We start from the raw sequence: 40,992 nt of genomic DNA, 5'->3' as shown, positions 1-40,992 counted from the left end.
ACCCGGGGAACCGTGCATCATGAAATTCCGGGTGCCACTGCACGCCGACCATGAATGAATATTCGCGATGGCGGATCGCTTCCATCACTCCATCGGTCGACACCGCATCGACGATGAGATCCTTGCCGAGCACATGAACGCCCTGGTGATGGATCGAAGTCACCCGACCTTCTTTCGCACCGCCGTACACAGACTGCAGCCAGCCGCCCTCGATGAACTGAACTTCGTGCTGATGCGCATCGTAGAGATCGGCCATGCGGTGCTGGAACTTCGAGGCACCGGCAGCCTCGAGGTCCTGATACAGCGTGCCGCCGTAGGCCACATTGATGAGCTGCATGCCACGGCAGACACCCAGCACCGGCTTGCCGGCCGCTGCGAAGCCTTGCAGCAGCTCCAGCTCGAAGCGGTCGCGCACGGCATCCGTCGGCCCGAGCACATCGGTCGGCGTCTCGCCATAGATGGTCGGATCGAGATCAGCGCCGCCCTGGAGAATCAGTCCATCCAGTTCGGCAATGTAGTCCTCGGTCGCCACTTCCCAGCGGTGGATATCGCTCGAATCCTCGACCGTGGGAATCATGACCGCGACCGCGCCGAGCCGCATGACGCAGTGGGCCATCGACTGTTCGAGGTATTGCAAGGTCTTGTCGCGGAAGCCGAGCTCCCGTGGTACGTGGCGCAGAATGCGCGGCGACAGACCGATGATGACTTTGCGCTTTCGTTCGTTCATGGCGTCCTGACTGCAATCGTCTCCGCCGCGAGCCAGTCGACGACCCGGCGCAGGGCCTGATCCTGACGCACGCCCGCGGCGCGGCTCTCATTGTAGACGCGCAACTGCGAATGCGCGCTGCTGCCGCGGTCGAAGATCGTCCGCAGATGCGCCAGCGCTGCTTCACAACCCAACATAGCGGCATCTTCGGCGGTGATCCGGATCAATCCATCCAGGACTGCCCGCATCGGCCAGATCGTCCGGGTCGATTCGTCGATCATGTTCGCTGCGATACCATCGCGCTTGGCAAGCCAACGATTCTCGTCGATCAGGCGGCGCGTATGCGTGGATCGAGCGGCACCGAACCCGGGCCTGCGCACCAGCATCGCAATCAGGCAACGAAACAGCGCGGCAAGCCCGACGGCATCTTCTACGGTGGTACAGACATCTGCGATCCGCAGTTCCAGGGTCGGGAACTTCAGCGCGGGCCGCACTGCCCACCAGAGAAAGCTCGCATCGCGCATCGCGCCCGTGTGCTGCATGAGATTGACAAATGCGTCGTAGTCCGCCTCGTCGTCGAAGAAATCGGGGATGCCGCTGCGCGGCCATTCGTCGTAAATTGCCTGCCGGTAGCTCATGAGTCCGGTGACGCGCTGGTCCCAGAACGGCGACGACGTACTGAGCGCCAGGAAAACCGGCAGCCATGGCATCGCCCGATTCATCAACTGCACGCGATCGATGCCTTGGGGTATCTCGACGTGCACATGCATGCCGCAGACGAGATTGCGTTCACCGACGATCCGGAAATCCGACAGCAGCCGATCGTAGCGGGGCTTCTCGGTGACGAATTGCTCTCGCCATGCACCCAACGGATGAGTGCTGGCGGCCAGCAGCTGCATCCCTTCGTCTGCCAGCAGTTCGCTAAGCCCGGCGCGCAAACCGACCATGACCTCGCGCGCCTGCCGCATGTCGCTCAGCACGGGGGACGCAATCTCAATCTGTGACTGCAGCAGTTCGGAGGTGACGGAATCGCCCAGGCGCTTGCGGGCAAGTTCGATGAAGTGATCCGGAATCCGCGGCGCAAGTCCGCCATCGGCGGCCTGTACCAGGAAGTACTCTTCCTCGATTCCGAACGTATACGCGGGTGGCTTCATCAGTCGCTGGTTCCTCGCGCGCTACACCACACGCGAGGGCAGAAACACTCCGCCACTGCGCAGGGTTCCCAATCGGGTTTCAGAGCGCCTGAGGTGCAGCTTGCACGATGGCCTGTGATCCCTGCAATGCGGCGGACCCGGCATGCACCGTTATCCGGCCCGCACGCCCCGTGCTGCGTACGATGGCAAGGACATGGCCATTGAATGCATCGCGCTGCGGCGAGGGGAAGGATTCGAGATTGGTGGGATCGCCATTATCCGTCGCGATGATTTCTCCGGGACCGTCCACAGTGAACTTCACACGGTTCGCCGCGCGCGGCACGGTCGATCCGTTTGCATCGACGACACGCACGGTAATGAAGGCGAGATCCTTGCCGTCCGCGCGGATCGTGGAGCGATCGCTGACGACTTCGAGCCCGGCGGCGGCGCCCGCTGTCTTCGTCGACGACACAGCCCACTGCTTGCCGCTCTTATAGACGACGACCTTCACTTCACCGGGCGCATACCTGACGTCATCCCAACGCAACCTGTATTCGAATGCACCCTTTTTGAGACGACCCTGCGATTGACCGTTGATGAACAACTCGCCTTGGTCACCCGAAGTGAAGACGTGCACCGGCGTCGCCTGTCCGACGCGTTCCGGCCACGTCCAGTGCGGCACGATATGCGCGGCCGGCAGATCGGAGCGCCAGCGCGATTGGTAGAGATAGAACCGATCCTTCCTGAAGCCGGCGAGATCGATGATCCCCGAGTAGGAGCTGCGCGAGCTGTAGTACGGCGTCGGCTCGCCCAGATAATCCCACCCCGTCCAGACGAATTCGCCGGCGACGAAGGGATGCCGATCGAGCGCTGCGAATACCCTGTCCGGTGAAGACCCGAAATCGACGGCATTCAATTCATAGCCGCTGACCTGATGACTCGTGGAATCGCCGCCGCGCCCATCGCGCACCGGCGCGCTGTTCTCCGGCGAGACTGGGAACAGATAGACGCCGCGGCTGCTCAATGTCGACGCCGTTTCAGTGCTCAGAATCACCTTGTCCGGAAACTTCTGCCGGAAGGCCTGGTACTGCGGCGGCGTGCGGATTCGATCGGTGCCCGCAAATTCGGGTGTATCGCGGATGCCTTCGCCCTGATAGTTGAGTCCGATGACATCGAGCACCGCCGGCAAGGGCATGTCGGATTTGGCCCAGTTCATCGCGTTGATGGTCGGTCGCGTCGGATCTCCCTCGCGCACGATCTGCTGCAATCGCCTCGCGATGGCAGCGCCCTCCTCAGCCGTGTACTGCTCGCCGACTTCGTTCCCGACGCTCCACAGGACGACGGAAGGATGATTGCGATCCCGACGCAACATCGCGCGCAGATCGGGCTCGTGCCAGTCGCGAAAGATCAGATGGAAGTCGAGCGGCGTCTTTTTGCGTTCCCAGGAATCGAAGATCTCGTCGACGACCAGCATTCCCAGGCGATCGGTCAGTTCCAGCAGTTCCGGCGCGGGCGGGTTGTGCGCCATGCGCACCGCGTTGGCTCCCATTTCCTGCAGCATCTCGAGCTGCCGCTCGGCCGCGCGATAGTTGAACGCCGCACCCAGCGCGCCCAGATCGTGATGATTGTTCACGCCGCGAATCGGGATGTGCTGTCCGTTCACATAGACCCCGCTGTTCGGATCGAAGCGCAGCGAGCGAATACCGAATCTCGTTTCGTAGCGATCGATCCGTTTTCCGCCCTGGGTCAGCGAGGTGACGGCAATGTAGCGGTGTGGTTGCTGGTGTGGGCGCGGACCCCAGAGCCGAGGGTTCGCAATGACGGCCGAACCAGCGAGCGTAATTCGCTCCTTCGCCGCGACTTCGACTTTCTGTGCAGGAATGATGACTGACGGCCGCGTGTGCTTGCGACCCTCGTCATCCAGCGCACAGATCTCGGTGGCGACTTCGAGCGACTGCGAACTCGATGCATCGTTGTCGATAGATACCTGCAGCTCCACGGTGGCGGCCTTTGCCGAAACCGTGGGCGTGCGTACCACCGTGCCCCAGTGAGCAACGTGCACTGGATGTGTCTTGGTCAGCCAGACACTGCGATACAGACCCGCGCCCGGATACCAGCGTGCCGATTCGGGCGGATTGTCGAGACGGATGGCAAGTTGATTCTGGCCGCCGGGTTCTACGTAGGACGTGAGATCCACGCGCCACGACGCATAACCGTAAGGCCATCCACCGACGAGCCGTCCGTTCAGCCACACCGTTGCATACGACATGGCGCCGTCGAAGGTAAGGAAGATCGATCGGCCGGCGTCCGTGGCAGGGATGTCCAGACGCTTGCGATACCACACCGCGCCCCAGGTCTTGAGGCGGCCCATGCCCCCGTAAGGTCCGTCCGCAAGGAAGGGTCCTTCGATCGCCCAGTCGTGCGGCAACGTGACCTGGCGCCAGCCGCTATCGTCGAAGTTCGCACGCACGAACGACACATCGCTGCCAGGATCACCGGCCGGCCGCACATGCCAGCGCGATGCATCGCGAATGAACGGATTCGCAGTCGGCAGGATCCACGGCTTCAGTACGTCACTGCGCGACGCGATCGGTTCGGCAGCCGTCTCCGGCCGCGCATCTGCGTCTTTGCCGTCGACCGACTGAATGATGCCGGGACGCACTGCGTAGTGCAGCTGCTCTCGCGCATCCTCGGGATCGCCGCGATGAAAACGCCAGCCCGTGTCGAGCGCTGTGTGCTCCCTCGGCGCCACGACGGCGCTGCGCGCATCCGGCAACAATGCCTGGCCGAGCGCGGCGGAATGACACGTCATGAACGTCACGAGCAGCACGAACGCTCGTGAGGCTGAAGGAAGGAATCGTCTCAATGGTTGCCCCGGCACATGATCGACCCTGCCTCATGAAGAGGGGAAGGGAGGCGACGCCGCCTCCCCTCCAAGTGTCTTCACTGCCGCCGCTGCGGGGGAGGCAAGCGACTTGAGTGAGGACACCCTCCGTCCGAATCGCACGAGACTCAGAAGCGCCCGCGCAGACCCACCATCAGGGTACGGCCCGAATCGAACAGGCTGTACGTCGCATTGGAGTACTGCTGATACGAGCGCCGCACCTCTTCGCTGATGTTGATCACATCGATCGTGAGCTGCGGCACCAACTCCGACCAGCCGAACAACTGCGAGAAGTCGAAGCTGGACGAGAAGTCGTACTGGGTATAGTCATCGCCGAACAGTTCAGCGCCGATCACACCCGACTGATTGCTGTTCGGGCCGCTGGCCTGCGAACCCTGACTATGCGTGACGGAGATGCGCGCGCTGATACCGTACTTGTCGTAGTACAGCGTTGCGTTGTAACTCTCTGGCGGAACACCGATCGCGATCGCAGGCGCTGCACCTTCACCCTTCTGATCGATGATCGTGTAGTTCGCCGTGAAGCCGAGGCCGCCGAGACCGATTCCCTCGAGCAGGAAATCGAGCGGCTGCACCCAGTTGAACTCGAGGCCGTTGATCGTGAGACGGCCGCTCGCGTTCACGGTCTGCCGCAGTTCTACCGGAGCGCTGTTGCCGCCGCGCGCAACCACAGCATCGCGCTGCTGTTGCGCGAGTGTGTCCAACGTCACGCCATACTGCGCCAGATCGCCGAAGGCGATGTTCTGCGACTGCCGCTGCGTGAAGCCCTCGATACCCTTGCGGAAAGCCGCGACACCGAAGTAGCCCTCGGCACCGGTGTAGTACTCGAAACCGACGTCGATGTTGTCCGAGAGATATGGATCGAGCTCCGGATTACCCAGGTCGACCTGCGAGACGTCGGCGTTGCGGATCGACAGGCCGAGCAGCATGTCCGTCGGATTGGCGCGCGTCATGGTCTTCGACAGGCCCGCGCGCACGATCGCGTTCGGCGTCAGGTTCCACGAGACGTTCGCCGATGGCAGCCAGTTCTCGTAGGTCGTATCGATCGGCACGATGTTGATCAGATCGGGCAGTCGCTGTCCGTCGGGCAGGGCGGAATTCGCCGGATTCGCAAACGTGAGTCGTGACGTGACCAGCTGCTCGGTCTTCACCCAGCGCACCCCGACGTTGTAGCGCAGGCGTTTGTCGGCCAGGTCGACATCGCCATTGACCTGCGCGAACAGCGCGGAAACATCTTCTTCGATCGAACCCCAGTTGGCGGTCGACGGCGTCGCGCCCGACTCCGGTGCAGCGGCGCGCACGGCGTCGTAGTTCGAGTCGCGACGTAGATCGCCCCAGTTCACGGTGGCAATTCCATATCCGGTGGGGCGCAGATAGCCCGGAACGGCAGCGTTGGGAATGAGCGAGCCGCCGTACGGTTGCGCATACGTGGGATAGCCGTTGACGCCCGCGGTGATCTCGCCGCCGGTTTCACCGCGGCAAGCGGGTTGACCGTTCGGATTGAGCTGGAAGTTCGCGGGATTGCCGCCGCAGACCTGTGCCTGCCACTGCGCGTCGGCACCGAATGGACGGATATCGCGTGACAGCTCGTCATACGCGCCACCGCCCTGTACGTTGAAGCTGCTGTCGCCCCACGTCAGCGCGAAGCGGGCGCCGGTGGTTTCCGTTTCGCGTTTTTCATCCTGCAAATTCACGCGGCCGACATCCGTCCCGCCACGATCGGTGACCAGCCACTGCCAGCTGTTGGGATCGTTCAGATCGACGCTCGAGGAGATCGTCGGCTGGTCGCCGCCCGCGTTGCTGTAAGTCACCGTGCCGGTGTCGGAGATGAACAGCGCCGTCGATGCCTGCCGCGTGAATTCACTCTTGGTGAAGTTGCCCTGCACATCGAGGTTCCACTTCTCGGCGATCTGCCAGTTCATGCCGGGGTTCGTGCCCCAGAATTCGCTGTCTTCCGAATACGGTCGATACTCGAGCATGAACTGCGAGTTGGGGAACACGCCCGCGGTCGCCACACAGCCATTGGCACAGTTGTCACGATCTACTTGCATCTGCGTGGGAATCGGCCGTCCGCCCTGACTGCCCGCGCGCACCGCCCAGGCGACGGCTTCACGATCGAAACGACTCTCCTGCTTGCCGTACATCGAATCCAGGAAGAAATGCAGATCTTCGGTCGGGCGGAATTCCACGCTGATGACGCCGTTGTAGCGGTCCCGGTCGCCCACTTCGAACATCTGGCGGCCGAGGCGCGGTATCACCGCATTGTCGATCTGCTGAATGGTGCGACCGGGGTTGTTCGCCAGCAGGAAGGCCTGATCGACCGGCGCTCCGGGTGTCAGACCGGCGGCCCGCGTGCTGGCATTGTCGGGCACTGTCGCAACGGTGCCGGGGCCGTTGCCCGCGGTGGTGTTACACGGCAACGGAGTCGGAGGCGTCGTGCTGTTATTGAAGCCGCACTGTGCCTGTGTGAGTCCCAGGTTCGCCCAACCCACGGTTTCGAAACCGGTCGTCGCCACCTTGTTGCGGACCGCGGTCACACCGGCGAGCACGCCGAACTTGTTCCACGTGCTGCTTGCAATCAGCGCACCGCGCGCACCGGTGCCGTCGGCATTGGCGTTGTCGATGCCCTGAATCGAATACGTGAGATGCTGACCTTCGTTGTCGAACGGCCGTGACATGCGCATGTTGACCGTACCGGCGGCGCCGCCTTCGACCATCCCCGCGGTCGGCGTCTTCGCCACTTCGAGCTTCGAGAACAATTCCGTCGGGAACAGATCGAGCGGGACTTCGCGGTTGGCGCCCGAGCCCTCCTGCGGTGCCGTCGCGATGGCGACAGGCGCATTGTTCAGCAGCACTCGCGTGAAGTTGGTGTTCAGGCCGCGAATGGCTACCGTCGTGCCCTCGCCGCTGATCTCGCGGCTGATCTGTACGCCGGGAATGCGCTGGAATGACTCCGCGATATTCGTATCGGGGAACTTGCCGATGTCCTCGGCGAAGATCGCATCGACGAAACCCACCGACTCGCGTTTGGCGAGCGTCGAATCTTCGAGACTCTTACGAAAGCCCGTGACGATCACTTCTTCCAGCGGCTGACCGGTCGTCCTCGTTTCGGCGGCATGAACCGTCGGGGCGGATCCGACGATGGTGGCAATGCAGGCTGCGAGAATACTGACCGAGCGATGTTTGTTGGTGCTCATGACTTCCCCTGGTTTCGAACTCGAACTGCGCGCGCCGATTTGTCGACAGCACGCTTCCACCCATCCAGCGCTGTCCCATCCACTGATACCGCTACCATTTACCGACAAACAAAAAGCGCGCATGTTGGCGACATCAAATTTCTGGAGGTGTGCACCGGCCTGTTCATGTGGCTACAGATCTTCATTGCTGCTGACTGCGGCGATCGCATCGAGTGCGATGCTCTGCTCCCCCCTGCCGGTCATAGCGCGCCCTTCGACTGGGACTTCGGCCTGACCACCTCCGCGGTGTCGCATTAGTGGTCAGTCCACTTGACTCTAGATTGGCCCGAGATGACTTGTCAACTTCGCCGATCGTCTATTGATTCAACCACTGAGAACGCCCAACAGGCGATCCGACGGGTCATACGCGCCATGCACCCGCTGGACGTGGTCTGACAACTTGGCATAATCGCTTCGATTTTCCGGATGTAACCAACGGCTCCGAACGAGCGGCGGATCGCGTGTCACAGAACAAATTCGCGGACATCGGACCTCACAACGCCCCGAAGCTGTATCAGAAGGTCGCAAATTCGATCGTCGCGTCGATTCAAAGCGGCGTCTATCGTGCCGGCGACCGGCTGCCGCCGGAACGCGAACTGGCCGAAGAATTCGATGTGAGCCGCGCCACGGTGCGCGAAGCGCTGATCGCCCTGGAAATCCGCGGTATCGCCGAAGTGAGGCGCGGGTCGGGCATCTACGTCGTCGATGCGCCTCTGCAGGATGCGGCCACGCAGGAACTGGACATCGGTCCCTTCGAAGTCACCGAGGCGCGGCGCCTGGTGGAAGGCGAGTCCGCCGCTCTGGCTGCGGCAATCATCACCGATGAGGAAATCGGCAAACTCGCGGAACTGCTGCGTCAGCTTGCCGCCAATACCGACAACGATGCAGGCGAACAGGCTGACCGCAACTTCCACATCACCATTGCGGAAGCCACTGGAAATGCAGCGTTGGCGTCGGTCGTCGAGACACTCTGGGACATGCGCTACAAGTCGCCCATGTGCCGCGAGATGTTCGGTCGGGCGCGTGACGCCGGCGTGCAGCCTCGCCACGACGACCATCTGGCGGTTTTCAATGCATTGCAGGCGCGCGATCCGAAAGCGGCGCGCAAGGCGATGCACAATCATCTGGATCGCGTGATTGATTCCATCCTCGACGCAACCGAAACCGATGCAGTCGAGCGCGTGCGTTCTGCCGCCGCCTCCAAGCGCAAGGAAATCGCGCGGCGTTCGGCGATCTGAGCCGATCGATCCGGGCCGTGACGTCCCCGCGGTGATACCGTTACCATTCGATGAATCGCAGTCGCAAGGTCCATCGTTAGTCCGGTCGAGAATCGCCGCCGCATCGCGGAAGCCGCCAAGACCGCAGACCGAATGAGCTGTGGAGGTGGTTGGTCGTTCACCGGATACGCATGCAATCGCGCAACGTACCGCTCGGGCACTCCCTTGCGCTGACCGCCGAGTGGGATACGTGCTGACGGCGATCAATTGCAGCGCCTCTCGGCAAAGCCGAGCGAGCCCACAGCGCATGCATGAGCTGCTCGCGGTCTTCGCACATGTCATGCAGCACGGGTGAGCGATTCGATCTGCGATTGCAGCAATCCGCGGCGGCGAGCAGAACCTCCGCTCGCACAGGCGAGGGGCGCACGGCAGCGTCACGCGCAGAACATACAAGCAGGAACACCTGTGAAGAAAACTCTGTACTCGACCCGCAGGTCCCAGTCACGCGCGCCGCGCATCCTCGGCACTGTGCTGGTCCTGATCGGACTGGCGCTCGCGGTCGGCGGCGTCCGGCTCATTACGTTGGGCGGCTCGTTTTATTACTGCATCGCCGGGGTCACGCTGATCGTGTGCGGCCTGCTGCTGTTCCGCGCGAATCCCTGGGGCAGCCGGCTGTATGGAATTCTCACGCTGGCCACGTTGATCTGGGCACTCACGGAAGTCGGCTTCGACGGCTGGGCGCTGGCGCCACGCGTGTTGCCCTTCATCGTCCTCGGCTTGTTCCTGCTGCGACCGGGACTGCGACGCAGCCTGCATGGCCGGATCGACCAGCCGCTGGCGCGCTCGCCGCTGACCTGGCTCGCGATCATCGCCTTCATCGTCGTCTGCATCGGCGTCGCGCTGCGGAAACCCTATCCGCTGCTGCCCTTCCCCATCGCGATGATCGACGCGCTGCCTGCTACGTCCTCCGACTGGGCGCACTATGGCCGCACACCCGCAGGCACGCGCTACGCGCCGTTCACACAGATCGACATAACCACGGTGAATGATCTGGACGTCGCATGGACCTATCGCACCGGCGTTGGCGGGGCGTTCAAGGCAACGCCGCTGCAGATCGGCGACACGCTGTATGTCTGCCTCGCCGGCAACGTCGTCACTGCCATCGATGCCGACACCGGACAGGAACGCTGGCGCTTCGATCCGCAGGTCAGGAACTCGAAGATCGGTTTCACCACCACATGTCGCGGTGTCACCTTCTATCGCGCGCCGGATCCGGTCAGCGATTGTCCGGAACGCATCCTGACTGCAACGACGGATGCACGCCTCATCGCCATCGATGCGAAAACCGGCCAGGCCTGCAAGCAATTCGGCACCGATGGCGAAGTGAACCTGCTGGACGGTATGGGCGAGGTAAAGCCTGGCTGGTACTACGTGACGTCGCCGCCGACGATGGCACGCAACGTCGCCGTGCTCGGTGGCTGGGTGGTCGACAACGTCGAAACCAACGAACCTTCCGGAGTCGTGCGCGGCTTCAATCCTGTCGATGGCCAGCTCGTCTGGGCCTGGGACATGGGACGGCCGGACCGCACGACTGCACCGGCCGAAGGCGAGACATATACGCGCGGCACACCGAACGCCTGGAGTCTGTTCAGTGCCGACGACACTCTCGGTCTCGTGTATGTCCCGATGGGCAACGCCACGCCGGACTACTACGGCGGACATCGCTCGCGGGAAGCGGAGAAATACTCCAGCTCCATTGTCGCGCTCGATTCGAGCACGGGCACCTTGCGCTGGTCGTTCCAGACGACGCATCACGATCTCTGGGACTACGACGTCCCGTCACAGCCAGTGCTGGTGGACATTCCCGGCAGCAACAACAGCATGACGCCGGCGGTGGTCGTCCCCACCAAGCGCGGTGAACTGTTCCTGCTGGATCGACGCAGCGGCGAGCCACTTGCCACGGTCGAAGAAAACCCCGCGCCGCAGACCGACGTGCCGGAGGAATGGACTTCACCCACGCAGCCGTTCTCGACCGGCATGCCATCTTTCGCGGGCGCGCCGCTCACCGAAGCGTCGATGTGGGGCATCACACCCATCGACCAGCTGCTGTGCCGGATCGAGTTTCGCAAGTTGCGCTACGACGGGCCGCTGACGCCGCCGTCCTTGAACGGCAGCATCCAGTACCCGGGATTCGCGGGCGGCATGAACTGGGGCAGCGTCGCCGTCGACGAACTCAACAGCGTGATGGTCGTGAACTCGCTGCACATGGCCAATCGTGTGCAGCTGTATCCACGCAGCACCGTGACGCAGGAGACGAAGTTTGGCTTCGGTGGCGGCTGGCAACTCAACACACCCTACGCGGCCCGCACCGATCCATTTCTCTCACCCCTGTTCGCGCCGTGCCAGCAACCGCCCTATGGCGAGATCGCCGTGGTGGACCTGCGTTCGCGCGAAACGCTGTGGCGTCGACCGCTCGGCACATCGAACGAACTCGGGCCGCTGGGATTGAAATCCCGCTTGCCGATCACGATGGGCGTACCCTACAGCGGTGGTTCCATCGTGACGCAGGGCGGACTGATCTTCATGGGCGGCACGATGGACCGACGCCTGCGCGCGTTCGACGTCCGCACGGGCAAGGTCTTGTGGAGCGGTGTGCTGCCGAACAGCGCAGAAGCCACGCCGATGAGCTATGTCTCACCGCGCAGCCAGCGGCAGTTCGTCGTGATTGCGGTGCCGTCGACCGAGACGGTCGAGGTGAGTCATGCGGCGGAGCCGGAAGCGCAACGCGGGAAGAACATCGAGACTCGCAATGAGTCAGGCGGCTACATCGTTGCGTATGCGCTGCCGATCAAGGACTAGCGAACCGCGCGGTCTGTGCTCGGGCGCCACTGACCACTCTCAAACGTTCCTGTCCCTGCCCGGGCAACACCCCTCGAGAAGGCGCCGGTCACGAGCGAAGTGTAGTCGTCCTCGCTCATCAGCTGGACCCGGTTGCGACCACGCGTCTTCGCCTGATAGAGCGCTTCATCCGCGAGTTGCAACGCACCGCAAGGATCGCGTTCGCGGGTCGGCTCGATGACGGCGACGCCCACGCAGATGGTCACCGTCGATGAGGTTCGCGACTTCCGATGCTCGATGTGCAGTGCCTCCACTGCGCGACGCATGCGATCCGCAATCTCGTTCGCAATCCTGACATCGACCCCGTAGAGCAGCGCTGCGAACTCCTCGCCGCCGTAGCGCGCGATGATGTCCTGCGGTCGGCGGACAAACGCCTGCACGGTCTGTGCAACCCGACGCAATGTCCGGTCGCCGGCCTGATGCCCATAGCAATCGTTGTAATCCTTGAAGTGATCGACATCGATCAGCAGGATCGCAAGCTTGCTGCTGTCGTCGATCGCCTGGGGCCAGAGCCGCGCAAGATGTTCGTCGAATGCGCGCCGGTTCTTGACTCCGGTCAGCGCATCCTGCTGTGCGAGCTCCGCGATCAGCCGGGTTTCCAGGAACGATCGCCGGGACCATGACTCGAGATGGCGCGCAGCAATGGCGAACGCAATCAGACCAACGATCAGAAATGTAGAGGCACGCAACGCTACTGGCTGAGCGAGCTGCACAAACAGGGCACTGGCGACAAAGGCAGCGACTGTCAGGATGCCGGCCATCAGTGCGGGACGGAATCCGAGGCCGAGGAAGAAGAAGGGCCCGATCAGGATGATCGGCAGGACCATCAGCATCTCCGGCTGACCCTGTGCAGCGGTCCGCGCGATGAAGGCCGCCCCGACCGCATTCCTGATTGGCACCACGACGCGGGCCCAGGGCAGGAACTGCCGCTCGAAATCCGGACTCCACGCGATCCACGCCAGCAGCAATGAACTGGGGACCACGAAGGAAGAACCCATCAGCAGCACGACGTCCACGTCGCCCGCGAGGATCCTCTCCACGCCGCGCAGGATGACGAGCACCGCTGCGAGCGCACATACGACACGAATGAGCGTTCGATTCTCGAGCAGACGCGAGCGGAGGTACTCCGACTCCAGTCCCGGACTGAAACGCGCCTTCGCGCCTGTCCTCAACTCGGCGGCATAGGGCGAGTCCGGGAGGTCGTCGGGCATCAGTTTGGACGGGGTGGCCATTGCGCCGGGAACATAGACCCACCGGCATCCTTGGTGGTGTGACCGGCTCCGAAGATATGTCACATCAAAGAATGGGTTTGCGTCTGGTATCTGGATGGCACCCGGACGTCGGCGTGACTCGAGGCTCGCGACTCGGATGGCGGGCCTGGCAAGCTGGCCGACGACAGAGTCCGGCTCAAGCCGGACCCACAGTCTCAGCTGAGAGTGTCTCTTCTTTCCCCGTGATCCCCGTCCCGTGGGATTCCTTTCGGTCATGCCCCCGTGGAGATCTTGATCTCTGCTCCTCACAACGCCCGATACATCACCAGCGCATCCACATAGCCCAGCTGCGGATGACGGAACGCGCCCGGCAGCCGTCCGACGGTTTCGAATCCGTACGCCGCCCAGGTGCGCACGGCACGTTCATTGGTGCTGATCACGACATTGAACTGCATGGCGCGAAAGCCGCGTTCCCGTGCTCGCTCCAGCGAATGTTCCAGCATGGCGCGCGCCACGCCGCGGCCCCGTGCCTGCGGATGCGTCATGTAGCCACAGTTGGCCACATGACTGCCATTGCCGCCCTGATTGGCGCGCAGGTAGTAGATCCCCAGCACGCTGTCGTTCTCGATGGCAACGAAGGGTTCATGACCCGTCGCGAACCAGTAGTCGAGGCCCTGTTCGCGGGTGAGATCAGGTGCGAGCGTCCAGGTGTCGGCGGCGCGCACGATGGGCTCCATGATGGTCCAGATGGAATCGCTGTCGCTGCGCGTAGCGGCGCGGATGTCGATCATCGCCCATGCTCCAGAAGTGGACTCGTCATCGTGCCCGAGTACGAGCGGCTGCGGAACCAACTGTCGTCAGTGAATGCCATAACCACTCTGGTCACGCCACCAGCGTCCAGCTACTGTCCCCACTTCACCGAACGAGGACCTGCCCCATGACGACACGCCGCCGCTTCCTGAGCACCACGACCGCCACACTCGCCGGCTCGCTGCTGCTCAATGTCGTCCCTGCCGGAATTTCCCTGTCACGCGCCGCCGCCACCGCTCAGATGCTGAGACGTCCGATCCCATCGAGCGGCGAAACCCTGCCGGTGATCGGTATGGGCACCTCGGGAAGTTTCGAGGTGCCGTCCGGCAGCGCCGAATATCAGTCACTCAAGGAGGTGCTCAAGCGATTCTTCGCGGGCGGCGCGACATTGATCGATACCGCTCCGACGTACAGCAATGCTGAAGACAACCTCGGTGCGCTGCTGAGCGAGGGAAATCTGCGCAAGCAATGCTTCCTCGCGACCAAGCTCTCCGGCGTCTCGGGACGCGATGCGGGTATGGCGCAGTTCGCCAGCACGCTCAAGCGCCTGCAGACCGACAAGGTCGAGCTGCTGCAGGTTCACAACCTGCGCGACTGGAAGACGCAGATCGAAGTCGCTCGCGAACTCAAGAAGCAAGGCAAGGTGAAGTACGTCGGCGTGACGCACTATGTGGATTCCGCACACGATGAACTCGCCGAGGTCGTGCAGGCCACCAAACCCGATTTCCTGCAGATCAATCATTCGGTCACGAATCGGGGCATCGAAAAGCGCGTGCTGCCGCTGGCGAAGGAACTCGGCGTCGCCGTGTTGACGAATCGCAATTTCAACGACGGCGCACTGTTCCGCCAGGTGCAGGGCAAGGAACTGCCGGGCTGGGCGGCCGATGCCGGCATCACGTCCTGGGCACAGATGTTTCTGAAGTATTCACTCAGCCAGGAGGCCGTGACCGCCGTCATTCCGGCGACTGGCAAGCCGGATCGGCAGAGCGACAATCTCAAGGCCGGATTCGGCGCATTGCTCACGCCGGCGCAACAGAAGGAACTGATCGCATTGGTTGGATAGCCGGCCGCCGCTGAGACAGTGGGTGGCATGGCACAATTCCGTTCACCATGACACCCCGTCTCAGCGATGCCTCGCTTCACACGGTAAAAGCCGCGGCCCTGCCCGGCTACGACCGGGCCGCGACCAGCTGCGGCATCGTGCACATCGGCCCGGGCGCATTCTTCCGCGCACATCAGGCCGCCTATGTCGACGCACTGCTGCATCGGGATCCACGCTGGGCCATCACTGCCGTTGCCCTGAAAAGCGCTGGCGTTCGCGATGCGCTGACACCGCAGAACGGGCTCTACATCCTCAACGAGCTGAGCGTGGACCCGCGCTATCGCGTGATCGGCGCGATTCGCGAAGTGTTGGTGGCGTCGCAGAATCATCCGGCCGTCTTCGAGCGGCTCGCGGCCTCCGCCACGCAGTTCGTCACCATGACGGTCACGGAAAAAGGTTACTGCCTGAATGGCGCCGGCAATCTCGATGACACTCATCCGGATATCGCGCACGACTGGCGGACGCCGCAGCAGCCGCGGAGTCTGGTGGGAACGCTGAGTCAGGCATTGCGACTGCGTCGCGATACCGGCATCACGCCGTTCACAGTCGTCTGCTGCGACAACCTGCCGAACAACGGCGCCACGTTGCGGCGTGCCGTCGTCGACTTTTCGCAGCATCTCGACCCCGACCTCGCGCGCTGGATCGAGAACGAAGTATCGTTCCCACGCACGATGGTCGACAGCATCACACCGGCGACCGATGACGCGCTGCGCACGCGCGTCGCCGACGCAACGGGTGTCGAAGACGCGTGGCCCATCCAGCGCGAAGCATTCAAACAATGGGTCATCGAAGATCTTCCGGGGATGCATGCCGCGGACTGGGCGAGCGTCGGCGTCACGCTGGCAAAGGACGTCAGCGTTTACGATCGCGCCAAACTGCGGCTGCTCAACGGCGCGCATTCGACACTTGCATATGCAGGTTTGCTGCGAGGCCATGCGACGGTCCTCGATGCGATGAACGATGTGGCGCTGGCGACGTTCGTCGAGACGCTCATGCGTGAGGACATCGCCGCGAGTCTCGGCACGACGCCGGATCTCGATGTATCCGCCTACATCGACGCGGTGCTGGAGCGCTTTCGCAATCCGGGCATCCGTCACCTGCTGTCGCAGATTGCATGGGACGGCTCGAAGAAATTGCCGGTCCGCCTGCTCGGCACGATTGTCGATGCGATTCAGGCCGGCCGACCACTGGAGCGACTGGCGATACCGATCGCCGCCTGGATGCGTTTCGTCGTGCGTCAGGCGCGGGCCGGCATCGAGATCGTCGATCCTGAATCCACCCGGCTCGCAGCGCTTGGGCGGGCCTGCCGCGATAATGCTCAACACGATGTCGGCGTATTTCTCGGGCTCGAAGCCGTCATCCCGCCTGTCGCGGCCGCTACACCCGCATTGCGACGCGCACTCGAATCCGCCTACCAGCGCCTGCTATCGCCGTCGACCGCCGTTTGACGAACGAGGCCGGGGCCGGCCTATGATGCGTCGCGCCCGCTCCTGGTCCTTCCGCGGCGCGGTATGAATCATGGCTGACATTCCACAGATCGCGGCTTCCGTTGCCTCACTCCAGCGGGCGCTGGAGACGCACCAGTACATCTGCTCCGAACAGATCGCGACGGCGGTCTATCTGGCATATCACCTGCGCAAGCCGGTACTCATCGAAGGCCCGCCCGGCGTCGGCAAGACCGAACTGGCGAAAACCACGGCCGCGATGTTCGAGCTGCCGCTCATTCGGCTGCAGTGCTACGAGGGTCTCGACGAAGCCAAGGCGCTGTATGAATGGAAGTACGGCAAGCAGCTGCTCTACACGCAGGTACTGAAGCAGACGCTCGATGAAGTGCTGCAGGGCGCGCGCGGCTTTGCGGAATCGGTGCGCCGCCTGCATGAGTTCGGCGACATTTTCTTTTCCGAGGAATTCCTCGAAGCCCGGCCCCTGCTCAAGGCCCTGCGCTCCGAGAACGGCTGCGTGCTGCTCATCGACGAAGTCGACAAGTCGGACCACGAGTTCGAATCGCTGCTGCTTGAAATCCTCTCGGACTACCAGGTCTCGATTCCTGAAATCGGCACCGTGAAAGCCACGAACGAACCGCCGCTCGTCTTCCTGACCAGCAACAACACGCGTGAGATTTCCGACGCACTCAAGCGCCGCTGCCTGCACCTGTACATTCCCTTCCCGGATATCGGCCTCGAGCAACGCATCATTCATGCCCGCGTGCCGGAGATGCCAGCACAACTGCAGACGCAGCTGGTGAGCTTCATCCACGCGCTGCGCGATCTGGATCTCAAGAAGGTGCCGTCGATCAGCGAAACCATCGACTGGGCCCGCACGCTCCTGCTGCTGCACGCAGATCGACTCGATCCCGAACTCGTCAAGAACACATTGAACGTGATTCTTAAGTACCAGGAAGACATCGACGCCGTGCAGCCGGAACTGCGGGGGCTGACGGAGAAGGCCCTGGGTGCCAGGTCCTAGGTTCTAGCCGGAAAAGGATCTCCTTCTGCCCTGGCACCTTCTTCATGGACCTCCTCCTCACCAGCTTCATCCGCGCCCTGCGCAATGCCGACGTGCGGGTGTCGACGGCGGAAACGCTCGATGCGTTGCACACGGTGCAACTGATCGGCTACGAGGATCGTGCACTGCTCAAGACCGGACTGAGTCTGTCCCTGCCGAAGACGGTGGCCGAGAAGGCGATCTTCGACGCCACGTTCGATCAGTTCTTTGCGTATCGACAAAGCAGGCCGCTCGATTCCGATGAGTCGCAGACGGACGACGCTCGAAGCGAGCAGTCCGGCAACGCGAATCAACCCGGACAGGGCGGCGCCGCTCAGACTGGCGCGTCGGGGCAATCAGCGCAGCGCAACGAGGCATCCGCTTCGATCGATCTACCAGCTGCTCAATCTGCACTGGGTCAGCTGCTCATGCGCGGCAACGCGATGGAGATCGACATGGCCATCAATGCCGCCGGGGCACAGGCGAATGTGCAACAGATCGAATTCTTCACGCAGAAAGGCGTGTACACCTGGCGCATCCTGGATGCGATGGACCAGCAGGACCTGATCCAGGAAATCCAGGATCTCGAAGCGACGCACGCGATCCCGCCGCTGCGCTTGGCACAGGAACTGACCCGACGGCGCGACTGGCTGCGCGAACAGGTACGTGACTATGTGGAACGCCAGTTCCTGCTGCATGCGGATGTGACGGGCAAGCGCCTGCGCGGCGACCTGTTGCGCAACGTGCGCATGGGCCGCATCGACAGCAATCACCAGAAAGCCGTGCGCGAACTGGTGCGGAAGATGGCCAGGCGGCTGGTGTCCGCTTATTCGCGTCGCCGCAAAGTCTTCAAGCGTGGCCAGCTGCATGTCCCGCGTACCTTGCGCCGGAACATGAAATACGACGATGCCATCTTCGACCTGCACTGGAAATCGCAGAAGGTCGACCGGGCCAAGGTATTCGCGATCTGCGATGTCAGCGGTTCCGTCGCGAACTATGCCGCCTTCATGCTGATGTTCCTGTACAGCCTCGACGAGATCCTGCCGCGGGTGCGTTCCTTTGCTTTCTCGTCCGGACTCGGCGAAGTCTCCGGTTTCTTTGCCGACCACGAGATGGACGAGGCTATCGCTCTGACGATGCAGCAGTTCGGCGGTGGCTCGACCGACTATGCCCAGGCATTCGTCGACTTCCGCCGTCTCTGTCTCGACGAGATCGACAAGCGCTCGACCGTCATCGTGCTGGGCGATGCCCGCAACAACAACGCCGACGCGCGCGGCGATCTCCTCAAGGAAATCCACGATCGCAGCCGGCGGGTGATCTGGCTGAACCCTGAATCGCGAACGCTATGGAACACCGGCGACTCGGAGATGCGCCACCTGGCACCGTACTGCCACCAGGTGGAGGAATGCGGGACGCTGGCGCAACTCGAGCGGGTGATCAGCAGATTGCTGCGGGCGACCTCCTGATACGACGAGTGAATCCCCGCCTGTACCCAGCGGGATTCCCCTCCGGTCGCAGACGACAGGACATATGAATGTCATCCCCGCGCAGGCGGGGGTCCATGCACCCGCACTACCGGTGGATCGTCAGATATAGGTCTGCCCAGTCGGGATTCTCTTTCTCGATCAATCGAATTTTCCATTCGCGATTCCACTTTTTGATCTGCTTTTCGCGAGTGATCGCTTCGTACATATCCGAGTGGATCTCGTAGTAGACGAGAACATGCACGACGTTACGTTTGTTCGCGAGGATGTAAACCGCAGGCTGCCATTCCATGGCATGTCTCCGGGGCTGGACTGATCAAGAGTGGATTCCCGCCTGCGCGGGAATGACGAATGAAACTTCTGCCTTATGCAGTCTTGCTCTGCTGCTTAACGACGCTCGTCGCCATTGCGATCATCGACGAGATGTCGCTCAGGTTGGCGGGCACGATCAGGGTGCTCGAGGCTTCGTTCGCCAGCTTGCCGAACTGCTTGACGTACTCTTCGGCGACGCGCAGCTGCATCGCTTCCATGCCGCCGCGACCGCTCAACGCTTCGCCGACGCGGCGCAGGCCTTCGGCGGTGGCCGTGGCGACCGACAGAATCGCTTCTGCCTGACCCTGTGCCTGGTTGATCTGCAACTGCTTGTTCGCTTCGGATTCCTTGATGACGCGCTGCTTCTCGCCTTCCGCCTGATTGATCTTGGCATCGCGCTCGCCTTCCGACGTCAGCACGACAGCCCGCTTCTCGCGCTCGGCGCGCATCTGCTTTTCCATCGCATGCAGCACGTCTTTCGGCGGATTGATGTTCTTGATCTCGTAGCGCAGCACCTTCACGCCCCACGACGCCGATGCGTGGTCGAGTTCGCTGACCACATTCGCATTGATCGTGCCGCGCGCTTCGAACGTGCGATCCAGATCGATCTTGCCGATCTCGCTGCGCAGCGTGGTCTGAGCCAGCTGGATGATGGCGAAGCGATAATTGGTGATGCCGTACGACGCCTTCGATGCGTCCAGCACCTGCAGGTACAGCACGCCATCGACGCCGACCTGGACGTTGTCCTTGGTGATACAGATCTGCTCGGGGATGTCGATGGCCTCTTCCTTGAGATTGTGGCGGTAGGCCACGCGTTCGACGAAGGGCACGAGGATATGGAATCCGGCCTGCAGCGTGCGGCTGTAGCGGCCGAGATTCTCCACGACATACGCGGCCTGCTGCGGCACGACCTTGGCCGTCTTGGCGAGCAGGATGACGGCCAGCACCGCTATCACCAGAACTACATACATCGTTTCCATCATTTCTCCCGCTACTGTTTATTGCCGTTGCAATACGAATCCGGTCACGAGGCGCGAATGTTCAACGTCAGGCCGTCGACCTGCGCGATGGCCGCTTCGCGGCCTGCCTCGATCACTTGAGTGTCTGTGTTGCGTGCGGTCCAGGAGGAGCCGCGATAATCGACGCGACAGGTCTGACCTGGCTCGAGCCGCACCGGCACCAACACGTGGTCACCCACCGTGAGGCGCTCTTCGACATGGCCGCCACGCATGCGGACGAGTTCATAGAGCCGGCGACGGAAGGCCAGCATGGTGACGACCGACAGGGCCGAGAAAATCAGCCATTGCGCCCAGTCTGGCGTAGTGACGCCCGCGAGACCCAGCAGACCGACGATGGTGGCGGATGCGCCCAGGAACACGAGGTAGAACTGTGCGTCGATGACGAACATCTCGACACCCAGCAGACCGATACCGACCACAAGCCAGGCCCACCAAGGCATATGGATCTTCCCCCTTATCCTGCACAGCAGTCACCAGCATACAGAAAAGCCCCCGAGTATTTGCCGTCATACCGGTAAATCGCGACGCTCTGCCGGCGGACTATACTCAGCGCCCCGCAACTCACTTCAAAGGCGAGCCATGAGCACCGATGCGCACACGGGTCTGCAGCTGCGTTCCCTGATCACTCGCTCTGGCGAACTGCAGATTTCATTGCAGCGAGTGCCAACGCCGGAGCCAGGTCCTGACGAAGTCGTCGTACGCGTCGAAGCGGCGCCGCTCAATCCGTCAGATCTCGGACTGCTGATCGGTCCTGCGGACATGAACACTCTGCGCGCCTCCGGTATCGCTGCTGAACCTGTCGTCACTGCGCAGATCCCCGGGAAGCTGCTGCGCGGCTTGAGCGCTCGCCTCGACGAATCCATGCCGGTCGGCAACGAGGGTGCGGGTGTGGTCGTGCAGGCGGGTTCGTCCGCCGCCGCGCAGGCGTTGCTGGGCAGGACGGTTGCGATGCTTGGCGGCGCGATGTATTCGCAGTACCGCACGCTCAAGGTCCAGCAGTGCCTGCCGCTGCCGCAAGGCACGCGCCCCGCCGAAGGCGCGTCCTGCTTCGTGAATCCGCTGACGGCGCTCAGCATGGTCGAAGTCATGCGGCGGGAAGGACATACGGCGCTCGTTCATACAGCCGCGGCGTCGAATCTCGGTCAGATGCTGAATCGTATCTGCCTCGAGGACGGGGTGCAGCTCGTCAACATCGTTCGCAAGGCGGAGCAGGAATCCGTGCTGCGTGAACTGGGGGCAACCCACGTCTGCAATTCCGCGTCACCTGCCTTCATGGATGATCTCACGCAGGCGCTGACGACGACGGGCGCGACGCTCGCGTTCGACGCCATCGGCGGCGGCAAACTGGCGGGGCAGATTCTGTCGTGCATGGAAATGGCCGCTGTAGCCAGGATGAAGGAGTACAGCCGCTACGGTTCGACCACACACAAGCAGGTCTATATCTACGGCATGCTCGATCCGGCTCCCACGGAACTGACCCGCAACTTCGGCATGGCCTGGAGCGTCGGCGGTTGGCTGCTGACTCCGTTCCTGCAGAAGATCGGTCAGGCCGAAGTACAGAAGCTGCGCGAACGCGTCGTAGCCGAACTCAAGACCACGTTCGCGAGTCACTACTCCAGGGAGATCTCGCTGGCCGAAGCATTGCAGCCTGAGATCATCGCTGCCTACAGCAAGTTCAGCACGGGCGAGAAGTACCTGATCAATCCATCGCGTTGACCGTGCTGCGCAGCAGTCGGCGGGTGCGACGGAAGCCGCGTCAGGTTAATTTTCGTCCACACACCTGCCCGCGGCGGAAACGGGCGCGGTAGGCTTAGGGCAATCCTCAGCGACCTGTCAGGGGACGGTCGATGCCGCACGTCAATGACCGAGTCGGCCCGCGCGCAGACTCAGACGCGAAGGTCCGCACGCCGCATCTCGACGACGTCCCCATGCGGGCATTGGATCGCCCTGAGCGCAACCTCGAAATCGAACGCGGCAAGGACGGCGCGACCTACCTGCGTTGCGGACACCCCTACCAGGAAGGATTGAGCCTCATCGATCTCCTGCAACGCGCGCAGGATATCCGGCCCGATACACCGTTCCTCGCCGAGCGCGATGGCAGCGGTGGCTGGCGCACGATCACGTACGCACAGGCATGGCACGACACCGGCGCCATCGCCACCTGGCTGATGCGTCACGGCTTCGGACCTGATGGCCCGCCCGTGATGATCCTTTCCGAGAACAGTATCGAGCACGCCTTGCTGATGCTGGGCACGCTGCGCGCGGGCGCAGCCGCCGTCCCGGTGTCCCCGACCTATTCTTTCGGCAACGATCTGGCGCGTCTCGGTTATGCACTCGAACTCATCGAACCGGGGCTCGTGTATGCACAGGACGGATCGCGCTATGCCGCCGCGCTCAGCCATGCGTCAGCACCGGGTCGACTCACGCTGACGGGCGAGCAGTTCGTCGAACTGCTGCGTGAAGTCGATGAAGGTGCGTTGCAGGAACGACGGTCGCGCATCACTCGTGACACCGTCGCCAAGATTCTGCTCACCTCGGGGTCGACCGGCCGACCGAAGGGCGTCATCAACACACATGGCAATCTTGCCGCCGGCGCGCAGATGGTGCGGCTGGTCAGCGAGCCGTTCCGCACCGACCGGATTCACACACTGGTCGATTGGCTGCCCTGGCATCACACCTTCGGCGGCAACGCTCAGTTCAACGGCATTCTCGCCGTCGCGGGCACGCTGTACATCGACAACGGTCGACCCGCACCCGGGCAATTCGCTGCGACCATCGAGAACCTGCGCGACATCCGGCCAACGGGTTTCGGCTGCGTGCCGGGGGTCTACGGAATGCTCGCTGAAGCACTGGAGAAAGACGCGGACCTGCGACAGAAATTTTTCAGCAATCTGCGCTGGCTCTCTTACGGCGGCGCATTGTTGCCGCAGCCTTTGTGGGAACGGATGCAACGACTCGCCGTGCAGGAACTGGGAGAGCGCCTGCCCTTCGGCACGGGCTGGGGCATGACCGAAACTGCCGCGACCGGCGTGGGGGTCTACTGGAATACGAATCGCACGGGCCTCGTCGGATTGCCGCAACCCGGCGCCGTCGTGAAGCTCGTGCCCACGAACGACGATCGCATGGAACTGCGGATCAAGGGTCCGCACGTTCTGCCTGCGTATCATCGCGCACCCGAGCTGAACGCCGCGGCGTTCGACGAGGAAGGATTCTTTCGCACGGGCGACGCCGTCCGCTGGGTCGATGCAGAGCAGCCGATCGAAGGACTCGAATACGCCGGGCGACTCGCCGAAGACTTCAAGTTGCTGTCGGGCACCTGGGTGCAGGCAAGCCTGGTCCGACGGGATCTCGTTGCAGCGCTGCAGCCCTACGTCGCCGACGCGGTGATCTGCGCACCGAATCAATCGTGGCTGGGAGCGCTGATCTGGACGACGGTGCCAGTGGATGACAAAGTCCGCGGCGCGCTGGCGCTGCAGCTCGCGGCATTCAATGCCGCCCGCCAGGGAACCGCCAGCACCATCGCTCGCATGCTGGTGCTCATCGATCCACCCTGCGCCGAAGCCGGCGAAATCACGGACAAGCGCTCGATCAATCAGCGACGAGTCATGGAGCGTCGCGTCGCGGATGTTGCGAAGCTCTATGCCGAACCCATCGCTCCGGGAATGATTCTTCCTGCGGAGAAGTGATCACGGGGGGAAGACAGGTACACAAGGAGCACAGACGGGAACACAGAAGAGCACCAAAAAGAACCTAAGGAAAAATAGAATCGAGTGTCGTCGAATGCGTTGCTAACCCGTCTTTTTTTGTGCTCTTTTGTGATCTGCGTTTTTGTGCTCCTTTGTGTACCTGCCTTTTTGTACCCGCCTTCTCTTCGGCTATTCCGTCCCCTCGTCGATCTCCGACGGATCGATGATGTGCCCCCAGCCGCGTTTCGCGCTCAGGTAGCGCCGGTTCGCTGCGCCCACGCCGGTCACGTGTTTCTCGGCTTGCAGATGATGCAGGCCACCCGCACGCAGGTCGGCATGCTTCTTCGGATTGTTGCTCAACAGCCGGATCGGTTGATCGCCGCGCAGATGCAGCAGGATCGATGCCGCATCGCTGAAATCGCGGCTGTCGTCCGGCAGACCCAGTGAGCGATTGGCCTGGTACGTGTCCTCGCCGGCGTCCTGAAGCATGTAGGTGACCGCCTTGGCCCACAAGCCGATGCCACGGCCCTCGTGTCCGCTCATGTAAATGACAGCGCCCACGCCTTCCGCTTCGATGCGCTTGAAGGCGAGTTCCAGCTGCGGGCCGCATTCGCAACGGGCCGAACCGAAGACATCGCCGGTCAGGCAGCAGGAGTGCACGCGCACCAGTGGATTCGCTGCCGCACGCAGATCACCGAGCACCAGCGCACTGTTCACCGTCATGCTCTTCGACAGCAGCGAGAACAGTTGCGGTTCGCCGCGGCGACGCAATGCGTCGGCCATGAGGTTGGCTTCGGCGAGTTCTGTGTGCCGCACGAAGGCATGCCACTGGAACGTCCGGGGCTCGCCGCCGATATGGATCGGCAAGGGCACCGGACCGAGCACGTTCAGTGCCACCTGTCCTTCGGCAGGCGGTGCATTCGCATCGAGCGGTTCGCCGAGGGCGTTGATACGGAGCAATTTGCCCGCCTCGACAAGGCGGGCTCGAATCGTGGGATCGATGTAGGCAAACATGGTTCTACGATAAGACTTTGCCCTCTGTCCGGCCAGAGCCGGATGCGTTGTCGCTTCGCAGCCGGTCAAAGCCAGCCCCTATGGGGAAGATGCTCCACTTCCGGCGCGGTCAACTGTCAATTGTCAACTATCAATTCTCTTCAGTAGTCCGACACTGCGCCGATCGCCAGGTCCAGCGGCGCATTGACCAGGCGTATGCCCGTCTTGCCGGCGGTTTCCGCGAGGGCAAGATCCTCGTACAGGATCCCGTCCAGCCATTGATCGTAATAGAGCGAGGCCCACAGAACGCGCCAGAGCGCTGGACGGTTGAGCATGTAACCGGCCGAGCCGGCGGCCCAATACAAAGGCGCGGGCACGGCAAGAATCCGTTCGTTGAGATCGGGATTGGCGCACTTGCCGAAATGCCACGCACGATGATGCCCGGAAGGAATCGGCGCCCGGTTCACGAGCCCCAGCTGCATCGGCTCGCGCGATGAGGCAGCGAAGTCGAACAGGCGCACAAGTTCGGCAGCATTTTTCAGGCGATGATCGTCATCCAGCTTCAGGACGCAGTCGGGATCGCAGGCCATGACCACCAGGGCGAGTCCCTGAAACATTTTCTGTGGCAGGGATTCGTAGCTGTCAGCGGCAGCGACCGACAGCAATCCCGTAGTCGCATCGAACGTGCGGCTGCCGTTGCCAATCAGTTTCAGATGACTGGTATTCGGCAACGGATGGGACGCAAAGCTGGCAATGCTCCGATCCGCACGATCGAGCCGTGGCGCACAGCTCATATGAACTATCACGCGCTTGCCGGACGCCTGGCGCAACGATTCGAGCAGGGGCTCATGGTGCAGCCAGAACGCCGCCAGGAACAACCGGAATGCCTGCAGGTTCGCCGGCTCCATCGATGCCACGCGAGCAGCGGCCCGCAATTCGTCGATGCTGATCGTGACAGAACCCTCCCGACACGCTGCATCCAGCAACGCGAGATCAGAGCCGCGAATCGCGGCCCGCGACGGCGATCCCTTGCTGGGCGGCGGCAGGGGTACGGCCCGCAGTTCGCGCAACTGGCCGCACAGGCTGGCGACGACTTCCCCGCGCTGACGCCAGCGCAGCGCCAGGCCAATGCTCGCCTGCAGATGGTCGCTGAAGTGACGTGCTCGCCGCCGCTCGCGCGCCAGGTCGAATATGCCCGCCACCCAGGGGCTGCGATGTGCTTTTTCCCTTAACCAGTGCATCAGTGCATTCCGCGAAAAGGAGTGGACGAATTGCAGATCAGCGCCTGGCCCGCGCACGCCGTCGACGCCAGCCGGTGAGCAGCAGGCGCGCCATCTCAAGCGGTGAGGCGCCGAGAGCCACATAGAACCTGAAATCCGACCATTCGACCGGAAAACCATAGTGATTACCGAAAACCTGGCAGTAGAGCGCACGCTTCGCTGCGGGGCTCGCCTGCGGGTATTTCGCGACCACGTGCCGATAAGCATCGAGGATTCGCGTCTTCAGCTTGCGCGAGATCCGATCGTCACGCTCATCGTCCTGAAAACGGTAGAGCGGCGCATCGAAAATGCGGGCCGGACCGCACGTCTGCACCACGCGCATGATCAGATCGAGGTCCTGCCAGGCCGGTAACGATTCATCGAACAGTCCGGCGTCGATGAACACCTGTTTGCGGGCAAAGATCTGGTTGCCGACGTGGTTGCCGATGAACAGGTCGTCGAGACCGACGCTGCCGCGCTTGGCCGTCGGAACCACTTTGCCGTCGCGCACGGTGTTGTACTGCGAGTAGACCGCCGAGAAGGCGATCCCCATGCGCTCCAGCAGCAGCGCGAAATGCAGCAATGCTTCGATGCGCTGCGGCTCGAACTCATCATCATCGTCGAGTCCCGTGATCCATTCGCCGCGCGCCAGGCGAATGGCTTCGTTGCGTGAACGTGGCGCGCCCATCGCCTGGTCGTGATGGATGACGCGCACGAAATCGTGCGTCGCTGCAAGTTCATCGAGGTAGGCGCGCGTGGCATCCGTCGAACCATCGTCGACGACGATCAGTTCGATGGGGCGATGGGTCTGCGCCAGCACGGAGTCGACTGCCGCCTGCACCAGCTCGCGCCGGTCCTTCGTCGGCATGTACACCGAGACCAGGATTCCGTCCGACACGATGTTCATGGCTTTGCCCCACGCAGGCGAATCGTCGGCACCAGCGTGAATGCCAGGCGGACCCTGGCGGGAAACAGGACCAGCATGAGCGACCCATAGATCGACACACCGACGGCAATGCCGGCCAGCAGCTGCAGGATCTCCGAAAACGATTCCGGCAACACCCACTTCCCCATCGCCCAGACACCGAATCCCATGAGGAGCGCGCACAGACAGGCAGACCAGATCTCACGCAGCAGATCGGAGAATTCCGCATCGAGCAGCCGCAACGCCACCCACAACGACGGAATGGCGCCCAGCAGATTGGCGACCAGATAAGCAGCCGCGACACCAAGCACTCCCCACTGCACTCCGATGAAGAAGGAAGCCACCTGCAGCGCTGCAACGAACAGGCCGACGACCATCAGCTGGTCGGTTCTGCCGCGAACCATCGACACAGTGCCCGTCGTACTTACGATGGACTGCACGAAACCTACCGGTGCCAGCCATATCAGCACATCAGCCGCTGCATGCCACCTGGCACCGAGGAATACATGAATGAACGGCTCACGCAGCACAAAGACACCCATCATGAGGGGCGCGGTGAGCATGACGATCACTGACACCGACTTGAGGTACAGCGAGCGCATTTCGGCTGTCGACTCGAACCGGCACATCACGGGAAACAGGGCACGGTTGGCCACGAAGGTCATGTTCTGCAGTGGGAACAGCATGACCTTGTACGCGGTGGAGTAGATACCCAGGGAAGCTGCGCCCAAGTACCGGCCGATCACCATGGCATCGGCATTGCGCGCGAAGTAGTTGATCAGGTTGAACGCGGACAGATGGCCACTGAAGCGCAGTACTGCGCCGAACCGGCTGCTCCCCGCTATCCGACTCGGCATCCAGCGCGCGCGATTCCAGAATGCCGCTGTGGACACAGCAGACATGCTCAGCATGCCCCAGACGAAACTCATGGCACCGGCACCGGCCCACGCGGCACCGATTGTCACGATCAGACCAAAGATCGACGTCGTGACCTCGACGGCCGCCACCACGCGAAAAGCCGATTTTCGTTCGAGCAAGGCGCGATGCACAGAGCCCAGGCTGCTGATAAAAAACGTGGGCGCCAGCGTGTACAGCAGGGGCATGACAGCATCGGTACGAAACAGCCCGGCGATGGGATACGAGAGCGCAATGAGACCGACACAAAGCGTCGCACCGACGACCACGTTGAACCAGTAGACCGCATTCGTCGTTTCGTCGGTTAGATTGGGCTCCTGCACGATGGCCGCCGCCGTGCCCATATCGCGCAACAGGGTGGCGAGGTTGCCGACGACCCAGACCATTGCGATCAGACCATAATCGTCGGGTGTGAGCAGCCGCGCAAGAACGGCGACACTGATGAATTGCAGCGCAATTTTTGCTGCCTGCGCAGCAGCGATCCAGCGCGCATTGTTGACTGCTGACACGGCGCTTATCGCAAAGCGCCCGACCGAAGGCCGTTCAGCCCGGCCACCGTCCCCGACCCAGGCAGCGCAAACCCGCGAACAGCACATACACTGGAACGGTTCTCACAAGGCTGGTCGTCATGGCGGTTGATATCGGAAAGCAAGGGGCGAACAGCGCGCGGGTTCAGGGCACGTATGACGCTGCAAATTCGTTGCCGGCGGAGTTTGACCAAGGAATTCTCTTTATTCGCGCCGCTGTGACTCAGCCCGCTGTGACTCGAGGGAACAAACCCCTGCCTCCGCACATTGGTTCCGGATCCATGGAGGGACGATAGGCACTGCGCGTGCACCAACGACATCGTCGGTGCAATGCGACAGGGCAATAACCGGAACGGATCTGCGGTCGCAGCGGGCATCTTCGGGGAACTCGCATCTGTGGGGAACTCGACGTGTCGGCCATCGCAACGGATGGACTGACTGAATGTTCGGGTATGTTTCGATCGGTAAGTTATCGGCAGATATTCGCGCGCGGTTGTATCGCTGCCACGCGATATCGATCTGGTAGCGGGATTCCCCGCAGCGGGATGATTCCAGCGTACATGATCGGGCTGTTTACCAACCGGCTGGTGGTCGAGACCTTCCTGGCCAGGCAGCCACCTCGACATGGCAGCACCCGTGCAGTCCCCCAAGCCCGCTGAACCTCTTGCTGCACGCCATATCCTGCTGGGCTCGGTGTTCTTCCCCAAGTACCCATCACAGGCGGAAACCGGGACTCGCCGGGATCGGCTGGCTGGGTCTGCGGCCGTACGACAGGAAAGCGTGGATCGAAGCCACGCTTCGCAGGTATCTGCCGTGATGACGTGCTGCATGCCTGGGGCCGGATGCGCGCGCTGCGAACAATAGGTCATATCGCCTCTACATGGCGGCGGTCATCGACACCGCCACGCAGACAGCAGGATTTCCACCGCGATATCGCATCAAACAGACTGATTGCGCCGGCAAGACCGACGTCGTTTCATGACAAGGCCGGACTCATCGCTGTCCGCAATGTTGCGATCCCGGAACAAGCCGCATTGCAGCGAGGGCGCTCAAAGAGTCTCCGCCGAGTGGACCCCTGGACATATACGATGCGTTCAGCAGCTTGGTAGTGTGTGGGCACGGCTCTTGCTGCAAGAAAGCATAAGAAAAATGCGGCTGGACAATGCAGGTTTGGAGGAAAGGAAAGCAAATGAATGCGGCTGCGCGGGCATTGCAAGAGCATTTCGGCAGTGCCGTACGTGTGCCGACGGATTTCGAGAGCCTGCGTCACGCGTATACTGCTGCACGCCCCTTTCCCCACATCGTCATCGACGATCTGTTCGATCCAGCGCTACTCGAAGGACTGGTATCGGGGTATCCGGAACAGTGGGAAACCATTGAACAGGAAGGCCTGGAGCGAACGAAACGGATGCGGTCGGCGCTCGATGTCGGGTCAGGGCGTGACCTGGTGGCTCTCATGCACTCCGCTGGCTTCCTGTACCTGCTTTCTGAGATCACGGGCATCTGGCAGCTCCTGCCCGATCCCTACCTGCAGGGCGGGGGACACGCCATGATGAAGCGGGGCGATTACTTCAAGGTTCACTCCGACCGCAATATTGCTTATGACACCGGACTCACCCGCCGCCTGGCTACGATCGTGTTCCTGAACAAAGACTGGCGTCCGGAATACAACGGACAGCTCGAACTCTGGAATCACGAAGGCAGCCGCTGCGAGGTATCCGTCGAACCGGAGTTCAATCGGACGATCATCTTCGAAGTGGCCCACCCGAATTATCACGGCGTACCGCACCCGCTCGCATGTCCCGATGATCGAGCCAGGCGTTCGTTTCTGCTCTACTACCATACCGTCGATATCGGTAAAGGTGACAAAATCACACCGCATACGTCTCGCTTTGCGCCACAGTTCTATCGCAAGAAAAAGTCGCTGCTGCGGCAGGCCCTCGAGCAGATCACCCCACCCATCGTATTGAGTTCGGTCCGGCGCTTGATCAAGGGAAAGCCCAACCCATGAGAGCGATCGATGGGTCCTCGAGTGACCGCAACCGCGCGCTTTCGGCGTGCCGGATACCATGACATCGCGCCGTCGCAAGCGACCGCTCATGCTGCACCTCGTGCACGAACGTATCGGCGGTATCGGCGGTATCCAGAGATTCGATCTGCGGGCGCTGCGAGGCCTGGCCATGCTGGCAGCGGAAGAAGGTTGCGAATTCGAAGTACTGGCGCTGAATGGAATTGAGACCGATCTGGCCCTGCCGGAGCAGGTAGAGGTCTCCTCCGCCTCAGGAAGTCGCTTCAAACTGCTGCAGCTGTTGATACACCGGCATCTGACGCGCCGGGTCACCAGCGTCTGGGTCGCCCACCTGCGTATCCAGAAAGCGGTATGGCCGGCGCGGTTCATTTTCTTCGGCAGCCGTTACTTGCTGTTTGTCCACGGTATCGAAGCCTGGGGCGCGCAAGGCTCGCGAATTTTGCGGCTGGCCTACCGCAGTCTGATGAATTCGTTCGTCGACGACGTCATCTCAGTCAGCCGGTTCACTGTCGCCAGGATGATCGCATCGTTCGGGCTTCGATGGCCTCGCATCCATCTGTTGCCAAACGCGCAGGATGTCAGCGATGAGATCCTTGCAGAACCATACGCTGCTTCTGACGTCGTAGCAGATCACCCAATCGTGCTGACTGTGGCACGAATGGACCGGCATGACATGCCCAAAGGAATACCTGTTTCGCTCCGGGCTATTGACCTGCTCAGGAAAGAGTTTCCTCGACTCAAGCATCGCATCGTCGGTGATGGAGAACTTCGAATGCGGCACGAAGCCCTCGCGCGCGAGCTGCAGCTCACTTCACATGTGGAATTCCTGGGACGTGTACCTGATGCCGATCTCGCGGCGCTTTACCACTCAGCCGATGTTTTCCTCCTGCCTTCTTCCAAAGAGGGTTTTGGCATCGTGTTTCTGGAGGCCTGGCGCTTCGGCCTGCCCATTGTCTGCGGCAACGTCGATGCGTCAGTCGAAGTCGTGGATAATGGCGTCAACGGTTTTGCTGTCTCACCCGACAGTCCGGAAGACGTTGCCAGCGCATTGAGGCAGCTGTTCCTGAATCCGGCATTGCGTCGCCAGTTCGCTACACAAGGCCGCCAGAAGATCCTTCGGGAATACTCCAATACCAGTTTCATTGAAGGCCTGCGTCGCATCATTGCCGACCCGCGATTCGATCAGGCCTCATCGACGCGCCACGCAACCGTGCCTGAGGAAGGATGATTGGTATTGGATTTAACCTGCATGCCGGCGCGCAGCTGACGCCGCCATCAGCGTGAGCATCGGCGCAACTTCGCCGGCGACGTTCGTCGACACAGGAAGGGCGACTGCGCCCAGCGCCCCACCTTCAGCGACCCGGCAACCACTGCTCCTGGTCGATGCGCCCGTGTTCTCGTATCGCCGGCAGCAGTACCTGGTCCGCATATCCACAGCCCGTAATGCCGGGGTCCATCTGTCCCACCACCTCATCGGACCGGTCGCGATAGCCACCGGTCGTGCCCAACGCTGCCAGCATTGGTTCGTAACCTGGCCGCCACGCGGTCACATCGCCGAATCGGGCGCGCAGGGCCTTCAGGATCTGCATGCCGGAGAAATCCAGACGCCCCAGAAACAGCACGGCCCCGTCGCGGCACTGTCATCGAACCACCAACGCTCAAAGAGGTGTTGCGACGAGGCCCGTTCTTAACCTGCGTAATGCAGCAGTGCGCCTGTCCGACTGCGTATACGCGACGCGGCACTGCGGAATCCGGACGCGTACACGAGCACGAACTCACGCAGGTCGGCAGGTAGTCCTCGCGTTGCTGCCGTGTAGGTATCCTGATTCTCGATGAACAGCACACCCCTGCTCATCACTGGAAGAAACACCGCGACGACGATGGTGCGTTCGCGCACTTCCAGCCGGGGAAACAGCGCGGCGATGAGTTCGCCACGCCCATCCAGGGCTTTGGAGTCGCCCCAGAACGCAAACGCGCTCAGTTGCCGTAACGTGGCCGCACCCCTGACGTCCCCGATGCGTGCCAGCGCGGCCACCACCTCCTGTGCGGTGCGACCGTCGAGGACGATGCGTTGCTGCGCCAATGCATCGCCGCTGTTCGCAAACGCATGCGCATGCATTGCAACTGCGCGACGCCAGACCTGCATTACGGGCTCGGCGGGCGCCCTGCCCAGCCATCGCCGCAGCGTTTCCTCGGCGTCCGGCGCGAAGGCGACTTTTGCTTCCTGCCATTCCGGGTCGTAGGTACTGCGTCGCGCCTGCCGGATGGACAGGACGCCAAGGTTTTGCAGATCCTGCAGCAGCGCCCATGACTGATCTGCTGCAGTGTCTGCGCGCGCCAGCGATTTCAGGTGCCTTGCGAGCGGCAGCACAATGGCCTTCTGGCGCGATTCGCCCGCCTGGTGATCGAAACGGTCCAGCACAGCGTTGAGCAGTGCCGCCAGCTCCGGCTCATCGTTCAGCCAGACGGGGCGCTCGCCGGTCATCGCGACTCGGAGGTCGCCGCCTCGATGTCATCCATGAAATCCATCTCGGCTTGCTGCTGCACGGTACGCCGGTGCTGCGCCCAGAGCACCTTGATGCGTTCCTGGTTGCATTGCTTGCGGTCCACGAGCACCCGCGTGTGCAACTCGCCGCGCGCCGGGCTCGGTATTTTCGCGAACACGAACTCGTTGCTGATGAGATCCATGAACGGACCGCACTTGCTGGTGGGCATGATGAACAGCAGCTGCAACCCGAGCGTGCCCGTCAGGTAGGCGATGACCTCGCGCGAACGCGTCTCGTCCATCTTCGAGAAAGCCTCATCCACGAGCACCATGCGCAGGTGATTGACGCCTTCGGCATAGCGCAGGGCCGACGTAATGCTCGCCGCGCGAATGATGTAGGCCGGCGTTTCGAGCTGGCCGCCGCTGCCGGTACCGTACTCCGACAGCGCGATCGGCGTCTTGCCCTCGACGTCCTTGTAGATCTCGTAGCGATAGTAGTTACGGTAGTCAGCGATGCGTTCCAACTCGCGCAGCGACTTCTGTTCATCGGCGCCGAGCAGCAGCGACATGATGCTGTCGCGTACCGCTTCGGCTTTCGCCGGCAGTTTCGCATCGAAGAGGGTCCGGCCTTCTGCATTGCCGGGCGTACGCATGACCTCCGCGAAGAAATTGGCGTAGTCACGATACTCGGGCACCCATTCGGCTTCGAACCGGAACTGCTCGCGATCCGAACCGAAGCGGTGATTCACCAGTTCCTTGTTCAACAGCTCCAGCTGACGCTTGCCGTCGACGATGGCCTGGTGGATTTCCTGGCACAGGTGCGCAACGAAGGCCTCGTTGAAGCTGCTTTTCAGCTGCTTCAGGTTCTCGTGCTTCTCCACCAGCACGTTGTTCCGGAGCACGTTGTAGATGCGGTCGATCTCGCGCCGCAGCTCACCAATGGTACGGAACAACGCGGTGTCGTAAGCACCGGCATAGACGCCGTACACGAGAACATCGGAGGGCCGGCACTTCTGGTTGTGCTGCTGGATGGTCGAATCCAGGGCGCGCTCGAACTGCCGCAGCCGTGCCTCGATCTCCTCGCGGGCGGCGACGCTCTTCGACTCATCCAATGACCTCGCCTCCTGGTCGGCATAGCGCAGACGGGCATCGAGATCGAATTCCGGCCAGCCGGCGTGCAGCGTGCGCAACTGTTCCTCGGCTTCGGCAAGGTCGTCCTGCGCGGCGTCCTTCTGTTCTGAGAGCGTGTCAATCCGTCGACCCAGCAACTGCTGTTCGTGCTCGAGTTCGCCGCTGTGTTTATGGATCTCGCCGATGCGCCGCCATAGTCCCTTCTCTTCCTCGCGCAACTGCGCGAGCTGAGCATCGAGCGACTGCCACGCGGTCACATCGAGCTGCGACAACAGCATCTGCACGGAGCGGATATCGCGATGCACCGCCAGCAGTTCCGCGATCGTGTCGGCGTACGCGAGCGGCTGCAACTGCTCGACTGCCTCGAAGAACCGGGTGGTCTCCTGCAGCCGCAGATTGGCAGCCTGGCGCGAGGTATCGAGTTCCTGCAGCTCCACGCGGCGGGCACGCAGCGCGCGCTCTCGGGCAGCGGCGCCAAACACCAGATCGGCGTCCGGAATGTCGCAACGGAACATGGCGTAGTTGCCCGAACCCATGCCGTCGGCAGTGACCCCGCGCGGCGTATGGCGCAGCTCCTCGGCGGAATCGACCCGCACCACGCTTCCATACGTCGCGGTCATGAATGCCTCCGCCACTTTGTGCGTGAACCTCATGACATGCAGGATGGATTCGGCCGCGGGCTTCGAGCGGGAGGCGTCACGCAGCGCCTTGGCGCCTTGCAGGACGCGGGCGCGATTATCGCGGCCGCTCATCGCACGCACCAGCCGGATTGCATCAGCCTCGAATGCCTCATCCACGATGATGCTGAAGCGCGCTCCGCCCAGGTAACCCTCGATGGCGGACTGCCAGCGCTCGTCGGTCACGTCGATGTGATCGCACAGCACGCGCGCATCGGCCGTCGGATACTGGCCGCGGATTGCCGCCAGCGCGCGCTCGACGTACGGGGGATAGACGTTCTGCCTGGCTTCCAGGCGTTCGACCTCGGACAGTTTCTGCTGGCGTCGCTGCGAGATCTGCTCGTGGGTCTGGCGACGATCGTGCAGGGCTGCCGCGAGCCGATCACGACGGTTCGATTCGCCTGCGGACGCCAGTCGCCAGTAGTCGGTCAGTTCGTTGTAGGTCTGCTGCGCGCCGCGTGCGATTTCCAGGTGGCGCTCCAGCATGGCCAGATCGCCGGTGAGATCACGTTGCAGCAGCCCGGGCAGATCGATATCTCCGGCCTTCTCATTGGCCCTCGCCTGTGTGACGAGGTGACGCACCTGCATATCGGTGAGATCCGGCAACTCGCTCATCAATGATTTCGAACCGAGCAATCCTTCCAGCGCGCGCACGGCCCGCTGGCTCTGCTGCAGCTGTCGATCCTGCCGGAGCAGTTCACGTGCCGCGTCGGTCAGCGCGACTTCCAGCGATTTCTGGTCCTGCGCCAGTCGATCCTTCTGGCGCAACGGTTCAATGGTCTGGCGCTGCGCCTCCAGCATCACGACGGCGCCGTGCAGCTGTTCGCGACGCTGCTCCGTCGCTCTCAGCTCTTCGGCGTTGTCCGTCAGCCGACGAACCACGGCATCGCGATCGTTGCGCGTCTTGAGGTACTGGTCCTGCCGCAGCAGGTACACGGACTGGGCCGCCGCGTAGTCGAGCGTGATCCGCTCCACCCATGCATCGATGTAAGCCTGTGCCTGGTGTCCCGCCTGCCCGAGCAATGCAACGCTGTCCTTGAATGACTGGGCCTCGCGCTCCATCGAGTGGATGGTTTTCAGCTGGCTCGACACGGAACGCACCGCATCGCCCAGATCCTTGCGTTCCAGCACTTCGTCCGCGACGAATTGCGTGATGCTGCTGACGGGCTTGTAAGCCATGAACCGTGAGAAGGCACGCGCTGCCGCCATCGCTTCGCGTTCGGACACTGAATCGCGCTTGCCACGCAGCGCACCGTAGAGGCGACGCAGGTAGGTGCGTTTCTGGTCATAGGATTCCAGTGCCGATTTTCCATGGCGCTTGATCAGCGTCTTGTCGATCTCGTCCAGCAGCACGACCTGCTGGGCACCGGCACGTCCGTGCAGAAAGGTGCCGATCGACAGCTCGGCATCCTTGACGATGAAGAAACGGATTTCGTCTTCGCGCGCGAGCGGCTGCTTGCCGGTGCGATCGAGCCAGGCGCGCACTGCGATGACCGCCGTGAAGGCCTCAGCGCTCTCCCCGGTCGTCGGGTGAAACACGGCGGCGATATAGCCATCGGTCGGCTGGATGCGGGCATAGCTGCCGTCGTCGCAGCCGAGAACGTACGAGGCCAGCGTACGCACGCGCTTGCCGCCGCGTCCGCGCTGGGTGCTTTCCTCCTGCCCCGGGTTGTAGTGGAACAGGTTCTCGTGTGCCGCCGTCATGATCGTCTGCACGGCATCGGCCGCCGTGGTCTTGCCGGAACCATTGGCGCCCGAGAGCAGATTCACCGGCCCCATCTCGAACTCGCCGTTCGGAATGTTGCCCCAGTTCACCAGGACGAGGCGCTTAAGAAACATGCCCGGCCTCCGTTGCCTGCACGGCCGGATTCAATGCGGCGATGGTGTCGCTGCTGACGAAGTCGACGATCATGGGATGAATGCGCACCCATGCCTCGGCCTGGTCGAGATCGTCCTCGTCGCGGTAGTCGAGCAGCTTGAGCTGCCGAAGCCTCCTGAACACGGACCGGCGCTCCACCGCCCGTTCCGGCAGGCTGCGATTCAACCAGTTCTTCATGGCCAGGCTGACGGCCTCGAGCGGTTCGGTCGCGTAGCCGCGTTCGTCGAGCTTGCCTTCGCGGATCGCCTTGTCGTACTGCGCACGCAGCACCAGGATCAAGGCCACTTCATGCTGCGACAGCCGTGCCCGCAAACTGCCGCCGAACGCCTGTTCCTCCGCGTGCTCCATGCCGGGCGTGCGGCTGCCGGGCGGATAGAGGCGGATGTACTCGAAGCGCCGGTCGTGGTGCACTTCGATGCCATAGAGCGACAGCACCTCCCGCGCCAGTTCCTCCACCCGCACGAAGCGGTCGTAAGCGTCGCGCGCCACCTGCGATTCGTCGCGCAGCACCACGCCGAAGTTCATGAGCCGGATCAGCAACTCGCGAAACTCGTCGAGCGACACCGAGCCCGGCTCCAGCCGTCGTTCGAGATAATCGTCCAGATGACTCATTGCGCGGCGACCTGCAAGGCGTTGGACGGCTGTTCGATGACCCGGATCACGAACTCGTCGAAGGAATCGTAGTAATCGTTGCGCAGGCGATTGCCCGTGTCGGCGACCTCGAAACGATAGCCCAGCCCGGACCAGGAGGCCGAACCAAGTTCGATGATGTGCGCGGCATAGAGCAATTCGCGTGCATCGCGCATTGGCAGCGTGGCGGTGCGGATCTCGTGCCCGCCGGCGAGCGCACCGACGAGATAGTCGTACATCTGCCGGTTGTTGATGGCAAAGGCACGCTCTAGCGCCTGTTCGACGAACAGGCGGCGACGAACCTGCGGGTCGTCCTCGACGACGATTTCGACGCGCGTATCGACCGTGCGCCGACGATCGACATTGTACAGTTTGAGATGATCCGGATCGACGAAGCCGGCTTCCAGCACGGCGAGATGATCTGCGGCCGCACTGAAGCGCTGATCCTGCTGTCCGGGATCGAGCTTCGAGAGCGCATCGAAGGCATCGAGCAGATCGTGCTGGGTGCCTTCCGAGAAACTGAGTTGCCGCAGCAGGATGTCGGCGCGGCGCGTGAAGCCGTGCAACGCATTACGCAGCGCGGGCAGCATGACATCGGCGGCACTGTGCAATCGCGCCTCGATCTGCTCGAGGAGCATTACATACACCGAACGACGCTCGCTCTCGATCAATTCCGGCGCGACGCGTCGCAACTCCAGCTCCACCGCCCGCTTGGTCTCCTTGCGCTGCGCACGCGCCCGGCGCAGCAGCCCGTCGAGCTCATCGCGATACTTGACGACGCTGTCCTCCGAGAATCGCACCGCAAGGTCGGGCATGAAGCGCTTCTCCATGAACTCGAAGAACTCGGCGCTGGCGTGTTGCACCAGCTGCTGCGCCTCGACATCGCGGATGAGCTGGCGCTTGCGCTCTTCCAGTTCGGCAATCACGTCGGAGAAATCCGCGACGATGCGCTCGGAGTATTCGTAGGCATCGAGCAGGTCGTGCGCTTCATGCTTTTCGAGAAAGGAACGCAACGCGTTGCAGGTATTGCGCGTATTGCGATGGCGCGTTCGGAATCTCCCCGCTTCGAGTTCGTGCATCGGCTGCGCGAACAAACGGCCGATACGCGAAAAGGCGTACGTGCTCGTCAGCGTGACCTCGTCTACCTGTCTTTCGACCCAGCCGTACTCGAGCAACAGGTTCAGCATCCAGTTCGCCTGTTCCCGCTCGGTGCGCGTCGGCAGCGCGGTGTCGTCTTCAGACGCATCGAGCACGGGAGCCTGGGTGATGGCCTCCTGGAATACTTCCAGCACCAGGTCGCGATGAATGACACGACTGTAGTCGGCCAGCGAGCTATACAGCCGCGCGTATAGCGCACGCAGGCACGCCATCACCTGTTCGCGGTACTTGCCAGTGAGCGGCCGAAAGAAATGCAGGCGCTCGGCGGTGAAGAATGCCTCCATAGGTGCGTCAACCCAGCCGCAGCGACGTCAATGCAGGCTCAAGCACAGCCATGCGCTCGAAATCCCGATCGCGATGCAGCAGCAGCAATTCGAATCTGGTCGCGCAGGCAGCGACGAGACAATCGTTGGCACTGCGGGGCGTGAAGGACTGCCAGCGGCAGCGCGCATACAGAATGGCCGCCGCGCGGGTCAGTCGTCGCAAATCCGGATCCAGCACGATGGACAGCTCTTCCAAGTGTATGACCGTAGCAGACCGCCAATAAGCGGTCGAGGCGCTCCCATAAAAAAAGAAAGCCCCGCATGCGCGGGGCTTTCTGGAGCTTCCTGCTCTGGTCCGGTTCTGGCCAGCTGACCATCAGTCAGCCAGCAAGCCAGTTGGCCCGATTTACATGTCCATTCCACCCATGCCACCCATGCCGCCCGGGGCGCCGTGAGCGTGGTCACTTTCATCCTTCGGAGCCTCGGCGATCATCACCTCGGTCGTCAGGAGCAGGCCGGCGACGGATGCTGCATTCTGCAGCGCCAGACGCGTGACCTTGGTCGGATCCAGGATGCCGAGCTCGAGCATGTCGCCGTAGTTGCCGGTCGCAGCGTTGTAGCCGTACGTGCCCTTGCCTTCCTTCACCTTCGCCAGCACGACAGCGGCGTCTTCGCCGGCGTTCGTGACGATCTGGCGCAGCGGCTCTTCGATCGAGCGCGACAGGATGCGGATGCCGAACTGCTGATCTTCGTTCCGGCCTTCGAGCTTCTCGACAGCCTTCTGAGCGCGGATCAGGGCAACGCCACCGCCAGGAACCACGCCTTCTTCAACGGCGGCACGGGTTGCGTGCAGCGCGTCTTCGACGCGGGCCTTCTTTTCCTTCATTTCGATTTCGGTCGCAGCGCCGACCTTGATCACGGCCACACCGCCGGAGAGCTTCGCAACGCGCTCCTGCAGCTTTTCCTTGTCGTAGTCGGACGTCGCGTCCTTGATCTGCTGGTTGATCTGCTCGATGCGGGCCTTGATGTCAGAGCTCTTGCCCTTGCCATCGATGATGGTGGTGTTTTCCTTCTCGACGACGATCTTCTTGGCTTCGCCGAGGTCGTTCAGCGTGGCCTTTTCGAGCGACAGGCCGACTTCCTCGGAGATCACGGTGCCGCCAGTAAGGGTCGCGATGTCCTGCAGCATGGCCTTGCGGCGATCGCCGAAGCCAGGAGCCTTGACGGCAGCAACCTTGACGATGCCGCGGATCGTGTTGACGACCAGCGTCGCCAGGGCTTCGCCTTCGACGTCTTCAGCGATGATCAGCAGCGGACGGCCGGCCTTCGCGATGCCTTCCAGCAGCGGCAGCATTTCGCGGACGTTGGAGATCTTCTTCTCGTACAGCAGGATGTACGGGCTCTCGTGCTCCGAAGTCTGCGCCTGCTGGTTGTTGATGAAGTACGGCGAGAGGTAGCCGCGATCGAACTGCATGCCCTCGACGACGTCGAGTTCGTTCTGCAGGCCCGAACCTTCTTCAACGGTGATTACGCCAGCCTTGCCGACCTTTTCCATCGCATCGGCAATCGTCTTGCCGATCGATTCGTCGGAGTTCGCGGAGATCGTGCCGACCTGCGCGATGGCCTTCTGATCCTTGCAGGGCTTGGAGAGCTTCTTCAGCTCTTCGACAGCGGCGATAACGCCGGCGTCGATGCCGCGCTTCAGGTCCATCGGGTTGGCGCCAGCGGCGACAGCCTTCAGACCTTCGCGGACGATGGCCTGGGCGAGCACGGTGGCGGTGGTCGTACCGTCGCCGGCTTCGTCAGACGTGTTGGAAGCGACTTCCTTCACCATCTGCGCGCCCATGTTCTCGAACTTGTCCTTGAGCTCGATTTCCTTCGCAACCGACACACCGTCCTTCGTGACGGTGGGGGCGCCGAA

The 40,992-nt window shown here is 62.4% G+C and carries 30 protein-coding genes; 10 read left to right on the top strand and 20 right to left on the bottom strand.

Annotated features, from left to right (window positions below):
- From VIZ63_RS24810 to VIZ63_RS24795, 4 genes are all read right to left on the bottom strand, one after another.
- A partial coding sequence (locus VIZ63_RS24810) for a gamma-glutamyl-gamma-aminobutyrate hydrolase family protein (protein ID WP_331612533.1) occupies positions 1-727 on the bottom strand: 727 nt, incomplete at its 3' end.
- Positions 724-1,860, bottom strand: a complete 1,137-nt coding sequence (locus VIZ63_RS24805; protein WP_331612532.1) for a carboxylate-amine ligase — start codon at positions 1,858-1,860, stop codon at positions 724-726. The genes VIZ63_RS24810 and VIZ63_RS24805, both read right to left, overlap by 4 nt.
- Positions 1,861-1,939: 79 nt before the next feature.
- Positions 1,940-4,651: a beta-galactosidase GalB gene (gene galB / locus VIZ63_RS24800; protein ID WP_349261276.1), complete on the bottom strand. Its 2,712-nt coding sequence runs from the start codon at positions 4,649-4,651 to the stop codon at positions 1,940-1,942.
- Positions 4,652-4,851: 200 nt separating this feature from the next.
- Positions 4,852-7,938, bottom strand: a complete 3,087-nt coding sequence (locus tag VIZ63_RS24795; RefSeq protein ID WP_331612530.1) for a TonB-dependent receptor — start codon at positions 7,936-7,938, stop codon at positions 4,852-4,854.
- A gap of 500 nt (positions 7,939-8,438) precedes the next feature.
- Here VIZ63_RS24795 and VIZ63_RS24790 point away from each other — a divergent pair, with 500 nt between their 5' ends.
- Together VIZ63_RS24790 and VIZ63_RS24785 are read left to right on the top strand one after the other, a co-directional pair.
- Entirely contained in the window at positions 8,439-9,215 is a 777-nt protein-coding gene (locus VIZ63_RS24790) for a FadR/GntR family transcriptional regulator (RefSeq protein ID WP_331612529.1), read from the top strand.
- Positions 9,216-9,659: 444 nt separating this feature from the next.
- Positions 9,660-12,053, top strand: a complete 2,394-nt coding sequence (locus VIZ63_RS24785) for a membrane-bound PQQ-dependent dehydrogenase, glucose/quinate/shikimate family (RefSeq protein WP_331612528.1) — start codon at positions 9,660-9,662, stop codon at positions 12,051-12,053.
- On the opposite strand, the gene VIZ63_RS24780 is transcribed toward VIZ63_RS24785, so the two are convergent.
- Both VIZ63_RS24780 and VIZ63_RS24775 read right to left on the bottom strand, forming a co-directional pair.
- Positions 12,050-13,303, bottom strand: coding sequence for a diguanylate cyclase (locus VIZ63_RS24780; protein WP_331612527.1), 1,254 nt, complete (start codon positions 13,301-13,303; stop codon positions 12,050-12,052). The genes VIZ63_RS24785 and VIZ63_RS24780 overlap by 4 nt on opposite strands.
- Before the next feature lie 305 nt (positions 13,304-13,608).
- Positions 13,609-14,091: an N-acetyltransferase gene (locus tag VIZ63_RS24775; RefSeq protein WP_349261275.1), complete on the bottom strand. Its 483-nt coding sequence runs from the start codon at positions 14,089-14,091 to the stop codon at positions 13,609-13,611.
- A 149-nt stretch (positions 14,092-14,240) separates the two neighbouring features.
- Here VIZ63_RS24775 and VIZ63_RS24770 point away from each other — a divergent pair, with 149 nt between their 5' ends.
- From VIZ63_RS24770 to VIZ63_RS24755, 4 genes are all read left to right on the top strand, one after another.
- On the top strand, positions 14,241-15,176 hold the full coding sequence (locus VIZ63_RS24770; protein ID WP_331612525.1) for an aldo/keto reductase: 936 nt from the start codon (positions 14,241-14,243) through the stop codon (positions 15,174-15,176).
- 47 nt (positions 15,177-15,223) lie between these two features.
- Entirely contained in the window at positions 15,224-16,663 is a 1,440-nt protein-coding gene (locus VIZ63_RS24765) for a mannitol dehydrogenase family protein (RefSeq protein ID WP_331612524.1), read from the top strand.
- 70 nt (positions 16,664-16,733) lie between these two features.
- On the top strand, positions 16,734-17,681 hold the full coding sequence (locus tag VIZ63_RS24760; RefSeq protein WP_331612523.1) for a MoxR family ATPase: 948 nt from the start codon (positions 16,734-16,736) through the stop codon (positions 17,679-17,681).
- Between the two features lie 44 nt (positions 17,682-17,725).
- Positions 17,726-19,165, top strand: a complete 1,440-nt coding sequence (locus VIZ63_RS24755; protein ID WP_331612522.1) for a VWA domain-containing protein — start codon at positions 17,726-17,728, stop codon at positions 19,163-19,165.
- A gap of 106 nt (positions 19,166-19,271) precedes the next feature.
- Here VIZ63_RS24755 and VIZ63_RS24750 read toward each other — a convergent pair whose 3' ends face one another.
- The 3 genes from VIZ63_RS24750 to VIZ63_RS24740 all read right to left on the bottom strand — a co-directional run bounded on the left by VIZ63_RS24750 (position 19,272) and on the right by VIZ63_RS24740 (position 20,954).
- Complete coding sequence (locus VIZ63_RS24750; RefSeq protein ID WP_331612521.1) at positions 19,272-19,475, bottom strand: hypothetical protein; 204 nt, start codon at positions 19,473-19,475, stop codon at positions 19,272-19,274.
- Positions 19,476-19,548: 73 nt separating this feature from the next.
- Positions 19,549-20,478, bottom strand: a complete 930-nt coding sequence (locus VIZ63_RS24745) for a stomatin-like protein (RefSeq protein WP_349261274.1) — start codon at positions 20,476-20,478, stop codon at positions 19,549-19,551.
- 41 nt (positions 20,479-20,519) lie between these two features.
- Positions 20,520-20,954, bottom strand: coding sequence for an NfeD family protein (locus VIZ63_RS24740; RefSeq protein WP_331612519.1), 435 nt, complete (start codon positions 20,952-20,954; stop codon positions 20,520-20,522).
- A gap of 139 nt (positions 20,955-21,093) precedes the next feature.
- On the opposite strand from VIZ63_RS24740, the gene VIZ63_RS24735 reads away from it, so the two are divergent.
- Both VIZ63_RS24735 and VIZ63_RS24730 read left to right on the top strand, forming a co-directional pair.
- Complete coding sequence (locus VIZ63_RS24735) at positions 21,094-22,230, top strand: zinc-binding dehydrogenase (protein ID WP_331612518.1); 1,137 nt, start codon at positions 21,094-21,096, stop codon at positions 22,228-22,230.
- 212 nt (positions 22,231-22,442) lie between these two features.
- Entirely contained in the window at positions 22,443-24,200 is a 1,758-nt protein-coding gene (locus tag VIZ63_RS24730; protein ID WP_331612517.1) for an AMP-binding protein, read from the top strand.
- Between the two features lie 189 nt (positions 24,201-24,389).
- Here VIZ63_RS24730 and VIZ63_RS24725 read toward each other — a convergent pair whose 3' ends face one another.
- The 4 genes from VIZ63_RS24725 to VIZ63_RS24710 form a co-directional block, all read right to left on the bottom strand.
- A complete protein-coding gene (locus VIZ63_RS24725) occupies positions 24,390-25,214 on the bottom strand; it encodes a GTP cyclohydrolase II (protein ID WP_331612516.1) in 825 nt (274 codons plus the stop codon).
- A gap of 140 nt (positions 25,215-25,354) precedes the next feature.
- Positions 25,355-26,434, bottom strand: coding sequence for a hypothetical protein (locus VIZ63_RS24720; RefSeq protein ID WP_331612515.1), 1,080 nt, complete (start codon positions 26,432-26,434; stop codon positions 25,355-25,357).
- A 37-nt stretch (positions 26,435-26,471) separates the two neighbouring features.
- Positions 26,472-27,359 (bottom strand): glycosyltransferase family 2 protein, encoded by an 888-nt coding sequence (locus tag VIZ63_RS24715; protein WP_331612513.1) that lies wholly within the window; start codon positions 27,357-27,359, stop codon positions 26,472-26,474.
- Positions 27,356-28,801 carry an MOP flippase family protein gene (locus tag VIZ63_RS24710; RefSeq protein ID WP_331612512.1) on the bottom strand — a complete coding sequence of 482 codons (1,446 nt, stop codon included), beginning with the start codon at positions 28,799-28,801 and terminating at the stop codon, positions 27,356-27,358. The genes VIZ63_RS24715 and VIZ63_RS24710 overlap by 4 nt, the downstream gene beginning before the upstream one ends.
- Before the next feature lie 1,207 nt (positions 28,802-30,008).
- On the opposite strand from VIZ63_RS24710, the gene VIZ63_RS24705 reads away from it, so the two are divergent.
- Positions 30,009-30,830 carry a 2OG-Fe(II) oxygenase gene (locus VIZ63_RS24705; RefSeq protein WP_331612511.1) on the top strand — a complete coding sequence of 274 codons (822 nt, stop codon included), beginning with the start codon at positions 30,009-30,011 and terminating at the stop codon, positions 30,828-30,830.
- Between the two features lie 88 nt (positions 30,831-30,918).
- Positions 30,919-32,076 (top strand): glycosyltransferase family 4 protein, encoded by a 1,158-nt coding sequence (locus tag VIZ63_RS24700; RefSeq protein WP_331612510.1) that lies wholly within the window; start codon positions 30,919-30,921, stop codon positions 32,074-32,076.
- Positions 32,077-32,200: 124 nt separating this feature from the next.
- Here VIZ63_RS24700 and VIZ63_RS24695 read toward each other — a convergent pair whose 3' ends face one another.
- The 7 genes from VIZ63_RS24695 to groL form a co-directional block, all read right to left on the bottom strand.
- Positions 32,201-32,470 carry a hypothetical protein gene (locus VIZ63_RS24695; protein ID WP_331612508.1) on the bottom strand — a complete coding sequence of 90 codons (270 nt, stop codon included), beginning with the start codon at positions 32,468-32,470 and terminating at the stop codon, positions 32,201-32,203.
- A 65-nt stretch (positions 32,471-32,535) separates the two neighbouring features.
- A complete protein-coding gene (locus tag VIZ63_RS24690; protein ID WP_331612506.1) occupies positions 32,536-33,333 on the bottom strand; it encodes a hypothetical protein in 798 nt (265 codons plus the stop codon).
- A complete protein-coding gene (locus VIZ63_RS24685; protein WP_331612505.1) occupies positions 33,330-36,980 on the bottom strand; it encodes an ATP-binding protein in 3,651 nt (1,216 codons plus the stop codon). Before VIZ63_RS24685 ends, VIZ63_RS24690 begins: the two co-directional genes overlap by 4 nt.
- A complete protein-coding gene (locus VIZ63_RS24680; protein WP_331612504.1) occupies positions 36,970-37,584 on the bottom strand; it encodes a DUF4194 domain-containing protein in 615 nt (204 codons plus the stop codon). Before VIZ63_RS24680 ends, VIZ63_RS24685 begins: the two co-directional genes overlap by 11 nt.
- A gap of 44 nt (positions 37,585-37,628) precedes the next feature.
- Complete coding sequence (locus VIZ63_RS24675; RefSeq protein ID WP_331612503.1) at positions 37,629-39,092, bottom strand: Wadjet anti-phage system protein JetA family protein; 1,464 nt, start codon at positions 39,090-39,092, stop codon at positions 37,629-37,631.
- 7 nt (positions 39,093-39,099) lie between these two features.
- Entirely contained in the window at positions 39,100-39,327 is a 228-nt protein-coding gene (locus VIZ63_RS24670) for a PIN domain-containing protein (protein ID WP_331612502.1), read from the bottom strand.
- Positions 39,328-39,477: 150 nt separating this feature from the next.
- On the bottom strand, positions 39,478-40,992 hold a 1,515-nt coding region (gene groL, locus VIZ63_RS24665), incomplete at its 5' end, for a chaperonin GroEL (RefSeq protein ID WP_331612501.1).

The sequence above is a fragment of the Povalibacter sp. genome, from assembly GCF_036520495.1.
Classification (GTDB): domain Bacteria; phylum Pseudomonadota; class Gammaproteobacteria; order Steroidobacterales; family Steroidobacteraceae; genus Steroidobacter.
This window is presented reverse-complemented; position numbering and strand designations above follow the sequence as displayed.

Bases quoted from the DNA above. Each gene is read 5' to 3' on its own strand.
- VIZ63_RS24765 (WP_331612524.1), top strand. From the start codon at position 15,224: ATGACACCCCGTCTCAGCGATGCCTCGCTTCACACGGTAAAAGCCGCG.
- VIZ63_RS24720 (WP_331612515.1), bottom strand. From the start codon at position 26,434: ATGCACTGGTTAAGGGAAAAAGCACATCGCAGCCCCTGGGTGGCGGGC.
- VIZ63_RS24805 (WP_331612532.1), bottom strand. From the start codon at position 1,860: ATGAAGCCACCCGCGTATACGTTCGGAATCGAGGAAGAGTACTTCCTG.
- VIZ63_RS24705 (WP_331612511.1), top strand. From the start codon at position 30,009: ATGAATGCGGCTGCGCGGGCATTGCAAGAGCATTTCGGCAGTGCCGTA.
- VIZ63_RS24795 (WP_331612530.1), bottom strand. From the start codon at position 7,938: ATGAGCACCAACAAACATCGCTCGGTCAGTATTCTCGCAGCCTGCATT.
- VIZ63_RS24745 (WP_349261274.1), bottom strand. From the start codon at position 20,478: ATGATGGAAACGATGTATGTAGTTCTGGTGATAGCGGTGCTGGCCGTC.
- VIZ63_RS24735 (WP_331612518.1), top strand. From the start codon at position 21,094: ATGAGCACCGATGCGCACACGGGTCTGCAGCTGCGTTCCCTGATCACT.
- VIZ63_RS24755 (WP_331612522.1), top strand. From the start codon at position 17,726: ATGGACCTCCTCCTCACCAGCTTCATCCGCGCCCTGCGCAATGCCGAC.
- VIZ63_RS24690 (WP_331612506.1), bottom strand. From the start codon at position 33,333: ATGACCGGCGAGCGCCCCGTCTGGCTGAACGATGAGCCGGAGCTGGCG.
- VIZ63_RS24700 (WP_331612510.1), top strand. From the start codon at position 30,919: ATGCTGCACCTCGTGCACGAACGTATCGGCGGTATCGGCGGTATCCAG.
- VIZ63_RS24685 (WP_331612505.1), bottom strand. From the start codon at position 36,980: ATGTTTCTTAAGCGCCTCGTCCTGGTGAACTGGGGCAACATTCCGAAC.
- VIZ63_RS24780 (WP_331612527.1), bottom strand. From the start codon at position 13,303: ATGCCCGACGACCTCCCGGACTCGCCCTATGCCGCCGAGTTGAGGACA.
- VIZ63_RS24730 (WP_331612517.1), top strand. From the start codon at position 22,443: ATGCGGGCATTGGATCGCCCTGAGCGCAACCTCGAAATCGAACGCGGC.
- VIZ63_RS24725 (WP_331612516.1), bottom strand. From the start codon at position 25,214: ATGTTTGCCTACATCGATCCCACGATTCGAGCCCGCCTTGTCGAGGCG.
- VIZ63_RS24760 (WP_331612523.1), top strand. From the start codon at position 16,734: ATGGCTGACATTCCACAGATCGCGGCTTCCGTTGCCTCACTCCAGCGG.
- VIZ63_RS24750 (WP_331612521.1), bottom strand. From the start codon at position 19,475: ATGGAATGGCAGCCTGCGGTTTACATCCTCGCGAACAAACGTAACGTC.
- VIZ63_RS24740 (WP_331612519.1), bottom strand. From the start codon at position 20,954: ATGCCTTGGTGGGCCTGGCTTGTGGTCGGTATCGGTCTGCTGGGTGTC.
- VIZ63_RS24675 (WP_331612503.1), bottom strand. From the start codon at position 39,092: ATGGAGGCATTCTTCACCGCCGAGCGCCTGCATTTCTTTCGGCCGCTC.
- VIZ63_RS24770 (WP_331612525.1), top strand. From the start codon at position 14,241: ATGACGACACGCCGCCGCTTCCTGAGCACCACGACCGCCACACTCGCC.
- galB (WP_349261276.1), bottom strand. From the start codon at position 4,651: ATGACGTGTCATTCCGCCGCGCTCGGCCAGGCATTGTTGCCGGATGCG.
- VIZ63_RS24715 (WP_331612513.1), bottom strand. From the start codon at position 27,359: ATGAACATCGTGTCGGACGGAATCCTGGTCTCGGTGTACATGCCGACG.